This is a genomic window from Allobaileyella intestinalis (assembly GCF_009695865.1).
In the GTDB taxonomy this organism is placed as follows: Bacteria; Bacillota; Clostridia; order Peptostreptococcales; family Anaerovoracaceae; genus Allobaileyella; species Allobaileyella intestinalis.
On sequence record NZ_VUNB01000005.1, the window covers coordinates 1 to 57,671 of the forward strand.

Sequence of the window (57,671 nt, forward strand, 5' to 3'; positions counted from 1 at the left end):
CTGGAGCGAAAAGACCGTGCTGAAATTGTTCAATGATCCGAAATTCCCTGCAACAGACTTCGGGAGAAACAAAGTCATTGAGGCAGATGCATTAAGAAATTATTTCTCAACAAGACACGAAAAATCATGTGATGATACGCTGACATCATCACATGGCCACGTGAGGCAGAAACATGAATATTGAAATACCAATCAACGGTCAGGCGGCAGTTTCCACCGAGATCAGATTCTACACACCGAAAGATGTTGCGAGAATGACCGGCTGGAGCGAAAAGACCGTGCTGAAATTGTTCAATGATCCGAAATTCCCTGCAACAGACTTCGGGAGAAACAAAGTCATTGAGGCAGATGCATTAAGAAATTATTTCTCAACAAGACACGAAAAATCAAAGGACAGATACTGGAGGAAACAACGATGAGACTGGAAGATTTTTATATGGGAAAGGGTTCATACAGAGACACGAAATCAGGAAAACGGGAACTTGTTCTCCGTTACCGGGATGAAAGCGGCGACCTGCGATACAAATCATTTACCCGGGATACTGAGGAGGAATGCCTTCAGGCGGCAATGGATTTTGCCGAAGAGTATACCGGAAATCTGAACGCTGATGATTCCACCATTCCGGAGATCCTCAGAAAGCGTTTCGATAAGGATCTGAAGTTCAATTATATTAAGAAGCAAAGCTATTACAGGAAGATCGAAACACTGAAGATCATCGAAAATGATGCGATTGGACAGATCCCCATCCGGAAGATTCAGAAGCATCACATCAACCGGTTTTTGAAGGAAATCACCGGCTATTCCAACAGCACCATTGAGAAACTGTTTCTTCAGCTGAAGCTGGCTTTCAAAACTGCAGTAGAAGCAGATGTCATGACGAAAAATCCAATGCTGGCTCACGATATCAGAAGGCCCAGATCCTCGAAGGCAGACAAAAAAATCCGGGCACTTACTGAGGAAGAGCAGAAGAAACTGACCGAATGCATTCTCAATGACAAAGTGCCGAAAGGAAGAAACGATTACCGCACGCAGATTCTTATTGCCCTTTACAGCGGCATGAGGATGGGAGAAATCAACGCTTTGTCACCGGATGATATTGATTTCAAACAGAATGTCGTTCATGTAAGAAAGACTATCTCCATGGGCACCCGCGGTAAAGGCTTCCTCGGTGATACGACCAAGACCTATGCCGGACTCAGAGATATCCCCATCAGCAATGCCCTCCGGCCTGTACTGGAAAGAGCCCTTGCGGAGATGCTGCCCAATGATCCGGGCCTGATATTCTATGATCACGGAAACAATCGCGTCATCACCACGAGCAATGTGAATTCCTATTACAAAAGAACCTGCGACAAGTGCGGCATTGAATGCAACGGACAGCATGCGCTCCGGCATACCTTTGCCACAAGATGTATTGAATCCGGCGTTCCTTCCATCGTCCTGAAGAAGTGGCTGGGCCATACTGATATCCATGTTACGCTGGATACCTATGCAGATGTTTTCGACAGAATGAACGATACCGCAATCAACACTTTGGACACCTATCTGGATTCCCTTGAGAGTGAAGAAGAGGCATAATGGTCATCGTTAATCACGAAGAGGAGAAAACCGGATGAATAATAACTATTACAGACTGGATGAACTTGCCCGGAAATTTTACAGAGGCCGGGGAGGAACACTTCGATACATTCCCAACGGGAAGCTGCGCTTGGATTTATACTATGTCGATGATTACGGAAGGAAGCGCCGGAAAGTTTTTGTCGGAAGGAATATAGGTGAATGTTATGAGAGAGCAAATCAATTTGCTGCGGACAGCAAAGGCCTGATCAGCAACAACAAATCGACGATTCCGGAAATCCTCCGTGTGAAACTTGCAAATGATTTAGCCCTACATTTCATAAAGCCTCAGACGCATGGAAACTACCTGACTCTTGTATCGAATATTGAAAACCACTTGATTGGTCAGCTTCCAGTCGCAGGCATATCAACAAAAATGATTGAAAACTATCTGGAGTATATCACCGGCAGATATTCAGATTGCACGATCGATGCACTCTATCGGTTCCTCTCTACTGCTTTCGACATCGCTGTTCAGGATAACGTGGTAGCAAAGAATCCAATGAGAGCTTTTGATATTCGAAAACCGAAATCGAAGAAATCAGCACAAAGTGTCCGTGGATTTACAGAAGAAGAACAGATACGGTTTCTCAGAGCACTCAAAACATATACACCGCCTTATGGGTCCATGTCGTATAAACTGCAATTCCTTGTGCAGTTATACAGCGGACTCCGGATGGGAGAAGTTAATGCTCTGACGCCGGAAGATATCGATTTTGGACGCAACCTGATCCACGTCCGGAACACGGTTATTCTGCTCAACGGAAAATCAGAACTCGGCGATACTGCGAAAACATACAATGGTGTGAGAGATGTTCCGATCTGCAAAAAACTAAAGCCGGTCTTGCAGGAAGCTCTGGAAAAGATGAAGGATAATCCCTGTCACTTAGTGTTCTACGATCACAAGGCTGACAAGGTAATCGGCACTTCGTCGGCATCATCTTCATTCACCAGAATGTGTAAACGGTGCGGAATCGATCTGCGGGGTTCACATGCACTCCGGCATACATTTGCTACCCGCTGCATTGAGGCCGGTGTGCCTGCTGTGGTATTAAAGAAATGGCTGGGACATTCCGATATCCATGTTACAATGGACATCTACGCAGACGTATATGACCGGATGCATCATGATGCGATTGAAAAGCTTGATAAGCACATTTCAGAGATGTACAATGACTGAAGAAGCTTGAGGTTTCAGGAGATGTATTATGATTGAAAAAGCGCATAAACACAGCACTGTAAATGCTGAAAACGTTGAAATCGTAACGGTAGCGGGTAATCTTAATAGGTCCTCCGCCAGATGCACCGGGGTAACCTATACGAACCCTCAAGTTCGTGAGGACCCCGGTTTTTCGTTGCAATCAGCGGGGTTCAAGTGATTCGAAGAGCCTTACGGGTTCGAATATAATCGTAAAATGCGTTTCAAAACTGCAAAGAACCGGAATTCGAACCCACGGGGCTATTACATCTATGAACAAATTGCATTTCTACAGTGTATTCAAATACATTTCCTCAAATTGATTAGGGGTCTTATACTTGAGTTTCTCGTGCGGTCTTTCCGAATTATATCTTTCTACAAAGAGTTTAATGCTTTCTTTTAATTCACGCTCGGACCGATAGCGATATCTATACAATTCTTCCTTCTTCATGGTTCCAAAGAAGCTTTCCATAACAGCATTATCATACGGAACATGCGCACGGGAAAAGGACTGTGTGACATTATTTGCAGCCAACAGTTTACAGAATGATTCAGCTTTATAGTTAGAACCACGGTCACTATGGAAAACCAGTCCATCGTCAGGATGTCGGGCATTATATGCTTCACGGAATGTCCTTTTTGTAAGATATGTAGTATTGTTTTTTCCAACGCAGCAGGCGACTACTTTTCGTGAGAAGAGATCAAGTATCACACAGATATAGTATGGAGTCTCCTTGTATCTAAAGTAAGTGATGTCACTGACCCAGACTTTGTTCGGCGCATCGACCTCAAAATTCTGGTTAATATAATTCTTGTATTTTCCGAACTCCTTATTGTATAGATAGTTGGAATAAACACGGACGCTGATCAGTCCCATTTCAGACATAAGTTCTCTTACAAGGTGCACACTTACAGTTATATCGCGCTGTCTTAGAGCGGCAGTCATTTTACGTGCCCCATAAGTTTCACCGGTATTATAGAAGATATCTTGGATATCCTTTCTTAATTCTTCGCGTCTGAGAAAGTACCATGCGTTCTCACGTTTATTTCGCTTGATGTGGTTATAAAAGCTGCCTCTTGAAATGTTAAGGGCCTCGCAGACAAGATGCACATTGTAATTTTTATACAATCTCTCTGCTTCAATCAGTCGCTCAGTAAGAGATGCATTCGGCGAGCAATATGAATCCTGAAGCACTGAAAGCAGATCCTCAAGATGGTCATTTTGGCGAAGGATATTCCTGAAGTTGCGCGGTGTAAAATCATATTTGCTGTTGCTGCCAAACTTAATATCATATTCCCGCAGCCATTGATTAAAAGTACTCTTCGGCACACCGTATTCTGCAAGCATCTGTTTTACTCCTTCACCTCCGGCAGCATATCGTGACATGATCGCATTCTTTTCTTCATCTGAGTAGTGACGTCTTCCCATGATTATAAAAGCCTCCTTTTCCTTTAGAAAGAATTGGAATATAAGAGAAATTATACCAATATGGCAAAAATCAATGCTTATTCAGAGAAAAAATCTCCAAATAAGCATTTTCTATTGAGCTATAAACAGACTTCTATTATAATTAAAAACGTAGATGAAAGGAGAGTCCCTATTATGTTGATTAAAATATCTATAGAGAATTTCAAATCATTTGATCAGAAAGAAGAACTATCAATGATTTCTTCCAGCAAAATGCAAGGGAATAAGAGTCATCGAATTAAGGTTAAACAAACTCAATTGCTTAAGAACGCTGTTGTTTATGGTGCAAATGCTTCCGGGAAATCGAATTTAGTTGTGGCATTTAACTTTATTAAAGAAACTCTATTAACAGGTTTACCGGTTGAATGTATAAATGATTTTTGCAGGAACAAAGAAGCAAATAAGACTAGAGAAAGCATATTTGAAATTCAGTTTACTGTAGGTGATGTTTTTTACGCGTATGGGTTTTCTGCAATACTTAGCCAAAGGAAAATTACAGAAGAGTGGCTGTTTGAATTAACACAAGATGGGGGAGCACATCAGTTGTTTCTAAGAAAAGGAGGGGAGTCGCCTGTATTGGGAGATAGAGTTAATGTATCTGCCGCTGAGAAAAACAGATTTGCAGTATATGCAGAGGACTTCGCTGAAAATGAAACCAATTTGTTCCTTGCAGAGATGAACAGGGGGAAGAAATATATAAATAACTCTAAGCTGTTGTTCTTTATTCATGCATTTAACTGGATTATGAACAACATTATAGTAATCAATCCTAATATGGGCCTTACTAATACTGAAGCTTACTATAATGAGGAATCACTGGAGAACATAAGCAGATTAATCCAGACATTTGATACTGGAGTTACAGATATTAAAACTCGTCAGATTACAATAGACGAAATGAGTAAGATGATTCCGGTTGAAGTGGTTCAGGGAATGTTTGCACATCTAAAAACTCAAATGCAGATGACTAATCTTCCAAGTATACAAATGACATGGCGCGTAGAAGGTGGATTCTTCAACATTAGGATAACGGAAAACTCAGAACCAGAGATTACTACACTTGTGTTAAAACACGGCAAATCAGCTTTTGACTTCAGCTTTGTGGAAGAATCCGATGGAACCAAGAGACTGTTTGATTTGATAGACATGCTTCTCACTGATCGGCCTGATACAGTTTTTGTTGTGGATGAGCTTGAACGCAGTTTACATCCAAAGCTTACCGAGCGTTTCCTTAAGCTTTTTATGGAAGCACATGATGGCGTAAGAATGCAGCTGGTATTCACAACGCATGAAGACACAATCATGGATCAGAGTCTGTTCCGTAGGGATGAAATCTGGTTTGTTGAAAGAGATGCCGATAATTCAAGTAATATATATTCTCTTGATCGTTTTAAAGAGAGATATGATAAGAAACTTAGCAAGGCATATCTTGAAGGGAGATATGGTGCGATTCCTGTATTTAAGCAGTTTTCTTTCCGGAAAGGAGAGTAACTATGCCTGTACATACCTATACAAATTGGAATACCCGTCCATCTGATCATGAAGAGCAGATAGAACCTTATCGCAAATATGTCTTTATATGCGAGGGGGCAAATACAGAGACTTTTTATTTTGAACGACTCATAGACTTAAGGAAGCAATTAGGTATCCATCCATTGATTGATATCCGATTATGGGAGAAGACAGGCAAGGACAGAGACATCTCATATGCTAAGAACCTTGTAGCATTTGCTGAAATGCATAAGAATAATCCTGAGAATGACTTTGATAAAGAAATAGACAAGATGGTCATTGTATTCGATGGAGATATATTTGAGGAAAAGGTACAAGGATATGATGAGCTGATCGCTTCAATAGAGGAGCATGATATTCCCGCAGTAACAAATCCGTGCTTTGAATTGTTCCTGATACTTCACATTCCAGAAAGCTATAAGAATTATATTGAAGGACATGAACTTGAATTTATCGTTGCCGACGAAAAAGGAAAGCACAGCCATGCTTTGAATGTATTACGAGAACTGACTGGTATGAATTCAAAGAAAAACCCTGAAATTGGGAAACTGGCAGAAAATATACACGTAGCTATAGAACAGGAACAACTAATAAATCAGGATATTCACGATTTAAAAGGACAAGTCAGTAGTAATATTGGAAAGATTATTTCTGACATTTTGAATGAAACACCGGGAACTTACTAGTGTATATTAGTATAATTATCAAAAGTTATGTTGCTTCACACATATATAATCTACTTAACATATTTTCTTAGGACATATACAACTAGTAGTGAGAGGGTAATCTTGGAGATTATACAATGACCAAATAGGGTTATCAGTTAAAAAAGAGTATAGCAACGAATTCAATAATTAATAGAAAAGTAGATAGGTATAGGTAATGAGGGATATCAAGATTTATTTTTCAGATTTTTTTGGCATTGATGAGGATGTAATTGAAGGATATGGAGCAGTCAACGTCTCTCTTATCAATGATCTCCCTTTATTCATTGATCCGTTTCTTCTTTTTAATAGTGAAGATGAAAAAATACGGAAGATACATGATGAGATGATAAGTTATCTCAAATTCTTACAGATTCAATCTGAGGAACAAAGCTATCCATCACGAGGAATGCTGAATTCTTGGTATACTTTTCCTGAAGTAAAACAAACTTGGCTTGGATTTAGTTTGGAGGGAAATTCTGGGCGAGGACTAGGAGCAGATTTTGCGAAAGGATTGCATGGCGGACTGAGTTCTATATTTAAATCTTTTGGGAAAGAAACGATTACAAAAGCTACTCATATGGAGAAGCTTTGCTTAATTAGCCCAAATGTGGGACGGGATAAGATTAGTGATTTCACTACAGCATTTGCAAAAAAGTATTTATTAGAGTACACAGAAAAATTTGCTCGTGCTTATGTTTCCCCATCGCTTTGTGGTGAATTCGCTGTACCAAAAGTAACTTTTGATTACACTACAAAAAGATGGATGCCTGAAACCCATTTCTTACCGTGCTTTAATAACGATTATGTGCTCCTTACTCCGAAATGCATCTTAACAAGAGATGATACATTTATTAACCGTACGGATATGCTTCATAATTTGCAAACAATAGCTCCATCGGTAGATGATGATACTTTGAGGTTTGAGCTGAACAACTATTTATCCGGACTTTTTACACGAGGAAACAAGAAGCCATCAAAAGAGGAAAAAGACCGCGCTGCTGAAATATTGATTCGCACACACCCTGAGTTAATAGATTATTACGTAAAATATAAAGAGGATCATGAGGAGGAAGCAACATCCGTTAGTAGAGAACAAGTTTCAGAAGTACAGTTATTGTTCCAAACCCAATTAGGTGAACTGGTTGATCTCCTAAAGGAAAAGACGAACTTTTATGGCTCTTTACCTGACGCTCACCAAGAAGCTATGGACCGAGTGCAGTACTTAAAGCATGTCATTGAAAATCAGGATGGTTACCGTTTCTTTTATGTCAAAGGAAAACAAATAAAGAGAGAATGCGATCTTCAACTATTGTATAGATTGGTTTGGTTCGGTTCTCCAATGGATGTAAATAGAGAAGTTAATAACGGTCGTGGCCCTGTTGATTATAAAGTTTCATATGGCAAAGGGAACTCCACATTAGTTGAGTTCAAATTAGCTTCAAATAGCAAACTTAAACAGAATCTTGAAAAACAAGTGGAAGTATATAAGGCGGCAGCAGAGACCGATCGAGCTATTAAAGTAATCATGTATTTCACGAACGCTGAGTATGAGAAAGTTGTAAAAGTTTTAAACGAGATCGGCCTTGCGGGATGCTCAGATATAGTGCTTATTGATGCTAGAAGTGACAACAAACCGTCAGCCTCAAATGCAAAAATTTATAGGTGAAAAATGGTTCAACATATATCATATTTATAATAGGTCGTTTTATTGGTTACAAAGCTGGGTACAAACGTGGACGGCGCTTTTCCTCCTTGAAGTTTCAACGTTTGTACTCTTCTGACTTCTTCGAGTCCCATGTCCTACGCCAGAAAGAGCAGCTTTTCGGAGTTGCTCTTTTTTCGTGCAATTCCAAGGGAGGCTTATAGGACAAAAAACGTGTTTAGAATACATGTTAACGATTGAAATTTCAACATGTATGGGCGTTATATCTTTCTGAGAATGAATTATCGGGAGGATATCTAAATAAGAGCGTTAATTGCCCATATTGTGGAGCCAAATGCATCAGACATGGAAAGAATAGTTCAGGTACGCAAAGATGGTTTTGCCCTGAATGCAAGTCATCATTTACACCCAGGATCGATAACTCTTCAAAACAGTTAAATATGTTTCTGAAGTGGTTGTTTGGACGAAGCACTCAAGGGAATATGCCAGGTGGGGGGGCAGAATATTTCGCAGAAATACGGCAAAGTTCTGGAACCTGTGCAGATATGAGCACTCCGGTGCCTGGAAGGCATTGATGTCCAGAATAGCGGAACCTGTAATGGTGGTGTCTGACGGAGGCTCTGGTTTTAATAAGGCACTTCGTAAAACGTGGCCTCATGGGAAACACCAAAGGCGTCTGTTTCAAGTGTTTTCACAGATAAAACGATATACGACAACGCGTCCTAAAATACTTGCAGGGATTGAGTTATACGCACTAACCAGAGCCGCTTTCTGCGTCTGAAATATTGAAAGTTATGCCTACAGACAAGAGTATTTCAGATATCTACGAATTTAGTTGCAGTTATAATTCACGTTACCTCCATGGATCAGTTGTGTATATTTGTTATTATAATGGCATTACTGAATAGATTAGGCCTTTTCCGGCCGGACCCAGTCGCGGGTTAAGTGCGATAGGATATGCGTGATCATAGGCACGCTGTTCTATCGCTTTTTTGTTAAGGAGGTTTGAGATGATTAAATACATTATTACCAAGGAAATCGAAGTAGAGGAATCTGAGTTTGATTGTGAACAGATAGGCGTTTTTGACACAGAAGAAGAAGCAATTCATATGGCTGACATTATTCATGCCGAAATGACCGATTTTGAGAGGTACTATTACGAGATTATTGTATGGAAGGCTATCGGGAATTCAATCGATACAGATGATTGGGAAACTTTCACAGAATGCTATTCAGTTGCCGTATATGCTGCCGAGGTTGATGAAACCGGTGAAGAACAGTTTGTTAATTGCGATAACAATGAACTGACTGATCCGGAAACAACGATCCAGTATTGCCTGTCACCAATGCGGGACCGCTTTAGGCTTTGGGTTGGAGAAGACCTGAGCAGGTATGTGGCTGGAGAATTTAGTGGGAAGTATCCGGATTTGGCATTTGCTCTTGAAGACTGGTACAAGCAATACGGACAATTCGTCGAACGTGATTGGAAGGAGTGTTTTCCTGAGAGAAATAGAGAGATGTATCTTGAACATATAACCCTTCAGGGCTACTCCGAAGAAGAGGCTTTGAGCATTCTTAGTTATCTGCCTCAGACAGTTACTGATGAAATATCTGTCAATACATCAAAAATGATTGAACTGTGGAAAGCGAAAGCACCTATAGTAGAACCTTACAGAACTCCATTATGGAAGAAAATGATACTGCAGGGAACAAAAGACTTATTCTCAAAATGAGTATAATCGTACAGTGGTTTAACAAAGCGTCAGAATTCAAGCTATCCAGAACTTTTTATCTTGTGTATCCCCAAATAAGTGCGACAGTGTCGCACCAATTCGTGATATGACCTCCAGTTTTGAAAACACTGAAATATCAAAAAAACTCGTCAGTTTCTGACGAGATAGATTGCTTAATTTTGAATATGATGGACTTCGAATCTATAGAATCAGTGCAGATAATCAGAAATAAAATGCACTGATGATGACATAATAGAGGATGATATTGACAAAATTTAACTTGTAACATAAAATGCGTTACAAGTTAAATTCTTGCGAAAGAGGAATCCTTATGTTCGAGTATATAGAAAAAGTCCTTCACAGTAATATAGAATGCAGTGATTATGAAAAAAGCGAAGGTCTTCCGTTGTATATTGCAGGCGCTTTTGATTTATTTAATCTGAGAATAGGAAATAATAAAATGCTGATTGCAGTCCCGCATGCTGATATTAATCTGGCGACATTGCGAAAACAGCAGCGAAGGATAGAAGCGCTGACCGGAATGCATTGTGTACTATATCTGAACAACCTGACATATTACGCAAGGGACAAAATGATAGAAGAAGGAATTCCTTTCGTCTGGGAGAACAGGCAGTTATATATTCCATTTCTTGGAATGGTTCTTTCAAGTGCTTCAAGATCCGAACTGCCATACTGTGCAAAAATATCATTTCTGACGCAGAAACTATTATTTACCGCAATTTATCAGCAATGGGATAAAGTAAATGTAACAACAGCTGCTGAAAAACTTGGTGTCAGCAAAATGTCAGTGAGCCGATGCTTTGATGAAATAGAAGCCTTTGGCATACAGCAGCTTGAAGTAAAAGGAAGGACAAGACTTTTGTCATGCGGCGACAAAAAGGTTTTCTGGGAAGAAATACAACCGATTCTGGTGGATCCGGTAATTAATAGCTATGCACTCAGACAGGATCTTAAAGGTGAACATGCTCTTAGTGGTATATCAGCACTGTCTCGTTATTCAATGCTGGCAGATGATCCTTTTCCTACCTATGGATTTACAAAAAAAGATATTGGAAGTATAAACATTAGCAGGTCCGCGCTTGTCCCTCCGGGAGAGATTCCGGGATGCATCGTACAAAAGGTCGGCTATTGGATAGAATTCGGAGACGGAACTAAGATGGATCCGCTCTCGGCTGCTCTGAGCATAAGTGAGGAAGACAAGAGGGATCCAAGAGTAGAAAAGGCAATAGAAGAAATGCTGGAGAAATATGTATGGTAAAAGGCATCGAGACATTCAAAACTTACTTTATTGAAATCATCCATAGACGACTGTTGAAATATACAGTCGTTTTTTCATATCCTTCGCGAGATAGATTCATACCATGTTTTATACTTAGCTTTTTCAGACGCGAGACAGATACAGTAGAAGTCCATGCTTGCTTCTTCATCCGAGAACGGGACTACGGATCTTCCGATCCGGCTGCCCAGCACGCGCAGCGTTATATCTGTGGCAAAGCTGGCAAGTGTAGAGCTCGCGACTACCTGTCTGAGTGAGTCAGTGCCTTCCTGAAGCAGAAACTGCGAGGATGGCATTTTGCATCTTACAAGATCTCCCCATATACCTACTTCAGAAACCATCAGAAAACTCTCACCGTCCATGTCGCTGAAGGATATGGATGTTTCATGTGCCAGTCTGTGGTCATACGGAAGGGAAGCGCAAAGCTGCTCTGAAGAGCATTTCATGCAGAAGCACTCTTTGGCGGCGCCGTCAGGTGTTGTGCAGGTCTCGACCGGGTGATCAAGTATGATCATCTGGTATGTCCCGCCTGCCAGACCTCTGGTAAGGCTGTCAATATCTGCAACCTCAGTAGAAACAGTCATATGTGCAAAAGTGCTGGACAGAAGAGGCATCAGCTCCATCAGCGGTCCCGGTGCGCATGAGCCCACAGTCACGGTGCGCGACCGTCTGTCCAGAGCTCTGACCTGCGACAGCATATCCCCTTGCCTTGACAGAATTTCTTCAGCATACTGGGCTGCCAGCATACCGTTCTCGTTTAGATATAATCTCTTTTTCTCACGTATGAAAAGAGAAACACCGAATTCATCCTCAAGCTTGCCCATTGAACGAGTAAGAGTAGGCTGAGTGAGATGGAGAGCCTTCGCTGCTTCTGAGAGAGTTCGGTGCCTTTTGAATGCTACGAGATGCTCAAGCAGATAGGTTTCAATCATGTTTATCCTCCATGTGATGCGCCTTTTGCATATGTTTAGTATAAACTAAATAAATATACGCGACAAGTATGTTTTTATACGAATGTTTGATTTTACAATCCAGTAAATGCGGGATATTATTAGGCCAACAAAGATACTTAATACTTATAAAACGTGAAAGAGAGATTTATAAGATGAAAACACTTATCGCATATTTCAGCTGGAGCGGAAACACAGAGAAGATAGCCAGAAACATTGCTGCGAAGACTGGCGGAGATCTGTTCCGTATCGAGCGGCAGATCCCTTACAGCAAAAATTATAACGAGTGCGCATATCATGAGGCCAAGGATGAGATAGACGGAAAGATCCGTCCCGAGATAAAGAGACCTTTGCCGAACATATGCAATTACGACAGTATAATCCTGGCGTTCCCGATCTGGTGCTACACATCGCCGATGGCCGTTTGGTCATTCCTCGAGGCGTATCCTGACTGGAAGGGAAAGACGATATACATCTTCCCTAACTCATACACTGATGATTCGCAGTATTTTACAACATCGATGGAAGATGCCAAGAACTCGGCAAGGAATGCGGATATCCAGCCGGGACTTTTCAACAAAGAGATAAAAAAGCTTGACGCATGGCTTACAGAAAAAGGGTTTTAGATAAAGGAGGCACAAAATGGAATATTTCAAGATGAACAACGGAGTCGAGATGCCAATGGCAGGTATCGGTGTTTTCATGATGTCACCACAGGAGGCTGAGGATTCGGTCGCCAGCGCGCTTGAGAGCGGGGTAAGAATGATCGACACAGCTAACGGTTACATGAATGAAAGCGGCACAGGCCGTGGGATCAGGAAGAGCGGTGTGGCAAGAGAAGACATATTTCTTGTTACCAAGCTTTGGCCGACTGTATATGAGAAGGAGACAGCGATCGATGAGACTCTCGCAAGACTCGGTACTGACTACATCGATCTTCTCTTCCTCCATCAGCCTACAGACAACTGGCGCGAAGGATATAAGAACATCGAAAAGGCATACAAGGAAGGCAAAGTAAAGGCAATCGGTCTTTCCAACTTCCCTGAGGACCTTCTGCAGGAAGCAATCGACACAATGGAGATCAAGCCTCAGATGGTGCAGGTTGAGGCACACCCATATTTCCCGCAGACTGAGCTTAAAAAGATGCTTGCCGAGACCGGCATGGGGCTCATGGCATGGTATCCGCTGGGACACGGCGACAAGACTCTGATGGCACAGCCGGTATTCACAGAGCTGGCAGAGAAGTATGGCAAATCCAATGCTCAGATCATCCTCAGATGGCACATCCAGAGCGGCGATGTTATCTTCCCGGGATCAAAGAATCCTGCACACATCAGAGACAACTTCGATATTTTCGATTTCAAGCTCACTGATGAAGACATGGCGAAGATCGCAGAAGTAGACAACGGTAGACGCTACTATGAGGCCAGCCCGGAACTCATTGCCCAGTATGCGAAGATGGAGCTCCAGCCGGATCTCTAAACAGAAGGAAACATAGGGGAGACAGGAGACGGGTCTCTGTCTCCCTTAAAGCATAGGAATGAAAGGACAAAGATATGAATACATTTACATACAGTTATCCTGTTAAGGTGTATTTCGGCGAGAGGGCTGCTGATGCCAATCTCGCCGGAGAGCTCGCAAAGGTCGGTATCAATGTTATGCTGGCGTACGGCGGAGGTTCCATCAAGCGCAACGGAATATATGATGAGCTGATGACCATCCTCAAGGACGCAGGTAAAAATGTTGTCGAGTTTACGGGAATCATGTCAAATCCGACTTATGACAGGTGCAGGAAGGCTCCCGTATCGCGAAGGAGAACATTGTTGACTTCATTCTTGCTGTAGGAGGCGGATCGGTAATCGACTGCTGCAAGGTTGTATCTGCACAGACAAAGCTTGATGAGGATATCTGGAAATTTGAATACGTCAAGGGCGGAAAGCCATCTGAGTTCATCCCGATGGGCGCTGTTGTGACGGCTTTCGGAACAGGCGCAGAGATGAACAACGGGGCTGTCATCACCAACACAGAAAAGATGATGAAGTCACCTGTATGGGGAGCGTTCTATGATTTTGCAATTCTTGATCCGGCATACACGATGTCTATGCCTCTCAGGCAGGTAATATCCGGAGCCTTCGACTCACTCTCTCACAGCATGGAGACATACATGGGATATCCAAGGGACATCAACCTGACAGATGAGATAAATGAAGCGACTCAGAGGAACATAATCCGCAATATACGCGCGACACTCAAGGATCCGGACAATATTCAGGCCAGAAGCGAGCTTGTATGGGCTGCTGCCATGGCTGAGAACGGCATTCTCAAGATCGGCAAAGTAACTGACTTCCAGTGCCATATGCTCGAGCACCAGCTAGGTGCATATACTGACTGCAATCACGGACAGGGCCTCGCCGTACTGCATCCGGTACTGTACCGCCATATGATGCCTGAGGCAAATAAGCAGTTCGCGCGCATGGCGACTGAAGTGTGGTGCATAGACCCTGCAGGGAAGAGTGAAGAAGAGCTCGCAGCAGCATTTGTTGACGCACTTGAAGCATTCATCAGGGAGATAGGACCTCCGTCGAGCTTTGCTGAGATGGGGATCACAGACGCAGATTTCAAGGCTATTGCGGACACTACCGAACTTACAGGCGGATGCGCAAAAAAATTCTCCAGGGAAGAACTGCTTGAGGTTCTTGAGGAGTGCAAATAGGTGCGGGCTGCAGGGGAGACAGGTAATACTCCTGTCTCCTCATAATGTGCTAAGGGGGAAGGCAGCATGCGGAAGATCATCAAGATCATCATATCTATAATAGTGTTCCTGCTGGCATGCTGCTTTTGCCCATGTTCAGGAAGAAACACTGCACAGTATGCGGAGCGCACAGGAGGTGCTGAATCAGAATTTCCTGACATTGAAAGCGAAGAAGAGAAAGAAATGGCTTCTCCTGATGGGAAAGAGACAAAATTGAAAGAATATTACACAAGAAAAAGCAGAATACAGGATGTGGCAGGTGACACGGTTTTCGTATACGCCAATTGAATATGCCAGAGATGGAAAAGCAGAATCGGTTTATTTTTACTGTACTCTGCGTGATGATCTGGATTATCATCTTGAAGTGAAGACGGGAATCGTCCCTGTTCACATAGATGATGACACTTTCAGCCTCTCTGCAATTTTAATGGACGAAGACTTCTATAAATTCATGATGACAGGCCGTAGAACCGTGGATAGAATCAGTATTTTGACCGCTGATCACATCATTCAATTCAAGATTTGTGCATGGTTGAATCTAACAAAGAAAAAATCCTTAGGAGAACATGTAAATAGCAAAGATTTAAAGAAACAAAAGTATGATGTGTTCCGACTTTGGGCTCCTGGTCTTTTATTTTGATTTACGCCAGATTGAACAGTTTTTCAAAGTTGCTTTTCCCTTACGTAATTCAAATTAATTCAGTAGTTGCAAGGAGTTGCTGGTTTAAGGACTCCCGAACCTACAGGGCCTTCGGCCTTTTGACGCCATATGAATACTTTGGTAAGATAGAAAGAAATTTTTCAACTTAAATCACAGATGAACGAAGGGTGGGACAAACCTTCATCTCAGAGAATTGAGATGACAGACATTTGTTCAAGAAGGGGAGAATACTATGGAGTCTTTTGAATACACATGTAAGGCGACACTTGGATTGCACGCCAGACCATCAGCTATACTTGCTACAGAATGCACTAAGCTGAAGAGCACCGTTACTATTGCTGCAAACGGTAAAGTGGCTCAGGGAAATGACGTTCTTGCACTGGTTGCTCTCCGTGCAGGACTGGGGGACAAGCTGGTAATTTCAGCAGAGGGACCTACTGAGGAGCAGGATATTGCGCGCCTTAAAGAGGTTTTTTCGGACATTATCCCGATTGACAAAAACCTTGATGTTCTGAAAGTAGCTTTCTACGGTACAAAAGAATATGATCGCATATATTTTGATGAGCTGGCAAAGGATATTGGAGAGGGTGCATATAATGTGGACATCACCTACTTCTCAAGCCGCCTTACCTCTGAAACAGCACATCTTTCACAGGGATTTGATGCTGTGTGCATATTTGTTAATGATGAAGCACCGGCAGAAGTGGTTGAGGCTCTTAAGGAAAATGGTGTCAGGCTCATATTGCTGCGCTGCGCAGGTTTCAACAATGTAGATCTTGAGGCGGCAAAGGCTTGCGGCATGACGATCCTCCGTGTTCCTGCATATTCCCCATCTGCGGTTGCAGAACACGCTATGGCTATTCTGCAGGCAGCCAATCGCCGCCTGTATAAGGCCTATAACAAGGTGAAAGACAATAACTTTTCCTTGAACGGGCTCCTTGGAACAGACCTTCACAATAAAACTGCAGGAATAATAACAACGGGAAAAATCGGAAGATGCATGGCCCATATATGTAAGGGCTATGGTATGAACGTCATCGCATGGGATGCTTATCCTGATAAGAGCCTGGAGGACAGTGGCCTCTTAACATATGTAAGTAAGGAAGAGCTGTTCAGAAAGTCCGATCTGATTTCAATTCATGGCCCTCTTGTGATGGGTGAAGGCGGTACATATCACCTGATCGACAAGGAAGCCATAAGCATGATGAAAGACGGGGTTATGATGGTGAATACTGCACGGGGCGGGTTCATAGATCTTGATGCACTTATTGAAGCGCTACGTGCAAATAAGTTCCATGCAGTGGCCCTTGATGTGTACGAAGGTGAGGAGCAGAACGTATACACGGATCACTCAGACGATATACTCCAGAATGATATTACTGCAAGGCTCATGTCCTTCCCTCAGGTCATGATTACCTCTCATCAGGCATTCTTTACTCGGGAAGCCCTTCAGGCCATTGCTGCTGAAACAATGGAGAACGCCAGGAACTTCCTTCAGGGATATCCTTACGGAGATGCGCAGGTCCTTTAGGCGCTGATATAACCCATAAATCGGGCCACATTCCGAAAACTTACATGGTCTTCCATGGTACAGGTTACGGAATGTGGCCCTTTTGGTCTGGCATCAATGATTTCACTTACCTGTTATTCATGATGCCCGTGGCAGCCATGCTGGTGATCTCCGTGGCAGCCATGGTCTCCATGTCCGTGATGATCACAGGTGGCTCCGTTCTGAACGGTGATTTTTCCGTCTATTAAATTCTGAACGGCAGCGTCCACATCCCCTGAGACTCCCGAATAAACCGTTATTCCTGCTTCATCCAGGGCATTTTTTGCACCCTGCCCAAGGCCTCCGCAAATCAAAGCTTCTACGCCGGCGGATTTCAGGAAGCCTGCAAGAGCACCGTGGCCGTTTCCATTTGTGTCAATTACCTGTTCCTGATTTATCTTTCCTTCCTCAATGTCAAAGAGCTTAAACTGCTCTGTGCGTCCGAAGTGCTGAAAAACCTCTCCGTTGTCAAATGTAACCGCTACTCTCATTTCTTTTTCTCCTTTTGGTTTAATTTCTCCAATAAAGTGATTAGATAGTTTATAACTTCCGCCCTCTATACGAAGGGTTTTGCCGTCAACAAGACACTGGGCTAATTTCTTTCGTGCACTTTCATAAATAGCCGTAATAGTGGTCCGGGCAACGCCCATTTTCTCGGCACATTCCTCCTGTTTCAGCCCTTCCTTGTCCAGCAGGCGGATAGTTTCATACTCGTCAAGGCTCATGATTACAGTATCCCTTGATGGATCGTCCAGGGCAGCAAAACTCCAGTGATCCGGGTATGAGTCTATGAATCTGCATCTGTGAGGTCGTGGCATGAAAACTCCTTTCTGACATATGTCGATATTATGGTACTGCTGTTATTGTCATATGTCAATAATAAACGGTGCCCATAATACATTTCACTCAGTTAGCTGCAAGTGAAAACCCCGGAGCAATTCCAGTTTGCTCCGGGGTTTTCGTGATGAAAAATTAATTAGATAAAGGTATTTTATCTTAAGGAGATACTTTAATTATGAAATATGCTTGGAAAGCACCTTAGAAATCTACTTCGGTATCGTAGTAGCAGGACTTCAGCAGTTTTTCCATTTCTTCCTGGGAAGGCTGTCTTGGGTTTGAGCCGGTGCATGCATCCTTGAGAGCGTTTGCTGCTATTTCAGGCAGTCTTTCCAGGAACACATCTTCCGGTACAAATCCCTGTGCTGCAGGGTAGCTGTCAGCACCGTAGAATTTTATTCCGTGAGGAATGTTCAGCTTGTCGTTCATTCCTCTCAGGTATGCAATGAGATTTGCTGTTTTTTCATCGTCGGAATCTCCGCCCAGACCCATATAGTCTGCAATTACGCCATATCTCTTCTTTGCGGTTTCATCTTTTGCATTAAAAGCTATAACCTTAGGGAGATACATAGCGTTTGCTGCTCCATGAATTATGTGTGCGCCGTAATCAGCAAAAGCTGCACCAGTCTTATGAGCCATTGAGTGGACGATTCCCAGAAGCCCAGATGAGAAGGCTATTCTTGCAAGGCACTGTGCTGTGTGCATGTTATCTCTTGCGGTCATGTCTCCATTGTAAGAATCAACAAGATCTCTCTGGATCATCTCAATTGCGTGAATTGCATTGGCATCGGTAAAATCGCTGTGTGCTGTGGATACATATGCCTCTATTGAATGAGTGAGAGCGTCCATTCCTGTATGAGCCACCAGCTTCTGAGGCATTGTTTCTGCCAGTTCAGGGTCTACGATGGCTACATCAGGGGTGATCTCAAAGTCTGCAATAGGGTATTTGATGCCTTTATTGTAGTCGGTGATAATGGAAAAAGCGGTTACTTCTGTTGCAGTTCCCGATGTAGAAGATACTGCGCAGAACTTTGCCTTGGTTCTCAGTTTCGGAAGACCGAATACCTTGCACATGTCTTCAAAAGTTGTTTCAGGATATTCGTACTTAATCCACATTGCCTTTGCAGCATCTATTGGGGATCCTCCGCCGATGGCCACTATCCAGTCAGGCTGGAACTCTGACATGAATGCAGCTCCCTTCATTACAGTCTCAACAGATGGATCCGGCTCGATGCCTTCGAAAAGCTTTACCTCCATTCCGGCTTCTTCCAGATATTTCTCTGCTCTGTCAAGGAAACCGAACCTTTTCATTGAACCGCCGCCAACGCAGATGACAGCTCTTTTTCCTTCAAATGTCTTCAGTGCTTCCAGTGCGCCCTTACCGTGATAAATGTCTCTAGGGTTTGTAAATCTCTGCATAACTGCGCCTCCTGAATAAATCTATCTAAATGATATAAGTTGCTTCTTTTACTTAAATGGTTGACAAATTGTTATCAATCACTGTGGGTATTCTAGCAAGATGTTATAAATAGGTCAACCTATTTTTAACAATTGAAATGCACTTTGTTGAGAACAACAGGAAATTAGATAAGGTAACAGGATATGAAAGGGAAGGCTTTTAAACAATAAAAAAACTGTTGCACATTGAAATGCAACAGTTTACAATCTGGTACCGCATACGGGAATCGAACCCATGATTCAGCCGTGAGAGGGCTGCGTCTTAACCTCTTGACCAATGCGGCACATTCACTATTTATTTGTTCGTCAGAAGACAATAGCTATTATACATACGAACCAGGGCTGATGCAAGAACTTTTTTTATAAATTTGAAAAAATTTTCAGAATTGACATATTCAGAGGAGCTTTTACTATTAGAATATATATCAAAGTATATTTCGCAGTATAGTATATGCGGTTTTGAAAAAGATTTACGATTAAATGAGGGAGGCCAGAATGGAAAAACTGGAATTTGTGGACAGAAGAGGCACTAATTCGGCAAAATGGGACGGCCTGGAGAAGATGTTCGGGAGAACAGATCTTCACTCTATGTGGGTTGCTGATATGGATTTCAAAGCACCACTTGCAGTGAGAAAGGCCCTTTCAGAATATGCAGAAAGGGGAGCCTTCGGATATATGGCATCTCCAGACAGTTTTTACAGGGCTGCTATGGACTGGGAGATGAGGAACCATGACTACAGAATTGAAAGGGAGTGGATAAGGTTTTCCCCGGGGGTAGTCACTGCATTTCACATTGCCGTAAAAATTTTTACTGAAGGGGGAGACACCGTAATGGTTAACACACCGGTGTATTATCCCTTCTTCAAGGCTGTGGAGAGCAATGGCAGAAAACTGGTGAAGAGCCCGCTGAAATACTCAGATGGAAAATACTCAATAGATTTTGAGAAGTTTTCCCGGGATATTGAAGAGAATAATGTAAAACTTTACATTCTCTGTTCTCCTCACAATCCAGTGGGACGGGTGTGGACTGCTGAAGAGCTGAGGAGAGTCCTGGATATCTGCAGAGAACACGGAGTTATGGTAGTTTCAGATGAAATCCATCACGATCTTATAGCCCCTGGGGTTAAATTCGTTCCTGCCCTGCAGTGCGGAAAGCCGGGAGAATATGATCAGATGGTAATCGCCCTTACAGCACCTTCCAAGACATTCAACCTGGCTGCCGGACAGAATTCACTGGTGATAATTCCTGATGAAGAGCTGCGCAGCAAGTGGGATGCCTTTGCAGGCAGCATAAGCATGACCAGCGGCAATCCTATGGGATATATTGCAGGAGAAGCGGCATATAACGAAGGAGAGAGCTGGTACAATCAGCTGATCCATCAGATATATGAGGTGAACTTCCCTCTGCTCAACAACATCCTTGAACAGGAACTGCCAGGGGTTACAGTAACGGATCTCCAGGGAACTTATTTGTCCTGGATAGATCTCAGCAAGGTTATGGATCCTTCTGAGGTTGAAAATGCTGTTCTTGAAAAAGGAAAACTGGCCGTTGATTTCGGCCACTGGTTCGGGGGAGAGTCATTCAGCGGTTTTGTAAGAATGAATCTTGCTGCACCGGAAGAATATGTGGAAAAAGGTGCCAGAGCTCTGGTGTCTGCAGTCAAATAACCTTTTTTGACAATAAAAAGAATAATTTATACAGAAATACATTAATGTATACAAAATTGGTCTCAAATCCAGGCCGATTTATGGTAAAATCAATTTTGCTGAGACTACCAACCTGGAAGGGTCAGATAAAGCCTTCCAGCGGAGGTAGTACTGCAAATTGATATAAATGTTCGTTTGGTTCCTGCTCTTGACAAACATTAATTTCTTCTTTGGATTATTGGGAACTGTATGATATGAACGTTATATGAATCTGATAATTAAAGGAGTAAACAAATAAAATGCTTATTAACAGAGAAACAGATTATGCATTCCGTCTGGTGAGAAACCTGTCTCCCGACAAGCCCAAGAGCATAAGCGCTATCGTTGACATTGAACATATAACTTCTCCAATTGCATATAAAGTAGCAAGAAAGCTGGAGAAGGGAGGCCTTCTTAAGAGCGTCCGGGGCAACGCAGGCGGGTACATGCTTACAAGAGGCCTGGACCAGATTACACTTTACGATGTTTTCGTAATTATGGAGAATGACCCATATGTCAATCTGTGCATGAAGGAAGGTCATGTGTGCCCTAACAACGTAGCCGGCAACCAGTGCAAGATTCACTACGAGCTGAGACGTATCCAGGAAGTTTTGAAAAAAGAGATGAGCACTCCGTTGTCAGAAATCCTGGACTAGGGGGAATTATTTAGAGAGTTTCATTCTCACAAGACAGGCTGACGGAAGTTGCCTGTATGGACAAGTAAATTTAATACAATATATGCAGGTTGCTGCACGCAGATATGCGGCAACCTTTTTTTGTTGTCTTCTTATATCAACTAATACAGAATCATGTCCGTTTATAATATAATGTTCATAAATGAAGACAAGAAAATCAGGAGGCGGGTATGGCATACATTGAAGCAAAACATCTATCTAAAACCTACGATTCCGGTGGAGTGCGGTGTGAAGCCCTGAAAGACGGGAATTTTTCCATTGAAGAAGGCTCTCTCTCAGTAATACTTGGCCCCTCGGGAGCAGGTAAGACCACTCTCCTGAACCTTCTTGGGGGAATGGACTGGATTACGGGAGGGTCCCTGACCGTCGACGGATGCAGCCTGGAGAAGCTTTCATCCAGACAGCTCACCGCCTACCGCAGGACGGACGTAGGCTTTATTTTCCAGTTCTACAACCTTATGCCAAACCTGACCGCCCGGGAGAATATTGAACTGGCAACTGAAATCTGCAGTGACGCCATGGACTGTGACGAAGCACTGGAGCTGGTGGGCCTTAGTGACAAGAAAAACAACTTTCCGGGACAGCTTTCGGGAGGCCAGCAGCAGAGAGTAGCCATAGCCAGAGCTGTTGCAAAAAATCCCAAGATCCTTTTGTGCGATGAGCCTACAGGAGCTCTTGACGTTGAAACAGGTAAAATTATCCTTAAACTCCTGGCAGACCTGGCCGAAAAGCGGGGTAAGACCGTAATTATTGTGACCCACAACGGAGCAATCCGCCACATGGCCCACCACATTCTTCGAATCAGAAACGGTCAGATCATTGAAGATGTCTGCAATAATCAGGTTCTGCCTGTAGACAGCATAGTCTGGTAAGAAAGGAGGAAACTTTAAGTAACCAAAATCATTGTCAATAGTGATTAAATGTGTTAAAATATGCTCATGGAGGATATTATTATGAACACATCTAATATCACTAATTACAAACCAAAAGATTTTGCTGAATTATTGGGTGTCTCAGTCAAAACGTTACAACGTTGGGATAGAGAGGGGATTCTGAAAGCAAGTCGAACTCCGACTAATAGGCGTTATTATACTTATGATCAATATCTTCAGTTCAAGGGCATAAATACTGAAAACGATAATCGTCAGATTGTTATTTATGCCAGAGTATCTACAAGAAACCAAAAAGATGATTTACAAAACCAAGTAACTTTTTTACGTCAGTTCTGCAATGCTAAAGGTATCATTGTAGATCAATGTATTGAGGATTATGGAAGCGGACTTAACTACAATCGAAAAAGGTGGAATCAATTATTAGATGAAGTAATGGAACAAAAAATCAAAACTATCATAGTTACACATAAAGATAGATTTGTCAGATTTGGTTATGATTGGTTTGAAAAATTCTGTATGAAGTTTAATACAGCCATAGTGATAGTGAATAATGAAGAACTATCACCGCAGAAAGAACTTGTACAGGATATTGTGTCTATACTGCATGTTTTTTCTTGTAGATTGTACGGTCTTCGTAAGTATAAAAAACAAATAGAAGGGGATGCAGAAATTGCTAAAGAGCTTCAAGACGGAAATAAATCCGACAGTCGAGCAAAAAATCAAAATTAACAAGACTATCGGTACTTGTAGGTACGTCTATAACTTTTATCTCAGTCACAACAAAACTTTACACGATAACGGTGAAAAGTTTATGAGTGGTAAAAGTTTCAGTGTTTGGCTGAACAATGAGTACCTTCCCCAAAATCCAGATAAATTATGGATCAAGGAAGTCAGTTCAAAATCTGTAAAACACTCAATTGAAAATGGTTGCGTTGCATTTACAAGATTTTTCAAACATCAGAGTGCTTTTCCAAAGTTTAAAAAGAAAGGCAAATCTGATGTGAAAATGTACTTCGTAAAGAATAATCCAAAGGATTGCCGATGCGAAAGACACAGAATTAATATTCCATCACTTGGCTGGGTCCGCATTAAAGAAAAAGGATATATCCCAACCACCAAAGACGGGTATGTAATTAAAAGCGGTCATGTCTCAATCAAGGCGGATAGATATTATGTGTCAGTACTTGTAGAAATTGTTGATAAAAAGATCCTCAATAATTCTAATGAAGGAATTGGTATCGATCTTGGATTAAAGGATTTTGCCATTGTTTCCAATGGTAAAACTTATAAAAATATCAATAAGTCAGCAAGAATTAAAAAATTAGAAAAGAAACTTCGCAGAGAACAAAGATGTCTCTCACGCAAGTATGAAAATTTAAAGAAAGGAGGACCCACTCAAAGAACGAATATACAAAAACAAAAGCTCAAGGTACAGAAACTCCATCATAAAATAGACAATATCCGTACTGACTATATTAACAAGACAATCGCTGAGATAGTAAAAACCAAGCCATCTTATATAACGATTGAGAATTTGAATGTATCAGGAATGATGAAGAACAGACATCTATCAAAAGCCGTTGCAGCACAAAAGTTCTATGAATTTAGAACTAAACTTAAAGCGAAGTGTGATGAAAATGGTATTGAATTAAGAGTCGTAGACAGATGGTATCCATCATCCAAAATATGTCATTGCTGTGGTGCTATCAAGAAAGATTTGAAGCTTTCAGATAGAATATACCGTTGTGATTGTGGCTATGTCGAGGATAGGGATTTTAATGCTGCTCTTAATCTAAGAGATGCTTGGACTTACGAAGTTGCACAATGAAAGCAAACGTAAGTATGTACTGCGGGCTATAGCAGGAATTTACGACTGTGGAGTGTACAAGAACTTGTGAGTAGCGCATTGTTTATAATCGCCAAAGCATACACATTGAAGCAGTAAGAAGTATCCGCAAGGACTTCAATTCTCGATGTGTTTGAGTATATTTAAACATATTTTGAGTGGCAGGCGGCAAATGTCTCCGTTAAATAAAGACATGTTTCGCATGATTGGCCGGAACGGATCGAGATTTCTGGCAATGATATGCATAATAGCAGTTGGAATCTGTTTTGTAACAGGAGTGGGTGGTATCACACCAAAGCTGGCCGGTTCTGTAAGCAGGTATTATCAGAGTCGCGCCATAGCCGATATTGATATAAAGGCAAAGAATCCGGGAGGGTTCTCAGAAGAAGAGCTGAAGACTATTAGAAACTGGAAGGATGTTTCTTCCGCTGAGGCCATGACACAGATAGATGACCCCTCAGGAAGGACCAGGGTGTATATTTATCCTTTTCATGGAAAAATAAATAAACTAAAAGTCGTAAAGGGGCGGCTGCCTCAGTCGGCAGATGAGGTGGTTGTAGAACAGCCGGGGAAGAAAATCAAGAAGAGAAAAACAGGAGATGTGATCATGGTGCCTCTTCCAGGACCTGCAGGCCCTGATGGAAGGGAAAACACCCAGTACAAAAAAGTCAAAGTAGTTGGCATAGTTTCCAGCCCCCTGTTTCTTTCTCTGGAAGGAGATGTGAATATCCGAAACGGCAAATACCTGGATACGGCTGTTTATTTTTCCGATGAACACAGTCCCCTGTCAACACCGGAAGGTGATTTTGCCCCAAAGACAGATGTGATGGTTAAACTGAGCCCAACAGATGAGTATTTTACAGACAGCTACATAGACAGGGCAGAAGCCATTGGCCGTAAACTGACCCACAAGCTGGAAAAGGTTTTTCCAGAAAAAGACTACGAATATCTGACTCTTGACCAGAACCCGGGGTACCGGGCGGTGAAGGAAATTTGCAATAAGATCGACGTAATTGCACAGGCATTTCCGGCGTTTTTCATCCTGGTTGTGGGGCTGGTTACCCTTACCAACATGTCGAGGATGGCAGAGGAGGAGAGGAAAAATATTGGATGTCTCACATCTCTGGGTTACTCGGGGAAGAGGATAACGGGGGAGTACCTGGCCTTTGCCCTTGGAGGAACTGTGGCAGGAGAAGCCCTGGGCCTGGTGTCTGGAGTTTTCATACTGCCGGATGTAATTTACAACGCTTTTAAGATGCTCATTTTCCTTCCGGCCGAGACTCCAGAACTTTATCCGGGACTGGGGATCATCTCCTCGGCATTGATGATTCTTGCGGTTTTTGTGGTGACTTCTATTGTGCTATACAAAACGGTATCTGAAGTGCCCGCAAGGCTTTTTCAGCCAAAATCCGCAAAACCTGGAAAGAAGATACTGCTGGAAAGGACAGGGCTTTTGTGGAGAAGCCTTTCATTCAAATATAAATCTGCATGGAGAAATATTTTCAGATTCAAAGGAAGGTTCTGGATGATTGTTCTTTCTGTGACCGGATCCACAATGCTGGTTGTGGCAGGACTTGGGCTCAGAGATGCTGCAATGGCCGAAAATCTTCCGGAGATGAAAACGATGAAGGCAATTTCTGTGGCCGTAATCATTTTCGCTTTGCTCCTGTCCATTCTTGTTTTGTATAATATAACAGCAATGAATATCGGGGAGCGGCGGAGAGAAATAGCAACTCTGGAGGTTCTGGGTTACCAGATGGAAGAGGTTTACGGATTTATCTACCGGGAAATCATGATCATGGCCACCATAGGCATTATTCTCGGAATACCTGCAGGAATGGCTTTTCTGAACAAGATTTTCGTGATGATGGACTTTTCGGGACTTTCAGATGTAAAAACAGCATCATATTTACTGGCTTTCGGAATTTCTGAGGCCTTTGCCTCTGTTGTGATGGTTCTCACCAGAGGGCAGATACGCAAGGTGGATATGAACGATTCCCTGAAGTCCGGCGAATGATGAACTGTACAGGGAAACCTGGCTATAACGACAAATATTTTTCCACAAATCAAACTGCAGCGAGGAGATCAATGAACGCACAGAGTATTATATCGGCAATTGAAACTGGAAGCTTCACCGGGAAGATCCGGGACTTGTACGGCAGCAGCCTTTCTGTTGAAAAGCAGAAAGAGCGGTACAGGAATGTCACCAGCGGCTTTGCCCGCCGCTTTGGAGACACCGGTGATATCCGGATATACAGCGCTCCGGGAAGAACTGAGATAGGAGGGAACCACACTGACCATCAGCACGGAAGGGTGCTGGCAGCTGCAGTAAACGCAGATATTATTTGTGCGGCTTCTCCTTGTGATGAAGAAAGGGTAACCGTAGTTTCCGAAGGCTTCGGGGAGTTTTCCCTGTCTCTGGCAGATCTGGAGCCAAGGGAAGAGAATTATGGAAAAACAGAAGCTCTTATTGCAGGAGTTTTCGGGGCAATGAAAAGCAGGGGATACAAGATCGGGGGATTTAAGGGATACATGTCCAGCCAGGTTCCGGGGGGTTCAGGCCTTTCTTCCTCTGCAGCCTTTGAGATATTAATTGGATATATTATTTCTGAAATGTTTAATAATTCCGCTGTTTCTGCTGTTGAACTGGCAGAGATGGGCCAGTTCAGCGAAAACGTGTTTTTCGGCAAGCCCTGCGGCCTGATGGATCAGATGGCCTGTGCTCAGGGGGGCCTGTGTCAGTTTGACTTCGCAGATCCATCCCATCCGGAAATTATCCCTGTCAATGTAGATCTGGGGGCCATCCCATATGACATTGCCATTACCGAAACTGGCGGATCCCATGAAGATCTTACCGATGAGTACGCTGCAGTGCCTCTGGAAATGAAGGGAGTAGCCCAGATGTTCGGAGAGGAATACCTGAAGAACGTGACCGGAGACATGCTCTTGGAGAAATGCGGAGAAATCAGGGAAAAACTGGGGGACAGGGCCTTCCTGAGAGCAGTGCATTTCGTAAATGAAACGAAAAGAGCAGCCGCTGAGGCGGCTGCCCTGGAAAAGGGAGATATGGATGGTTTCATGGAACTGTTCAGGCGTTCAGGCCACTCTTCCTGGGAACTGCTTCAGAACGTCAGCGTGTGCAGCGATCCTGTAAACCAGCCGGTGGCAGTGGCCATTGCAGTCAGCCGCCAGATACTGGGGGACGATGGTGGATATGCCAGAGTCCACGGCGGAGGATTCGCAGGCACCATCCAGGCCTTTGTCAGGAAGGAGCTGTCTGAGAAATACCGGGACAAAATGGACCAGATCTTCGGAGAGGGAACCTGCCATATCCTGGAAATCAGGAAATACGGAGGAATACGAGTTCTTTAAATCATTAAATTATAAAGGCTGAAGCCCTTATTCCCTTTCTTCTATCAGATACATTCTGGATTCGAAATCCTTGAATATTCTTATCTGATCTGACATTCCTGTTCCCGAAAAGGCCGGGGACAGTTTAACACCTCCGTTCATCAGCACATCTCCTTTACAGGTGATGTGCTCTTTTTCGCTGTCGATTTTCACAAAACGGGCTGCTGCCCTTTCTCCCAGGGATCCGGGACGCAGATGGACAGGAGCGGCGGTGTTTATCAGGCTTCCGAACTCCCTGATATCATACTTTAACTCAAGGTTTCTGAAGGTATATGTTTTGTGTGGATCCAGGCCTTTTGGGCACACCCTCAGATATTGATTGTTCGGAACAGCCAGCTTCTGGAACACCATGTGGACAGCTTTCTTCCTGTCTACTGAAACAACAGTCCACTGAGTGTAATTGGAAGGGCTGGCTGAAAGTGTTCCCCCTGTTCCGGCATATGGAATTCCAGTAATCTTATATGAGCCGGCAGGAGACTGGCCGCCCCGGTGGCGGTAAAAAGTTCCGCCGAAAAACACATCTCTCCATTTCTTGTAGAATGAAACCTGGCTGGCTACGGATTTCAATTCCTCACTGCTTAAATCTGCCAGGTTAAGCTCGTAGCCCAGGAGACCGAAAGCCGCTACGTTGAACCTGGACCAGAGAGAAGTCTGCCTCAATGTCTGGTGGTTTGGAGAGGCGGAAACGTGGGCGCTGAAACAGGACAGGGGATAGCCGTAGCTGTATCCCTGCTGAATCTCCGTGCGGCATAGGGAATCAGTATTGTCGCTTGCCCAGATTTGAGGGAAGTAACAGAGAATTCCCAGGTCTGAACGGTTTCCTCCTGCAGAGCATCCTTCAAAGAGAATTTCAGGAAACCTTTCAGTCAGTTCCTTTATTATCCTGTAAAGGCCAAGGACGTACCTGTGGAAAACTTCCCCTTGCTGTTCAGGGGGAAGGGCAGAAGAGTAAACATCAGTAAATGTCCTGTTCATGTCCCACTTGACATATTCTATTCTGGCAGAACTGAAAACACCGGTCATGGCTTTTATTATGTAATCCTGAACTTCCTTCCGTGTCAGATCCAGAATCCTCTGGTTCCGCCCTTCTGAATGAGGGTGACCAGGCAGCTGAATTGCCCAGTCGGGATGAGCTCTGTAAAGATCACTGTCCCTGCTTACCATTTCCGGCTCCACCCAGATTCCCAGGCTGAGGCCCAGATTGTGGATTTTGTCAGAAAGGCGGGAGAGGCCTCCTGGAAATTTCTTCTTGTTTACATACCAGTCTCCAAGAGATGATTTGTCGTCGTTCCTGTTTCCAAACCAGCCATCGTCCACAACAATCATTTCAATGCCTGCTTTAGAAGCTAAGCTTGCCTGCTTCATTATCTTTGCTTCGCTGATGTTGAAATAACTTGCTTCCCAGGTATTGAGAAGCACAGGCCTCGGCCGGTTTTGCCAGTATCCTCTTACGATATGGCAGCGGATAAACCTGGTCATGTTACGGCTCATTCCACCGGCTCCCCTGGAGGAACAGGTCATTACAGCCTCAGGAGTCTCAAAGGAGCTGCCTGGATCCAGCTGCCACAGAAAGTCTCTGGAATTAATTCCACTGAGAAATCTCAGTCTGCCGAAGCTGTTGGTTTCAAAGATTTCTGCGTGGTTTCCGCTGTATATCAGATTGAATCCATACACTGTGCCGTAATCCTCTGATGCATTCTCTGATGAAAGCATGACAAAAGGGTTGGCCCTGCTGGAGCTGGTTCCGGTAAATGAGCTGCTTACTATCTTTGCCGAAGGTACAGGTCTGAAATCATTTCTGTCCATTTCACTGGCCCAGCCGCCGGTGAAGGTGGTTATCTGGTAATCGTCATCTGGAAAATCTATCTGGATGGATGCCAGCTCCTCTATAGATACGGGGTTCTGGCTTTCGTTGCTGAGAACAGCTCTTCTTGTAATCACATCTTCTTCCGGAAAAACTGTCCAGATCAGATCAAGAGACAGGTGGTATTCCTTGTCTTTCATGGTGATTACAAGAGTTTCAATCTGACTGTTTCCTTCAGTTCCATCAGTTTCGTTATTTCCTGAAGATGGAATGGCCTGGGGAAGATTATCTGCAGGCAGAATCCCTTCTATTACATGATGTGATTCATACAGAAAATCAGATGTGATGGATCCGTCACTGTGGCGAACTTCAATGAATGGCTCTCTTATGTCACCCTTGCCGCCGCAGCTCATCTCCAGGCACAGATCTTCCATGGAATACTCCAGGTGTTCTTCATTGTAAGTGTTTGTGTTTCCCGGTGGAAAAACATGGCTTTCCCTGAGAGGGCTCAGGTCTTCTGGCTCATCTACTGTGATGCCGGCACCGTAGTACAGGTGTTCCAGGTGACCTGGTGACAGAATCTGAAAGGCATAGGTAGTATTTTCCGTATTCAGGACGAAGGCCTTATCTAAGATCTTAATCATTTCTCATTCCTTTGAAATTAAAACCCGGCAGAATTTTGTCTGCCGGGCATGTTTGTTAAGGGCAAACCAATTAGCGGCGGCTCTCCAGCTCTTTGTTGATGTCGTTTAACTTCTCGTCAGAGAGAAGGAATTTTTTCCTGAAAACAACAAAGGCAACACAAAGTCCGATAATAGGAAGCACTGTCATTGTAAGCCTCAGTCCGGCCAGTGAACCGGCACTTAGTGAGGAAGAGGCTGCGGCGGTGTTCTTGCTGATGTTGAACACCTGAAGACATATAGCTGCCAGCATTGCGGAAACGCCGGAAGCAAGTTTAACAACGAAGGTCTGCATGGAGAAGATGACGGATTCGTCTCTTCTGCCGTTTTTCAGCTCACCGTAATCTACTGTGTTAGCCAGGAAAATGGTTGTCAGCACCGTGAGCATTCCGAAGGCCAGGAAGATCAGGAAAGCAGGTGCCAGAAGAGGATAGAGGCTCGTTACGCCGGCCATCATCATTACCAGCAAAATTCCGTATCCGGTAACTGCCAGGATAATACTTGTGTAGAACACTTTAATAGTGCTCATGAATTTTCTGAACAGAGGGAAGAAGATCATCATGGAAATGATCTGAACCCCTCCGCCAAAGGTGTTGAACAGGGTGTAGCTGTTGCTCCAGCCCTCTCCTCCCATGTCGTATTTGAAGAAGTAAATAAGCAGATTTGATGTGACATAGAGGGAGCAGTTTATCAGGACGATGGCAACAACCACTGTCATGGCCTGGTCGTTTTGTATCAGGGCCCGGAACATCTGCCCGATGGAAGGAGATTCTACATCCACAGTTGATTTTTCCTTGATCTTCAGGCAGGTGATGGTGATAAACAGAATGAAAATTACAGCAATGATCAGTGCGAACATTTTGAATCCGGCTCTTTCATTGCCGTGGCCCAGTGCAAGGACGCACTTGATGGTGATGATGGTTATGAGGGCATCACCAAGACCTGCACAGGAGCGGGCCAGGGTAGACAGGTTTTCCCTTTCTTTTCCTGACTCTGTAAATGCAGGAATCATGGACCAGAAAGGAATATCCATCATGGTGTAAGTTACACCCCAGAGTATGTAGAAAACTGCGGCGTAGGCCACAAGTCCTTTTCCGTTCAGTTCAGGAGGTGCCGAGTACATGAGAAAAAGTACGAAGGCATTAGTTACAGTTCCGATCATAAGCCACGGGCGGAACCGGCCCCAGCGGGTTCTGGTTTTGGCAACAATAACTCCCATTACCGGGTCGTTAAAGGCATCGAAAATCCTTGCTGCCATAAGTATGATACCCATAGCTATGGCAGAAACCCCCAGGATATCCTGGTAATAATAAAGTACGTAGTTGGCAGAAAGCATGTATACCATGTCTTTGCCCACAGCGCCAAGGCCGTAGGACGCTTTTTCAGCCTTTGTCAGTCTCATGAGATCCTTCCTTTCATTTCGCAATTGACAAACAGGCAAAATCCTTTTACTGGTCACCGCCTGTGCGGACAGTGAATTCCAGCTCTGCAGATGCACCGTTAGTGCTGGAAACAGTGAGCTTTCCCGTTCCTTCACTTCCGGTGGTCTTCACATAAGTTCCTCCCATGCCGCCGGCAAGAGATATAATATCTGGCCCCATCAGTTCCAGTGCCCCTTCAACATGGAGCACCAGGGGATCGTTAAAGTAAGGCAGAACATTCCCTCTTTCATCAGTTGCCCGTATCCTGATGGAAGCTACATCGTAGGAGTTTCCTTCTATAAGCGCTGTCCGGGATGACTCCAATGAAAGTTTCACCTGGTTCATTGGAGCCTTGGTTACGGATTTGACCACTTTTCCGTCTTTAATGGCGTCAAAGCGGTAGTTTCCGGAGGCACTGCCCCAGTCTCCAATATAGCGGTTGTACAGATCCACAAGATCCTGAGGCTTCATGCGATATTGAATAAACAGCTTTCCAACTGAGAGATATACTTTCTTAGGAAGTCCGTAAAGCCCTTTCCTTGCCACCAGGTTCAAAATCCTGGTAATCTGGTGGGCCTGCGAATCTGTGAAATCCTCGTTTTCCCGCAAGTTGTCTCCAATGTAGTCGTCGATAATAAATGGCCCGTGGTGGAGGTTGGCAAATGGAGTGGATGAAGGATCAAACTCCCTGATGAACTTGTCATTCCTGTACATCCGCACCTTGTCACTGTTGGTGAACACGTACACATCTCCCCGGCAGCTTCCCGGATGCTCTCCAATATCCATTGAAGAGCTTATTTCAAGAACTGGTCTGTCATCCTGCTGAATAGCGTATACATAAGCCGCCATCTTCGGATTCCGGAATATATCCATAACTCCGTGGTAGCAGACTCTGTCCCCGCTTCCAAAGTCCTTGTGAGTGTTGTAATCGTTCATTACCCAGCCGAAACTTCCTGAAATGTCATTCTTTCCTGCAACGCTGTTAAGAACCCTTGCGTGTCGGAGGGCATGTTCCAGCCGGTGCTCCTCGTCATCGTATGCCTTCGTAGGGAACATGTGGCCATTGTACTCAGTTATCAAGTATGGCTTATCAATATCAGGGGTAACCTTGGACTTGTTCTCGCAGCCGGCAGTGAGGCCGTTGTGGGAGAAGTCGTTGTAGGTAAATACGTCTTCCTGGAAAATTCCTTTCTTATAGCAGCGCACTCCTCCGGTTTGCCGTGAAGGGTCCAGGTGGTGAGCCAGCTGGTTGGTTCTGCTGTAGAACTCCTCATCGTCTATAGACTCGTTGATCCTCACTCCCCAGAGAATAATGGAAGGATGATTCCTGTACTGGCAGATCATTTCTGTCAGGTTGGTCAGCGCCTGGTTCTTCCAGCTTTCATCACCAATATGCTGCCACCCGGGAAATTCAGTGAAGACGAGAAGACCAAGTTCATCGCATCTGTCAATAAATGACTGAGCCTGAGGATAGTGGCTGGTTCTCACAGCATTCACTCCCAGCTCCCGTTTCAGAATATCAGCATCCTCCCTCTGAACAGTGTCCGGCATGGCGTAACCCACATATGGATAGGCCTGGTGCCTGTTAAGCCCTCTGATTCTCAGCTTCCGGCCGTTAAGCCAGAAGCCGTCCTTCCGGAATTCAGCAATGCGGAATCCGAAGGTGGTGATAACTTCATCAACAGATGTTCCGGTGCTGTCAATCAGTTCCGTTTTCAGTTGGTAGAGAGCGGGATCGTCAACATCCCATAGCCTGACTGATCCTGCAAAACCTTCTGACTCAAAACTGTCTTCTATTACTTCCATTTCGCGGAGAAGGCGGAACTGTTCCTGAGTTTTGCTCCGGAAAGACTGGCGAATCATCATGCCGGGACGGAAGTTGTTTATTGTGACAAGACTTGTCAAAAAGGCATCGTCGCTGAAGAAGCTTTTGCCCATGCCTTCGCCATTTGAATTATTTTTTTCATAGATGCTTCCCGGATCGGTGTTAACGAACACATCTTCTATGTATGAGAAGGAGCGAATTTCCAGATAAACGTTTCTGTATATTCCGCCGTAGGTCATATAATCGATGACGAATCCAAAAGGCGGTACATTCAGGGTTTCCCGGGAATCCAGTCTAACGGTGATGATATTGTCTTCTCCGTAATTAAGAAGACTGGAAATGTCTGCTGTAAAAGCAGTGTAACCGCAGTGGTGGGATGCAGCTTCCCGGCCGTTCAGAAAAACTGTGGCATCGTGGGCGGCTCCCTCAAAGGTGAGGAGAATGGCTTTACCTTTCCATTCTTCCGGAGCAAACAGGTGCCGTCTGTATCCGCTTACCATCTGGTAAGATTGTTCATCGCAGTAATGAAGGGGAAGTTCCTTCACAGTGTGGGGAATTCTGATATTCTCCATTGTACTTTCGTCAAAGGCAGGATCGGCAGTTTCTCCAGTCCATTCTGGAGTAAACTTCCAGGAATTGTTTAAATATATTCTGCTGTTCATTTTCTTTACTCCTGAGTTTGCAGGGTGTAAGCCCGGAGGGGCATCTTATCTGGTGAGAATTCCTTCCATAAGAATGTCTACCACGTCATTCAGAGCCTCCTGATATGATATTCCCATATCAGCAAGGACATTCCGCTGGAAAAAGTGTTCAAGGGATGCTTCAAACATCGCTTTGATAACCGGAATCTTTACGTTCCGGACAGATCCTTCTTCAATGCCTTTCTCAATCAGCCTTATGGTGTCTTCCCAGCCTGTTTCCAGCCTTTGGGAAACCTTGCGGTAGACGGCAGGATATTTTTCCTGAAGGATGTCCAGCTGGCCGAAGTCGAGAGACTGGTAGCTTTCAGGCATTGCGCCCAGAATCTGACGTATCTTTTCAGGTGTGGACAAGGACTGGTCGGACATGACGGCAGCTTCAGATTCCTTTATTCCGTCAAAAAGGGTGTCTGCCATGGCCAGAGCCAGCTCTTCCTTGCTACGGAATACGGTGTAGATGGTTTTCTTGCTAATGCCAAGATGGTGTGCCAGATCTTCCATTGTGAAGTGGATGCCCTGTCCCCGGAAAAGGTCAAGACCGCCGCGGATGATCATATCTCGGATTTCCATAAATCGTTCCTCTATAATATTACATATTGAAAAAAATAGTCATTCCCGCCGGAATATGGTTGAAGCCATTGAGAAACAGCCAGGAGAGGCAGCGGAAACTCTGCAGCGCCTTTTCGGTTTCCTGTAGAAATATTAACACAGTTTGTTGTGAATTCCCAATGAAAGAAGGGGCAGAATGATTGATTTTTCAAACAATACAGTATACAAATAGATAGATTAATTATTCAGAACAGGCTATGTGGTGATAGGAAATGGAAAATAAAACAGCAATATTATATAAGCTGATGATACGGAAAGGATACCCGGAAGAGTTTACAGCTCTTATATGCAGCGAAATGAATACGGAGTTTACGGCAGATAAGATGATAAGCTACATTGGTGCCCCGGAACTACACAGGCTGGAGGATGTAGCGGACGAGATGATTGCTATTCTGGATCTGCGGGACAGGCTGAGAAACAAGCACATGTCGGAATACGCACAGGGCAAGATAAACCAGCTTTACAGGGATATTAATGAAGACGAGCCGGACTAATAAAAGAGGCGGCAGACAAGAAAATGATTAAGGGAAATATGCCCAAAGGAAAATGGGAGGGAAGCTGCAAGGGCAGCTTCTGTTTTTATCTCATGAATGGTCACACAGTTGTTGGAAAATTCGTGGGGGGGGGGGTATAATTAGACTGTATTAAAGGGATTTGCGCAGCCGTGTTGAATTTCTGGTAGTGGAGAGCTAAATGGAAGATTATATTCTTGAACATTTTGACGAGGCACTTGAGAAAAATTGGATAAAAGTATACTTCCAGCCTATTGTCAGGAGCCTTACAGGGGATGTTTGTGGTGCAGAGGCTCTGGCCAGGTGGATAGATCCTGACAGGGGAATGATTAATCCATCTGATTTTATACCTGTTCTGGAAGAGAATGGACTGATTTACAGGCTCGACTGTCTAATTGTGGAGAAAATATGCACAGGTTTTAAGTGGAAAAAAGAAAGAATTGGAACTGGCGCCGGACTGATTCCTGTTTCTGTAAATATTTCACGGCTGGACTTCGGTTTAACCAACATGGTTCAAAAAATTGAAAATCTGATTGTGGCAAACAAGATGCCCAGGGACATGCTGAACATCGAGATTACGGAAAGTGCCTTCGTCAGCGATGAGAAAGTGATCAGAAAGGCGGTGGATGAACTCCACGCTCTGGGATTCAAGGTCTGCATGGACGATTTTGGCAGCGGCTATTCATCCCTGAATGTTCTGTAGGACTATGACTTTGACGAGCTGAAGATCGATATGGAATTCCTGGCTAATTTCTCGGAAAAATCCAGGAAAATAATCAGATCTATTGTCCGGATGGCCAAGGACATCGGTGTCCAGACTCTGGCAGAAGGCGTTGAAACAAGGGAAGAATATGAGTTCCTTAAGGGCATTGGCTGTGAGAAAATTCAAGGCTTCTATTTTGGCAGACCTGATACACCGGAAGAAGCTCTCAATTGCTGTGTTGAGAAAGGAATGAAAATCGAAACCCGGCCAGAGGAGGAATATTACGATAAAATCGGAAGACTGGACTTCATGGACAGCCGTTCCATGGCTCTCTTCGAAGATGATGGCAAAGTGGTAAAAAACATTTTTGCAAATGAAGAATATCGCCTGGCATTGAAGAGCAACGGCACCAGGACCATGGCCGAAGCAGAAAGAAAAATCAACCATGTGGGAACAGGAATGCACCGGCATCTGAGAAAGTTTGTGGATCAGGTGGAGCGCACCGGTGAAGAAGGGGTAACTACCTATCCTTCGGGAACCCAGTATATGGAAGTAAAGGCCAGGGTGGTTGCAAAATGTAATGGGCGCTGTATGCTTCAGGCTTCCATTGCAAATATTACAAGAAACCTGGACGAGGAGAACAAAGAAAATCACGACGACCTGATCAGAAACCTCCTTTATCTTTACGATTCAGTTTCAATAATAGATTATGGCGAAGGGAAAACTATTGCATACAATTCTGTCGGAGAAAAGTCGGAACTGAACCAAAGTGTTAAAGGCCTCAACCTTTATGAGCTTAGAGACTGGTTCCAGAAGAAAGTGATTTATCCAGATGACTGGGAGGAGTTTCAGGCCTTTGCCGACCCGGACACCATGCGGGACAGGCTTAAGAAGAATAATGGCAGGATTTCCGACTATTTCAGAGATAAACAGGAGGATGGAAGCTACATCCTTTCCAACCACATTGTAATGGCAATTCCTGGTACAGACTTCAACAAATGCGTAATTGTATCGGCTAAGAGCATTCTGAACGACCCTGCAATGATGAGAAAAATCATCAATCACTATGGAGACAGATACGGATACAGAGTCAAGGAAGAGAATGCCGGCAGTTCAAATATTTCTCCTGAAATTCTATGGAAGAACGTTGAGGAAACAGCTCCTGTAAAATTTTTCTGGAAGGACCGTGAGGGGAGATTCGCAGGGGTCAGCAACGCTTTCCTCCAGTACTTCGGACTCAGCTCATCTGACGAAATTTATGGAAAAACAGATGAGGAAATGCAGTGGCATGTGGATGAACAGATAAATAGTGACATAGAGGAAGAGGTGATAAACAAGGGCAAGGGTATATTCAACTGTCCTCAGAAATGTATTATCAGGGGAAGAGTTCATAACATATTCACCAGTAAAATGCCTTTGTATCATAACGGAAATATCCAGGGACTGATCGGATACTTTTTCGACTCTGAAGAGTTCGTTGAAATGAACAGGCGGTCCGGAGAAGTGGAAGTCATTGATCCGGTTACAGGATTTTCAAACATTACCGGGCTTCTTGTGAATTTCTATCAATACGATAAAGCCCGCAGAGAGAATGCTGTTAACTACATGATGATACGGATAGTGGTGGAAAGCTGCCGCCAGTTCAGCCGGGATTTCGGCAATGAGTCTGGTGACAGGCTCATAATCACCATTGCAGAAGTGATCCGCCGCAATTTTCCTATATATGCATCTTTCGGAAGAAGAAAAGACGGGGATTTCCTGGTGTTCTGCAGGGCTTCGGACCTGGCAGGGCTGGAACCGGCCATTGAGAAGGTCAAAAAAGAAATAAGGGAAATCCGAATAGTGAACGGCCACCGGCTAAGCTGTTATCCGGAGGTGTACACCATGAATGGAAACGAGAGAGATGCTGCGGAAAAATTTGTGAAGCTGTGCATAAAATAGCTTCGATTGGTGTGACTGGCTTTGATTGAAATCTTTATTATTAAACAGGCGGGGCAGGATAGTGAATCCGGCCCCGCTTTTGTATGAGCGTTTAGGTTTATCAATGGCGCTTATTTATTTTATTCTGCAATGCAAATTCCTGTGCAGGATTTTCCAGTGCATGCAGCATTTCCTTCATCTGTGTCCAGATGAACTACGTCGCTGTCTCCTCCTACTCTTACAGCCACATCACAGAACACGAGGGATCTGTTCATTCCTGTATCGATGGATATCTTTACAGGCTTATCTCCGGTAACACCGTATTTCTCAGCAGTGGCCGGGGACAGATGAAGATGTCTCTGGGCGATAATGCATCCGTGATCTGGCTCTACAGAATTTCCATTCTCTGCGGTGATCTTAATGCCAGGTGTTCCTTCCAGGTGACCAGAAAGACGAATTGGCGGGTTGACTCCCAGGTTGCGGGCGTCAGTGGAAGCCAGCTCAATCTGAGTCTCTTTTCTGGCAGGGCCCAGAATAGCAACTCTCTCAAGGGTTCTCTTAGGCCCAGTAAGGGTTACACGCTCTTCAGCAACAAAGCCGCCGGCAATATCTTTTTTGACCTTTAACTCATATCCCTTTCCGAACAGTTTCTCAATATCTTCCTGGGAAAGGTGAACGTGGCGGGCACTTACCTCAACATTTACATTGAACTCACTCATTTTAGACCAGAACCTCCTTTGTTTTATGTTCATTTTTGATTCTTGATTATTATACAGTATTTACTGCTTAAGGCCATAGGTACGAGGTTCTGATAAAACATATTACTGGAGCAATTGGGGATATTTAATATAGAACTGTTTTAAATAAATGTATAAAATAATCAATGGCAAAGCATTTGTCTGAATTTGTCAGCAATTATCAGGAGGAAACAATGAAAACTCTCGTAATATATTTCTCAAGGACGGGTGAGAATTACGTTAATGGCAAAACAGTATTTATTGAAAAAGGAAATACGCAGCTTGTGGCGGAGTTCATCGGGGAAGCTGCAGGTGCAGATCTTTTTCAGATAGAGCGGGTGCCGGATTATCCAGAGGACTACATGGAATGCACCAAGGTAGCCAGAGAAGAAATGAAAACCAACGCTAGACCGGAACTAAGGGAATATCTGAAGGATGTATCAGAATATGAAAACATCGTTGCAGCCTTTCCCTGCTGGTGGGGAAACTGCCCTAATGTGATGCTCTCACAGCTGGAAAAACTGGACCTCAGGGGAAAGAAGATTTTCCCGGTGATTACTCACGAAGGTTCAGGTGCGGGAAAGTCGGAGAAGACTTTGAAAAAGGCATGCAAGGGGGCAAAAGTAATGAAGGCCCTTGCTATTCACGGCGGAGAGGCCGTAGATTCAGTGGAGATGATTAAGGCCTGGGCCAGGGCTAATCTGAAATAATACTCTGACTTTTAAATAAGGTGGAAGGAAAAAACTGCTTCAAGATGAATTTTTTTAACGATAAAGAAGAGAAAAAAGTTGAATACATGGAGCTGATCTATGATCTGATTTTTGTGTATATGATCAGCCGGGAGAACTCTCTCCTCCACAGCATTCATGGAGGATTTGTCAGTTCCGGAGCTGCAGTGATTTACGTAGTGAGCACCCTGGCAATCATCCAGATCTGGAACTTCACTACATTCTATGTGAATTTGTATGGGCGGAATGGAATCAGAGATCACGTTTTTCTCATCATTAATATGTATCTCATTTATTTTATGGGGGAAAGCACCAGAAACGACTGGATAGCATATCAGACTCAATATCACATCGCCTGGGGTCTCATAATTCTCAACATAGGGATACAGTATTGGATTGAGCTGAGAAATCACCAGATTGATGTGTGGAACAGGGACTTGATCAAGAGGATGGCCCTTATTCTATTTATTGAAGCAGGGCTGGTGTTTATAGCAGCTGTTCCTAATCCCAGGACAGGGGTAATCTTCTCTGTTACCGCAATCCTGGGCGGTATGTTCATGTCTTTTTTCATAAAAATTACCGGGATGGGCGGAGGAACTATCGACTTCATGCATCTAACAGAAAGGGCCATGCTTTTTGTGGTGTTTACCTTTGGAGAAATGGTCATCGCTGTTGCAGCTTATTTTAAGGGAAACGGAAACGTACACTGGAACATGATCTATTTTTCCATGATGGCCTTTCTCATTGCAGTAGGCCTTTTCCTGGGATACGAGGTGATTTACGACCACCTTATAGACCGGAATGGAGAACATGGCAACGTAAGCGGACTGGGCTATATGCTGATTCATATATTTATTATTTTTGCTCTAAATTGCATTACGGTGTCATTCGAATTTATGAATGAGGAAAAAATTGCTGTGGGGCCAAAGGTCTTGATGATGACTCTTTCAATCGTGATCTATTTTGTGTTCCTGTTTATACTGTGCAGGCAGTTTAAGCACCACTGCGAGCCGGACAGACCGTTTAATATAAAGGTTTCGCTGCTGACTATTGCATTTGCAATAGCAATGTTTCTCCTGAGGCATAATATGTATCTGAACATTCTTGCCACTGTATTGTATGTTTTCAGCATTCTTGTGGTGCTGTACAGGATGAAGGAAATCAGGGAAGATATCAGGCGTCATCATCAGAAGTATTGTGAATCCATGATTGAAGAGAGATGATTGTGCTGTCAGGATCATCTGCCCGAATCTGACAAACACAGAGGGAACATACCTGTCTACAAAGGCCGGAACAGAGGCGAAATCATATACCCTGAACAGGATTTTGCCGAAAAATAATCTGCAGAATTATTGTGAAAATATTGCTGCCTTTTGTGCATGTTAAGCCACATCTCGTGCAGGATGGATAGAAACTGTTTAAATGATAGTGCATAATAATTTCAATAAGTGGTTGCCCTCCCCAGGCAGCCGGAATTATTAATAATTATCCTTTAACATGTTAGGAGGTGGCTTCAGAAAAAGAGACACAAATGAATTAAAATAATATACCCCATTTTGCGGCTGTATCCCCCACGATACAGCCGTTTTCGTATTTTTGAAAAGGGAAGTCAGCAGAGCATCAGAATCTGATTTTGTTCTCCAGTGCCTTGATGTATTCATTTTTTTGACATAATGGTTTTTTCCTGTTGTGGTATAGTATTAAAAAATAAATGAAGTGTATTAGAATCATTTGACATACAGGAGGAATCATCTGTGCCAGACAATAATTCTCAGGATTTTGAGCGGAAGTTAATGAAGAAACAGAGAATCATAGCGGCGGCTTCAGGCAGAATGCCGGCAGATCTTGTTCTGAAAAATGCCACTTTCGTAAATGTTTTCTCAAATCGCCTTCAAAAGGCTGATATTGCTGTATGTGATGGAATAATTGCAGGATTCGGGGACTACGAAGGGGTGAGAGAGGTTGACATGACCGGCAAAGTAGTATGTCCCGGTCTTCTTGACGGACACATACATCTGGAAAGCTCTCTTGTAGCGCCAGTTGAGTTTGTCAAGGCGGTAATCCCTCACGGAACCACAACTGTAATAACAGATCCCCATGAGATTGCCAACGTAATGGGGACGGAGGGTATCGATTACATGCTTCAGGCAACGAAAGGCCTGCCAGTAGACGTGCGGTTCATGCTTCCGTCCTGTGTTCCTTCTACGCCACTGGATGAGTCGGGAGCAGTCCTCAGTTATCAGGATATTACAGAATACTATGAGAATCCCAGAGTCCTTGGTCTGGCAGAGATGATGGATTTTTACGGGGTGATCCATGGAGAAGATCAGTGCATTCTGAAAATTCTGGATGCCCAGGCTCATCACAGAAAGATTGACGGACACGGACCAGGTCTTTCCAATAAGGAACTTAACGCTTATATTTCAGCAGGGGTATATACAGATCATGAGTGTTCCACTCTTGAAGAGGCCATAGAAAAACTGGAACGTGGACAGATGATAATGATAAGAGAGGGAACGGCTGCCCATAACCTGGACGCACTGATTCCCCTTCTGAAAACCCAGGAATACGGTGACAGGTGTATTCTGTGCTGTGACGACAAGCATCCTTCCGATCTGCTTCACAACGGACACATCGACCACATAATAAAGAGGGCCGTTAAAGAAGGAGCTGATCCAATAATAGCTCTTAAAGCAGGCAGCCTGAACACGGCAAAACACTTCCGCCTCAACGACAGAGGAGCCATTGCCCCGGGATACCTGGCAGACTTTATGGTTGTGGACAATCTTGCTGATTTCAACGTTAGCCAGGTCTATAAAGAAGGAGAACTGGTTTACAATGAGGGAAGGCTATCTCAAATAGAGATACCTTTCATAGAGGCGAATCTCAACGAAAAAGCTCATGACACCTTCAGAAATGGGGCCTTCAGGCCGGAAGATTTCCAGGAAGACAGGCAGAGGGCGGTAATCGGAACTGTAGACGGAGAGATAATAACCACAAATCAGGGATTCAGCGATCATATTGATTTGGAAAAAGATATTCTCAAGGTTGCAGTAATCGAGAGGCACCATGGCACCGGCCATATAGGAATCGGCTATCTCAAAGGCTACGGCCTCCGTTCTGGAGCAGTAGCCACAAGCTTTGCACACGACTCCCACAACATAATTGCAGTAGGAACCAGCGAGCAGGATATTGCTGCGGCTGTAAACCGGCTTACAGAAAACCACGGCGGAATAGTTGTGGAAAGGGGAGGAAGGATTGAAGCTGAGGTAATGCTTAACATAGCAGGCCTCATGGCAGATGAGCCATTGCCTGTAGTCAACGAGAAGCTGGAAAAGGCAAAGGAGAAAGCCCTGGCCGCAGGAGTGAATCCGGGAATTGACCCGTTTATGACCTTGAGCTTTCTGAGCCTGCCGGTAATTCCGGAACTGAGGCTGACAACAAGAGGAGTTTTTGACGTCAGCCAGCAGAAATATATTTAAGAAGTAACATGATGAAATAAAGGAGGAAAAATGAACGAACAATTTACTTATTATATTCCAACTAAGGTATACTTTGGACCAGATCAGATTGGACACCTGGGAGAGGAACTGGAGAAATACGGAAAAAAGATTCTTCTTTGCTACGGCGGAGGATCTATAAAGAGAAACGGCCTTTACGACAAGGTTGTGAAGTCCATGAAAGACAAGGACCTGGAAATTTTCGAACTTTCAGGAATCGAGCCCAATCCAAGAATTGATTCAGTTAGAAAGGGCGCTGAGATCTGCCGTAAGGAAAATATCGACGTGGTTCTGGCAGTTGGCGGCGGTTCGGTTATTGACTGCTCCAAGTTTATTGCATCTGCAACTTTTTACGATGGAGATCCATGGGATCTTCTGTCAAAGCACGTGGTAACTGAAAAATGCCTTCCGGTTTTCTCTGTCCTCACTGCAGCTGCAACAGGTTCAGAGATGGATGCAGGGGGAGTCATCAGCAATCCTGAGACACAGGACAAGCTGGGTGGTGGAGCACCGGGAATGCTTCCGAAGGTTTCTTTCCTGGACCCAACAGTGACTTACACTGTTTCAACAAAGCAGACTGTGTGTGGAAGCGCCGACATCCTGTCACATCTATACGAGATTTATTTTGTTCCAGAAGGACAGAGCATGTACATGCTTGACAGGTTTATGGAGGGAATGATGAGAACCGTCATCAAGTACACTCCAATAGCAGTTAAGGAACCTGATAACTACGAGGCCAGAGAAAATCTGATGTGGGCCAGCTCATGGGCCATTAACGGTTTTGCAGGGGCAAAGCAGCAGTGTGACTGGACCTGCCACCCTATTGAGCACGAAGTGTCGGCCATTTATGACATAACCCACGGACTGGGACTGGCTATCATAACGCCAAGATGGATGAGATACGTTCTGGATAAGTCTACTGCACCGAGATTCAGAGAATACGGCGTCAATGTTTTCGGCATAGACCCTGAAATGGACACAATGGAAGCTGCTCTCAAGAGCATCGAGATGACTGAAGACTTCCTTTTCAACACTCTTGGAATCTCTTCAACGTTCACGGAAATCGGAATCGGCGACGAGAATATTCCTGTAATGGCAGAGAAGGCCTGCAAGGGAGGAATTCTTGAAGGATATAAGCCTCTGAATAAAGAAGATATCGAGAAGATCCTGAGAGCTTGTCTCTAGAAATAATACAGGAAGGTCCGATGGGCTGACTGTTCTCTGACTAATGAGATAAAACGAAAGAATACCTGCCATCACTGAAGCACGGATATTGGGTCCGGACAGGTGGCGGGTATTCTTATTTATTTTCTTTTATTTCCTTTTTCCTGACTGAATAATATTATAAAACAAGACAGATTCATAGTACCCAGGGGGTACTTTTGAGAAATTTTTGGGGCTTTGGGAATATATTTTATCAGTGTTAGAATGGATGGGCGTGGTAGTACAAAATCCGGCAACTGATTATTTTTACAAAGGAGAAAATCAATTTGAAGGAAGCAAGATATGCAGTTCTTGTTCCCATGGTGGAGACCGGACAAGGCACCGGACTTCTTCTTGAGGTCAGGACAGAATACGTGAAGCAGCCGGGAGAGATATGTTTTCCTGGTGGAAAAATAGAAGAGAATGAGACCCCTGTTACTGCAGCTCTCCGGGAAACCTGTGAGGAGCTGGGGATTTCAGCCGGCGATGTGGAGATAGTAAAAGAGCTGGACAGAGAGGTGATGGCCGATGGCAAGACCATAGTTCCAGTGCTGGCAAGGGTGGAACGAGAAGCGGCGGAAAATATTGTGCTTTCCCACTGTGAGGTGGCAGATACTTTTATACTGCCACTGAAATGGCTTTCGAAAAACAAACCAGAAGAGTATGATCTGACCACCATTGATGACAAAGATCTGCCGGAAAAACTCCGGAAGTACCTGTCAAATTACGAAAGATACAGGAGAGTGGGCCATACCAGCTACATTGAATATGAAGGCCATGGAATATGGGGCCTCACCGCAAGGGTGATCAATAGAGTCATTGAAATCATATAGTTTCAGGAGAGGTGTGAAGATGACCATCGAAGATATTAAAAAGAGAATAGAACAGGATCCAAGAAACAAGGAATATACTGACAGGGGAATTCCCCCGGTATTCCAGGTGAGCGAAAAAGCCAGGCTTCTGGTTATAGGTCAGGCTCCTGGGAAAAAGGTTGAAGAGTCTCTGGTTCCATTTAACGACAAATCGGGAGAGAAACTCATTTCGTGGATGGGGATAAACCGTGAAATTTTTTACTCGGAGAAAGTAGCTATTCTCCCTATGGACTTCTACTACCCGGGCAAGGGAAAAACCGGCGATCTGCCGCCAAGAAAATTCATCGCTCAGGAGTACCACGACGAAATCCTGGGTATGATGGAGGATATCCAGATGACCATTCTTGTTGGCAGCTACTCCATGAAGTACTACTTAAAGGGGAGAATGGAGAAAAATCTGACAGAAACCGTGAAGAATTATGAGAATTACCTGCCGGAATTTTTCCCAATCGTTCATCCAAGCCCTCTGAACTTCAGGTGGCAGAGGAACAATCCATGGTTCGAGGAAGAGGTGGTGCCGGAACTGCAGAAGAGAGTAAAAACTGCTCTTGGTATGGAATAGAGGTTTATACGGTTATGGAAAAAAGTCCTCGGTGTCTATATGAGAATGATATTTGTTCGTTTATAGGCGAAGATAATGACGCAATTTTTGGCATGCTTTGCAAAAGTTACCACGGTGATGCACCTACCACCACCAGAGATGCCTGGGAGAAAGAAATAGAGATCCTCAAAAATGTCCTGAGGGATTACAGAAACACAGCCGGGCGCATTATTTTTGAATATGATATTCCAAGACTTGGAAAAAGAGTTGATGCTGTTTTGCTGTTGAAGGGCATTGTCTTTTGCCTGGAGTTTAAGGTGGGAGAAAACAGGATTCTGGAAAATGATGTTGATCAGGTTCTGGACTACGCTCTGGATCTGAAAAACTTCCATAAATTCAGTGAAGACAGGATAATCGTTCCTGTGCTTGTTGCTACTGATTACAAAAGCCGTTCTTCGTTTATACAGAAGTCTGTCTACGAGGACAAGGTGGTGAATCCTCTGGTAACCGGAACTGAGGGAATTGGAATACTGATGAAAGACGTAATAAATCATTTTCCAAATGAAACAGAAGTTAATCCCAACTGGGTAATAAGCCCTTATGCGCCCACACCTACAATTATCCAGGCTGCAAGAACTTTATATGAAAATCACTCGGTGGAAAACATCACAAGACACGAGGCAGATAAGGTTTCAACAGATGAAACTATTGCTTGTATACTGGATATTATCAGCAAAAGCAAAGCTGATAATGAGAAAAGCATTTGCTTTGTAACAGGTGTTCCGGGAGCAGGCAAAACCCTGGTGGGACTGGAAGTTGCTGTAAAACAGTCATACCAGGAAAATAGCGGCTCAGAATCTGATGAGGGGGCGGTTTACTTGTCTGGAAATGGTCCCCTGGTAACAGTTCTGAACGAAGCTCTGGCCAGAGATAATTATGAGAAATGCAGGGCAAATGGAGAGAAGAAAAAACTGACAGATTCCAGACGTGAAGTCAGTAAGTTTATTCAGGTCATTCATCGTTACAGGGACAACATGCTGGCTAAGATTAAGAACCCCGTGGAAAATGGGGTCCTGGAGATTGACCCGGAAAAGGCTGTGAAAATGGAAAATGCCGGGTTCGGAGAGGTGGAGCACATCGCTATTTTCGATGAAGCACAGCGTTCCTGGACTCACAATAAGCTTGCAAACTATCTTAAGCGGGGTGGAACATACGGAAACAAGCTGAAAGTTCCGAATTTTCCAATGTCAGAGGCGTCTTTCCTTATCTGGTCCCTGGACCAGAGGGAGGACTGGGCTGTAATCCTGTGCCTTGTTGGAGGTGGTCAGGAAATAAATACAGGAGAGGCGGGAATTTCTGAGTGGATAAAGTCCCTGAACGAGAGATTCACCCACTGGAAAGTGTATATTTCCCCTCAGCTCACGGAAAAGGAATATGCAGAGGGAAAAGTTAAAGAACTGCTTCAGCACAACCCCAATGTGACGTATGAAAATAAGCTGCATCTCAGTGTTTCACTGCGCTCGTACAGGGCTGAAAAATTATCTGCCTTTGTCCATTCTCTGCTGGCAATCGACGATGATGCAGCAAGTATTTATGCAGAATTCAAGGACAAGTATCCTATTGTTTTGACAAGAGACATGGAAAAAGCCAGGAGATGGCTTCACGACAAGGTCCGGGGAACAGAAAGAACAGGAGTGCTGATCACAAAAGAGTCTGCAAGATACAAGCCTTTGGGGGTACACGTCCTGAAACCGGATAATGAAAATGCAGTTCACTGGTTCCTGGACGACAAAACAGACGTAAGATCCTCTAATTATCTGGAAGATGCAGCCACAGAAATCCAGGTACAAGGGCTGGAGCTCGACTATGCCTGCCTGCTTTGGGATGCTGATATGAGGTTTTCCAATGGAAAATGGCGCTATTATAAATTCAGGCAGACGAAATGGGCAGAGCTGAAACCTGACACTGAGAGCAAACAAGAGCAGATGAAATACATGCTTAATGCATACAGGGTCCTGTTGACAAGAGCAAGAGCAGGAATGGTCATCTGCGTGCCAGAAGGAAACTCACACAAAACCTCCACAGGATTCTGGGAAGATACCACACGCCTGCCAGAATATTATGAAGGAACCTTTGAATATCTGAAAAGTCTGGGAATTGAAGAAATATAGCACCGCGAAACATAATCCCACAAAACATAACTCCACAAAACATTCAAGAAAAAACAATACGCTTTTTACCGAACAGTGCTAAAATCCCCTAAACATGAAATCAGGAGGTGCTGACATGCTGTTCAGTATCATTTTTACAATAATAATGCTATATATAATCTTTAAAATTTCCATGTTCTTCTTCGGTATACTGGGATCAGCCCTGGGCTTTGTTCTGGGGTTGATCTTGTACCTGCTCCTGGGCCTGGTAGGAGTATTCTTTCTGGGCCTGACAGCCCTGGCCCTTCCGGCCATACTTGTAGGAGGCGCCATCGCATTACTTGCAGGAAAATAGAAAAACATATATAGCTTTTAAATCTTGACTTTGGAGATGGACGACCGCAGCCAGTCTGCGCGCCCATCTCCTTTTTTGTTTTCATTAATACACCAGCAGTTTCAAGAGGTTGAGCTCCTATTGGAATTCTCTGAAGCATTAAAAGGCTTTAATATGGAAAGAGCTGAAAGGATGGACGCCAGAGAGTGATGGACATGGCGTCCGGAACTGAGGATGGGATGGAATTGGACGCCACACCTGGATGTGACAGGCGTCCAAAACGGGGCAGGTCAAAAGAACGGACGCCAGCAGGAGAACGCCGTGGCGTCCAGAATAGAGGATGGGATGGAGTTGGACGCCACGTATGGACGTGACAGGCGTCCAAAATTGAGAAGGTTGGAAGGATGGACGCCAGAGAGTGATGGACATGGCGTCCAGAATAGAGGATGAGATGGAAATGGACGCCACGTATGGACGTGACAGGCGTCCAAAATTGAGAAGGTTGGAAGGATGGACGCCAGAGAGTGATGAACATGGCGTCCAGAATTAAGGAAGAGATGGAATTGGACGCCACACATGGATGTGACAGGCGTCCAGAATTGAGAAGGGTGGAAGGATGGACGCCAGAGAGTGATGGACATGGCGTCCAGAATAGAGGATGAGATGGAATTGGACGCCACGCATGGAAAGGGAAGGCGTCCAAAATTGAGAAGGTTGGAAGAATTGACGCCAGCAGGAGAACGCCATGGCGTCCAGATTTGAGGATGGGATGGAGTTGGACGCCACGCATGGATGTGACAGGCGTCCAAAACAGGGAAAGCCAAAAGTACGGACGCTAGCAGGAGAACGCCGTGGGGGTACCGTGGCGTCCATGGTGAAATAGTTGAAAATCTGGACGCCGCACTTTGGTAGTCTTACCGTTCTTTGCATAACCATGGGCCATATCTCATTAGCTGCATGATGCTTACACAAAGGGCTATATAATTTATTTCAATTCTTCGAAATAAATTATATTGTAATGATTATCTTGACAACAATGTGCTCTGATGATATATTCGTCTAAATAAATGTAATGAATATGGTTACAACTGAGGACGGCAACGCCCACAAAGATACGTGCCGCAAGTGTTGCCACCGCCGCAAGAGTTGCCACCGCTGCAAGTGTTGCCACCGCCGCAAGAGTTGCCACTGCCGCAAGAGTTGCCACTGCTGCAAGTGTTGCCACTGCTGCAAGTGTTGCCACTGTCGCAAGAGTTGCCACCGCTGCAAGTGTTGCCACTGCCGCAAGTGTTGCTACTGCCGCAAGTGTTGCCACCGCTGCAAGTGTTGCCACCGCTGCAAGAGTTGCCACCGCTGCAAGTGTTGCCACTGCCGCAAGTGTTGCCACTGCTGCAGATATTGACAATCTGATAAGGAGTGAAATATGCAAGTATCAACAAAATTTACTATTGCCATTCATATTCTGGCCTTGACTGATTACATGGATGGAAAGGACAAGGTTACCAGTGATCTGCTGTCATCTAGTATTGGCTGCAATCCTGTAATTGTACGGAATCTTATGGGGGCTCTGAAGAAAGCAGGGCTGATAAATGTGAAGAGAGGGCCGGGAGGAATAACCATAACAAGGCCTCTGGACCAGATTACATTTCTGGATGTGTACAATGCAGTTGAGACGAACAAGGAAAGTCTTTTTAACTTTCATGAGGATGTTAATCCCGATTGCCCTGTGGGAAGGAATATTCACGGGGCACTGGATGACAAGCTTCAGGAAATACAGAAAATGTTTGAATCAGATCTGAAGAAATTTTATGTATTAGATGTGGTTAAAGATATTCGAGATGAAATCGCTCATGAAGACCAGAGCAGTGAGGTGTAGATAGAAGGGCTGGTGAAAGCCAGGACCCAGGGCTTTGGAACTTTGGAGATGAAAGGCGGACCCAATGAATAGTAGAGAATTGATTTTTGAGAAGAATGACTCTGACCGGGGTGCGGAAATCCGGGACTTGGCAGAGGCTGTGGGGAAAGCTGAAGCTGTTGTGGTAGGGGCTGGTGCGGGCCTCTCTACATCTGCCGGCCTGACGTACAGCGGTGAACGTTTTGATAAATATTTTTTCGACTTCCGTGACAGGTTCGGGATTCAGGATATGTACTCAGGGGGATTTTATCCTTTTCCAGAGGAAAACATAAAGTGGGCATGGTGGGCCAGGCATATTTATTTCAACAGATATGTGGATGCACCGGTGCCTGTTTACAAGGAACTGCTGAAAGTGCTGGAAGGGAAGGATTTTTTTGTGATTACCACAAATGTGGATCATCAGTTTCAGCGAGCAGGATTTCCCAAGGAAAGACTTTTTTATACACAGGGGGATTACGGATTGTTTCAGAGTGTCTACCCTGTGATTAAGCAGACCTTTGATAACGAGAACTGGGTGATGATGGCCATGGAAGCCCAGGGCTTTGTGAAGGATGAAAATGGAGTTTTTCAGGTTCCGGAGAATGGAAAAATTCAATTGAGATTGTCAGATCAGCTGATTCCAAGGTGTCCGGCTGACGGAGGGCCGGTGGCCATGAATTTAAGGGCGGACGATACTTTTGTGGAAGACCGGGGGTGGCATCTGGCAGCAGAACGATACAAGGCTTTTCTCCAAAACTGCGAGGATAAGAAAAAACTTTTCATGGAGCTGGGAGTAGGGGGCAACACACCGGTGATCATAAAGTATCCTTTCTGGCAGATGACTTATAAGGACCCTGAGGCGGTATATGCCACTGTTAACAAAGGCCAGGCCTTTGCACCTGAAGAAATCAGGGACAGGAGCATATGCGCTGACATGGATATTGGAGAGGCCGTAAAATGCCTGCTTAGTTTAAAGGAGGAGAGAGATGGCAGATGAAAGAAGGTTAAACGAGCTGCTGAAAGCCTTTATCCAGGAATCTCCTGAGTACAGGAATGTGACCATGCCGGAGTCGCTGAATGGCCGAAGGGACATGCTCAGATCCCTGATGAACGTAAGGAAACCTGGTCCTCTGAGCCCTGAAGTTTCAAGGATACAGAATATGTATTTGAGAGAGCGGTCTCAGGAAAAAATGCCGGTAATGCCCCAGGAGATGCCTTCGGTGAAGGAGGATTTTGGAGCACAGATTCCTTATGGGGAAAAAATATCTGTATGGAAGGGCGACATTACCCGTATCGCTGCCGATGCAGTGGTAAATGCTGCTAACAATCAGATGCTTGGCTGCTTCATACCCATGCACTCATGTATAGATAATCAGATTCATACATATGCGGGAACGGAGCTGCGCCTTGAATGTGCAGAGATCATGGAAAACTACCGGAGAATCTATGGCAGAGATTGTGTACAGCCTACAGGGAAGCCGATCATCACAGGGGGATATAACCTTCCGTGTAAACATGTGATCCATGTGGTAGGGCCAATAGTAGGAGGAAAGCTACAGAAGTCTGACGAAGATCTGCTGGCGGACTGTTACAGGAACGTTTTGGACTTGTGCCTTGAAAATAATCTGCGTTCCGTGGCGTTCTGCTGCATTTCCACAGGAGTTTTTCATTTTCCTAACCAGAGGGCGGCTGAAATAGCTGTAGAGACTGTGATGAACTGGATAGAGAAACATCCACATGGAATAGACAAAGTGATTTTCAATGTTTTCAAAGATGAAGACAATGAAATTTATATAAAGACGTTGAAGGACCTGGAAAGATAAAAAGGAAAGAAAAAAGATAGAAAGGAAATACAAAATGAACAATACTGAGATAAAAAGGATGCCGGTGGTATTCTCCGGCCACGGAAGCCCAATGATAGCCATTGAACACAACGACATTACAGAAGGAATGGCTTCTGTAGGAAGAAAAGTCCTGGAGGAGTACGGCAGGCCAAAGGCTATACTGGCAATATCTGCTCACTGGTTTTCAAGGGGCACTTTCATTCAGAGCCAGGAAGAACCAAGGCAGATTTACGATATGTATGGTTTTCCGGAAGAGCTGTATCAGGTAAAATATCCGGTTTCAGGAAGCAAGGAGCTTACTTCTGAGGTGGAGAACATACTGGGAGAGGATGTTTCCATTGACGATTCCTGGGGAATTGATCACGGCACCTGGACCGTGCTGGTTCATATGTTCCCGGATGCCCGAATTCCCGTGGTTCAGCTTTCTGTTAACAGCAAGCTGAACGCTGAACAGAGCTACGAGATGGGCAGGAAACTTAAATCCCTGAGAGATAAGGGATATCTGATTCTGGGAAGCGGAAACGTAGTGCACAACCTGAGGATGACTGACTGGGACAATCCCGGCGGAACACCTATGACCGTAAGTTTTAATGACAGGATTACTGAAGCAGTTGAAGCTGGTGATTTCAAGACAGTAGTTGATTACAGCAGCATTGAATACGCATCATATGCAGTTCCTACGCCAGATCATTTCCTTCCTCTGTTGTACTGCCTGGGAGCTGGAGAAGGAGATGAGGTAGAAACTTTCAACAAAGTATGCAATCTGGGTTCCATGGCAATGACAGGTTATTTTTTCAAGTAAATTGTATTACAATAAAGCTGGCGGCCGCCGGCGGCAGATAACAAGTTAACAGCTGCGTAAGACCGGCTGGCAGAGTGGTGCTGTACAGGGGGAAGCAGGTATTTTAAAAATAATAGTGGCCGGGAGATTCATGAAAGTATGTTTCTGGAAGTAAAGGGTATTAATCTGTATTATGAGAAAACAGGACAGGGCAGACCGCTGGTCATGGTTCATGGAAACGGGGAAAGCCACGAAATTTTCCTGGAGGCTTCTGAAGTTCTGAAGGAAAGCTTTACCTGTTACCTGCCTGATTCCAGAGGCCATGGGAAAAGTTCACCCGTTTCTTCTCTTGATTACGAAGAAATGGCCGGCGATATTATTGAGTTTCTGGAAAAACTGGATCTCCATGATGTAGTCTTTTACGGCTTCAGTGACGGAGGAATCACCGGGCTCCTGGCTGCAGGGCGGACAGACCGGATATCTGATTTGATTGTAAGCGGGGCAAACCTGAGACCGGAAGGTATTAAATTCCTCACGAGACTTGCCATGAGCACAGCATATTTTTTTAAAAGGGATCCGAAACTGGCTCTCATGGTTAACCAGCCACATATCACCAGTGAAGACTTGAAGAAAATCAAGGCCAGGACCCTTGTTCTGGCAGGTTCCAGAGATCTGATAAAAGAAGAGGAAACCAGGGATATTGCCAGTGGCATTTCCGGGGCAGAACTGAAGATACTTCCTGGAGAAACTCACGGGTCATATATTGTTCACAGCAGAAAAATTGCGGGAATCATACAGGAATTTTGCGGAAAGGGAAGGAGCAGAGAATAAATGTCACAGAAGAAAGCCGAGGCTATAATAGCTCTTGCCCTGACATTAAGGGGAACATCGCTGCTTTTCAGCAAGCTGGCAATGAGAACAGTGGGACCGTATACTCTTTGCGGAATCCGTTTTCTCATATCCTTTGCAGTTGTTGCACTGATTTTCCACAAGCACCTTAAAGGCGTTACGAAGGCTGAAATAGGCCACAGCGCTCTGGTGGGTTTTCTGTATTTCCTGTGTATGGCCTTTGAACTGAACGGACTGAAAACCACACCCTCCTCTACCACGGCTTTCCTGGAGAATTCCTCTGTTATGATCATTCCTTTTATTGCTGCAGTGGTTTACCGCAGGCTTCCTAAAGCCATGGATATTCTGTCAGCAGTAATAGCCATGGCCGGCATAGGCTTCCTTACGCTGAAAGGCAGCTCTTTCAACTTTACCAAGGGAGAGCTCCTGGTTCTGGCAGGAGGTGTTTCCTTCGCCTTTACCGTTGTAGCCATGGACTTTGCTACAAAAAATGATGATCCTCTGAGAATCGGGATCATCCACATGTTCTTTATCGGACTGTTTAGTTTGATCGCTTCTTTTGTCTTCGAGGGCTTCAAAATGCCAACGGCTCCAGCAGAGTGGGGCGCCATTCTGTATCTGGCCCTGGTGTGCGGTGCCATCGGCTTTACTCTTCAGCCTGTAGGCCAGAAGTATACGACTCCGGAGAGAAGCGGCCTCTATGTTGCCTGCAATCCCCTGGCTGCGGCAGTGATGGGAGTGATTTTCCTTGGAGAAAGGTTCACTCCTGCCAGCCTTGTGGGAGGACTGCTTGTTCTGGTGAGCATTTTCCTGCCGGCAGCTGTTTCAAACGGCCTTTTTTCCAGAGGCAAAGAAAAAGCCTGACATTCAAAATTCATCTCTACATGTCCTCAGTGGACAGAAGTACAAAATGGTTCTTTCTGTATTCAATAAGACCTTCAGATTTCATGCGGCTCAGTTCTTTGGACAGAGCCGTTCTTTCTATGTTCAGAAAATCTGCCAGCTGCTGCCGGTCAAAGGGAATATCGAATTCATTGGCGCCTTTCTGGAGGCGGACGTTGTTAAGGTAGGCGAGGATTTTGTCACGGACACTCTTTGATGAAAGGAGAAAAGTCCTGTTTGACAGGAACATGTTCTTGCCTACAGAAATTTTAAGAAGATTGGAAAGCAGCTTGTTTCTGGCAGATGAATCGGCCATGTTGTAGACATTTGCTATCTCCAGGAAAATAATGGAGGAATTGCTGTTTGCAACGATGTCCACAGGAACAACTGCCCGGGGGTTCAGGGCATAGGCCTCAGCAAAATACTCGTTCTCTGAAAAACTTGTTATAACCGTACGGTTTCCCCAGAAGTCGTTCCGTTCAACGATTACACTTCCTTTTTCAATAAGGCCCAGGAACTTCGTGGGTGATCCGGATCTTAATACCAGGTCGTGTTTCTCGTAACTGCGCTTGAATACATTGAGATAATCAAGGGCTGATTTTATCTCTTCTGCAGACATACCTTCAAAAATCTGACTGCGCTGAAAGAATACAATATCCATATTTTCCCTTTCTTTGTAAAACCGTGGTTAAAACCACATACCCTTTTACCTGATCATACTATACTGCAACCGTAGAAACAAGAAAGGAAGTAACCGAAATGAAGGGACAAGCAGGAAAGGTTTTTTCAATCGCTGATAATAACCCGTGTGTACCTGGTTGCACAATTTCAGAAGAGATAAGCTCCCAGGGAGGATTTTCCATCGAGGTATTTTCTCTGGCAGAGGACACAGATATAAGTCCAGAAAGCTACGGATACAACAAGCTCTGGATTGTGGAAAAAGGCAGCATGCACGCAGTTGGACAGAAGGAAGATTTCGGCGGCCTGAGCCGCGGCCAGATGTTCGTTACACCAGTAAACACGCCAATTGGTGTGAGAGCAGATAAAGATACAGTATACACAGAAATAGCATTAAAGGAGGATACAGAGATGAACAAGATTGTAAAAGCAGGAGATACATTTGCACTGAAGGAAATGCTTCCATATCAGGAAGGAAAGATCGTAAACATGGATCTGATCAATGACCCTCACATGAAGTTCGTCCTCATGAGCTTTGACCAGGGAACAGGCCTGTCAGAACACGCAGCACCGGGAGAGGCCCTGATTTTTGCTCTGGACGGTGAGGCAGTCATCGGATACGAAGGTGAAGAGCATACCATCCATGCAGGTGAGAATTTTAAGTTCGACAAGATGGGCAGACACTATGTCAGAGCAGATAAGAGATTTAAAATGGCTCTGCTGCTGGAGCTGGAGGCTTAGTTCCGAATCTGGAAAGACAGCAGATTTTAAAGGCTGATATCATAAAGTAACACAAAAGGAAAAATTGTTTTTACAAGAAAGCAAGGAGAAAGCAGGAAGAATCATGAGAAAGCACGTTAAGGGAAATGTAAGCTGGGTAGGATATCTTGACTGGGAGCTGGACAGATTCCACGGCGACGATTATTCCATTATCAACGGATCAAGTCAGAACGCATATCTGATCGAGGAAGAAAAGACCGTTCTGGTTGACACAGTATGGACACCACACCGCTTCGACTTTGTTGATAATCTCAGCAAGGAAGTGGATCTGGAAAAAATAGATTTCATCGTTGCAAACCACGGGGAATGCGACCATTCCGGTTCTCTGACAGCTTTGATGGAGAAGATCCCTGATACGCCTATTTACTGTACGGCCAATGCAGTAAAGAGCATAGAAGGTCAGTACGGCAAGAGAGGCTGGAACTTCCATGTTGTAAAAACAGGAGACTCTGTGGAGATAGGAAACGGCAAAAAGCTGATTTTCGTAGAAATGAGAATGCTACACTGGCCTGATTCCATGGCTACATTCATGACAGGAGATAATATTCTGTTCTCCAATGATGCTTTCGGACAGCACTACGCAGTAGAAGAGCTGTTTAACGACAAGGCAAACCAGTGCCTGCTGAACAAGGAGGCAATGAAATATTTCGCCAACATCCTGAATCCTTTTGCACCTATTCTGAAGAAGAAGCTGGAGGAAATCGCTTCCTTCAACCTTCCTATTGAGATGATCGCTCCTTCCCACGGTGCTATCTGGAGAGAGGATCCTCTGCAGATTGTAAACAAGTATGCAGAGTGGGCCCAGGCCTACCAGGAAGATCAGGTAGTTGTTGCCTATGACACTATGTGGGAAGGCACAGCTAAAATCGCTCACAAAATTGCTGACGAAATTCACATTCAGAGCCCGGACACAGTTGTAAAACTCTATAACATTTCAAAGTCCGACAAGAACGAGGTAATGACAGAGGTATTTAAGTCAAAAGCAGTTGCAGTAGGTTCACCTACAGTTTCCAACAGCATTCTGTCCAGCGTTGCCGGATGGATGGAGTTTATGAAACAGCTGAAGTTCAAGAACAAGAAGGCTGCAGCCTTCGGTTGCTACGGCTGGAGCGGAGAGTCTGTCAAGGTCCTTCAGGAGAAGCTGAAGGAAGGTGGATTCCAGGTAGTTGAGGAGAATGTTAAATCCCTTTGGAATCCAGATGAAGAGGACTTTTCAAAGGTGCCTGCTCTGGTAAAGGCTCTGCTGGAAAAGTAGGGCTCTCAGGCCGCAGCTCTTCTGCAAGGCCTTTGATGCTTTCAGAGTAGAGGCTGTTCTTATCCCAGATAAAATCAAATTCATGGCTCATCTGGAAATCTGCAAGACTAATTTCCTGCAGTGCTCCATTCTTCAGCTCTTCAAGGGCGGCTACTTTGTAAAGGAAGGATATTCCGCAGTCGTTCTGAAGAAGTTCAATGATAGTATGCATGTTTTCAACCTGTGCATATGAGTGGAAATCTTCAACAGACATTCCCTGAAGAGCCAGGCTCCGTTCCAGAATATTTCTGGTTCCGGAGCCTTTTTCTCTTATGAGAAGTCTTTCCTGAACCAGATCTTTCAGAGTTTCCGGAGTACCGCAGGCAAAGCCGTGACCAGCGGCGCACACTGGAATGAATTCCTGGTGGCTGAAGTTTATGTGGTCGTACTGATCTGCAGGGTAGTATCCTTCCACGAGAGCCATGGAAATCTTGCCGTTTTTCAGCTGTTCCAGAAGCTGAGTTGTGTTCCCGTAGTGAAGTTCCAGGTTTACTTCAG

The 57,671-nt window shown here is 44.4% G+C and carries 51 protein-coding genes, 1 tRNA gene and 3 pseudogenes (1 of these 55 running past the window's edge); 42 read left to right on the plus strand and 13 right to left on the minus strand.

The window, feature by feature from the left end; translation table 11 throughout:
* The 4 genes from FYJ66_RS09200 to FYJ66_RS06455 all read left to right on the plus strand — a co-directional run.
* Positions 1-184 (plus strand): hypothetical protein (locus tag FYJ66_RS09200; protein WP_206157019.1); only part of this gene is annotated, 184 nt, incomplete at its 5' end.
* On the plus strand, positions 174-419 hold the full coding sequence (locus tag FYJ66_RS06445; RefSeq protein ID WP_154572698.1) for a helix-turn-helix domain-containing protein: 246 nt from the start codon (positions 174-176) through the stop codon (positions 417-419). The genes FYJ66_RS09200 and FYJ66_RS06445, both read left to right, overlap by 11 nt.
* Positions 416-1,579 (plus strand): tyrosine-type recombinase/integrase, encoded by a 1,164-nt coding sequence (locus FYJ66_RS06450; protein ID WP_154572699.1) that lies wholly within the window; start codon positions 416-418, stop codon positions 1,577-1,579. The genes FYJ66_RS06445 and FYJ66_RS06450 overlap by 4 nt, the downstream gene beginning before the upstream one ends.
* Before the next feature lie 34 nt (positions 1,580-1,613).
* Positions 1,614-2,798 (plus strand): tyrosine-type recombinase/integrase, encoded by a 1,185-nt coding sequence (locus FYJ66_RS06455; protein WP_154572700.1) that lies wholly within the window; start codon positions 1,614-1,616, stop codon positions 2,796-2,798.
* Positions 2,799-3,105: 307 nt separating this feature from the next.
* Here the strand turns inward: FYJ66_RS06455 and FYJ66_RS06460 are convergent, their stop codons facing one another.
* The gene (locus tag FYJ66_RS06460) at positions 3,106-4,245 is read right to left on the minus strand and encodes an IS3 family transposase (protein ID WP_154572701.1); all 1,140 of its coding nucleotides are present in this window, start codon (positions 4,243-4,245) and stop codon (positions 3,106-3,108) included.
* Positions 4,246-4,305: 60 nt separating this feature from the next.
* Between FYJ66_RS06460 and FYJ66_RS06465 the strand changes: the two genes are divergently transcribed.
* The 6 genes and pseudogenes from FYJ66_RS06465 (at position 4,306) to FYJ66_RS06485 (ending at position 11,178) form a co-directional block, all read left to right on the plus strand.
* Complete coding sequence (locus FYJ66_RS06465; RefSeq protein ID WP_235897383.1) at positions 4,306-5,775, plus strand: AAA family ATPase; 1,470 nt, start codon at positions 4,306-4,308, stop codon at positions 5,773-5,775.
* A gap of 2 nt (positions 5,776-5,777) precedes the next feature.
* A complete protein-coding gene (locus FYJ66_RS06470; RefSeq protein WP_154572702.1) occupies positions 5,778-6,482 on the plus strand; it encodes an RloB family protein in 705 nt (234 codons plus the stop codon).
* Positions 6,483-6,678: 196 nt separating this feature from the next.
* The gene (locus tag FYJ66_RS06475; protein ID WP_154572703.1) at positions 6,679-8,169 is read left to right on the plus strand and encodes a hypothetical protein; all 1,491 of its coding nucleotides are present in this window, start codon (positions 6,679-6,681) and stop codon (positions 8,167-8,169) included.
* Positions 8,170-8,504: 335 nt separating this feature from the next.
* Positions 8,505-8,929 (plus strand): annotated as a pseudogene (locus tag FYJ66_RS09315) (IS1/IS1595 family N-terminal zinc-binding domain-containing protein); the annotation flags it as partial.
* Between the two features lie 247 nt (positions 8,930-9,176).
* The gene (locus tag FYJ66_RS06480; RefSeq protein ID WP_154572704.1) at positions 9,177-9,899 is read left to right on the plus strand and encodes a hypothetical protein; all 723 of its coding nucleotides are present in this window, start codon (positions 9,177-9,179) and stop codon (positions 9,897-9,899) included.
* 331 nt (positions 9,900-10,230) lie between these two features.
* Positions 10,231-11,178: a hypothetical protein gene (locus tag FYJ66_RS06485; RefSeq protein ID WP_154572705.1), complete on the plus strand. Its 948-nt coding sequence runs from the start codon at positions 10,231-10,233 to the stop codon at positions 11,176-11,178.
* Positions 11,179-11,252: 74 nt separating this feature from the next.
* Here the strand turns inward: FYJ66_RS06485 and FYJ66_RS06490 are convergent, their stop codons facing one another.
* On the minus strand, positions 11,253-12,128 hold the full coding sequence (locus FYJ66_RS06490) for a LysR family transcriptional regulator (RefSeq protein ID WP_154572706.1): 876 nt from the start codon (positions 12,126-12,128) through the stop codon (positions 11,253-11,255).
* Between the two features lie 173 nt (positions 12,129-12,301).
* Between FYJ66_RS06490 and FYJ66_RS06495 the strand changes: the two genes are divergently transcribed.
* From FYJ66_RS06495 to FYJ66_RS06520, 7 genes and pseudogenes are all read left to right on the plus strand, one after another.
* Positions 12,302-12,772: a flavodoxin gene (locus FYJ66_RS06495; RefSeq protein WP_206157020.1), complete on the plus strand. Its 471-nt coding sequence runs from the start codon at positions 12,302-12,304 to the stop codon at positions 12,770-12,772.
* A gap of 16 nt (positions 12,773-12,788) precedes the next feature.
* Positions 12,789-13,628: an aldo/keto reductase gene (locus FYJ66_RS06500; RefSeq protein WP_154572708.1), complete on the plus strand. Its 840-nt coding sequence runs from the start codon at positions 12,789-12,791 to the stop codon at positions 13,626-13,628.
* Positions 13,629-13,702: 74 nt separating this feature from the next.
* Positions 13,703-14,172, plus strand: a pseudogene (locus FYJ66_RS09510) (iron-containing alcohol dehydrogenase); the annotation flags it as partial.
* A gap of 138 nt (positions 14,173-14,310) precedes the next feature.
* Positions 14,311-14,859, plus strand: a complete 549-nt coding sequence (locus FYJ66_RS09515) for a dehydroquinate synthase/iron-containing alcohol dehydrogenase family protein (protein WP_465250564.1) — start codon at positions 14,311-14,313, stop codon at positions 14,857-14,859.
* A 66-nt stretch (positions 14,860-14,925) separates the two neighbouring features.
* The gene (locus FYJ66_RS06510; RefSeq protein WP_154572709.1) at positions 14,926-15,186 is read left to right on the plus strand and encodes a hypothetical protein; all 261 of its coding nucleotides are present in this window, start codon (positions 14,926-14,928) and stop codon (positions 15,184-15,186) included.
* Positions 15,149-15,538: a hypothetical protein gene (locus tag FYJ66_RS06515; RefSeq protein ID WP_235897384.1), complete on the plus strand. Its 390-nt coding sequence runs from the start codon at positions 15,149-15,151 to the stop codon at positions 15,536-15,538. The genes FYJ66_RS06510 and FYJ66_RS06515 overlap by 38 nt, the downstream gene beginning before the upstream one ends.
* A 253-nt stretch (positions 15,539-15,791) precedes the next feature.
* Positions 15,792-17,090, plus strand: coding sequence for an HPr family phosphocarrier protein (locus FYJ66_RS06520; protein ID WP_154572710.1), 1,299 nt, complete (start codon positions 15,792-15,794; stop codon positions 17,088-17,090).
* Positions 17,091-17,203: 113 nt separating this feature from the next.
* On the opposite strand, the gene FYJ66_RS06525 is transcribed toward FYJ66_RS06520, so the two are convergent.
* The 3 genes from FYJ66_RS06525 to FYJ66_RS06535 form a co-directional block, all read right to left on the minus strand.
* On the minus strand, positions 17,204-17,926 hold the full coding sequence (locus FYJ66_RS06525; protein ID WP_154572711.1) for a DUF134 domain-containing protein: 723 nt from the start codon (positions 17,924-17,926) through the stop codon (positions 17,204-17,206).
* A 220-nt stretch (positions 17,927-18,146) separates the two neighbouring features.
* Positions 18,147-19,364, minus strand: a complete 1,218-nt coding sequence (locus FYJ66_RS06530) for an iron-containing alcohol dehydrogenase (protein WP_154572712.1) — start codon at positions 19,362-19,364, stop codon at positions 18,147-18,149.
* A gap of 248 nt (positions 19,365-19,612) precedes the next feature.
* Positions 19,613-19,687 (minus strand) — tRNA-Glu (locus tag FYJ66_RS06535).
* A 211-nt stretch (positions 19,688-19,898) separates the two neighbouring features.
* On the opposite strand from FYJ66_RS06535, the gene FYJ66_RS06540 reads away from it, so the two are divergent.
* The 7 genes from FYJ66_RS06540 to FYJ66_RS06570 all read left to right on the plus strand — a co-directional run bounded on the left by FYJ66_RS06540 (position 19,899) and on the right by FYJ66_RS06570 (position 27,895).
* Complete coding sequence (locus FYJ66_RS06540) at positions 19,899-21,071, plus strand: MalY/PatB family protein (RefSeq protein ID WP_154572713.1); 1,173 nt, start codon at positions 19,899-19,901, stop codon at positions 21,069-21,071.
* Positions 21,072-21,349: 278 nt separating this feature from the next.
* Complete coding sequence (locus tag FYJ66_RS06545; RefSeq protein ID WP_154572714.1) at positions 21,350-21,745, plus strand: RrF2 family transcriptional regulator; 396 nt, start codon at positions 21,350-21,352, stop codon at positions 21,743-21,745.
* Positions 21,746-21,954: 209 nt separating this feature from the next.
* Entirely contained in the window at positions 21,955-22,656 is a 702-nt protein-coding gene (locus FYJ66_RS06550) for an ABC transporter ATP-binding protein (protein ID WP_154572715.1), read from the plus strand.
* A gap of 96 nt (positions 22,657-22,752) precedes the next feature.
* Positions 22,753-23,406: an IS607 family transposase gene (locus tag FYJ66_RS06555; protein ID WP_338071184.1), complete on the plus strand. Its 654-nt coding sequence runs from the start codon at positions 22,753-22,755 to the stop codon at positions 23,404-23,406.
* Positions 23,339-24,505, plus strand: coding sequence for an RNA-guided endonuclease TnpB family protein (locus FYJ66_RS06560; RefSeq protein ID WP_154572717.1), 1,167 nt, complete (start codon positions 23,339-23,341; stop codon positions 24,503-24,505). Before FYJ66_RS06555 ends, FYJ66_RS06560 begins: the two co-directional genes overlap by 68 nt.
* Before the next feature lie 190 nt (positions 24,506-24,695).
* Positions 24,696-26,540: an ABC transporter permease gene (locus tag FYJ66_RS06565; protein ID WP_206157021.1), complete on the plus strand. Its 1,845-nt coding sequence runs from the start codon at positions 24,696-24,698 to the stop codon at positions 26,538-26,540.
* A 71-nt stretch (positions 26,541-26,611) separates the two neighbouring features.
* Positions 26,612-27,895, plus strand: a complete 1,284-nt coding sequence (locus FYJ66_RS06570; protein ID WP_154572719.1) for a galactokinase — start codon at positions 26,612-26,614, stop codon at positions 27,893-27,895.
* A gap of 27 nt (positions 27,896-27,922) precedes the next feature.
* On the opposite strand, the gene FYJ66_RS06575 is transcribed toward FYJ66_RS06570, so the two are convergent.
* The 4 genes from FYJ66_RS06575 to FYJ66_RS06590 all read right to left on the minus strand — a co-directional run bounded on the left by FYJ66_RS06575 (position 27,923) and on the right by FYJ66_RS06590 (position 34,932).
* Positions 27,923-30,382, minus strand: a complete 2,460-nt coding sequence (locus FYJ66_RS06575; protein ID WP_154572720.1) for an alpha-galactosidase — start codon at positions 30,380-30,382, stop codon at positions 27,923-27,925.
* Positions 30,383-30,452: 70 nt separating this feature from the next.
* Positions 30,453-31,820 (minus strand): glycoside-pentoside-hexuronide (GPH):cation symporter, encoded by a 1,368-nt coding sequence (locus tag FYJ66_RS06580; protein ID WP_154572721.1) that lies wholly within the window; start codon positions 31,818-31,820, stop codon positions 30,453-30,455.
* A 46-nt stretch (positions 31,821-31,866) separates the two neighbouring features.
* Positions 31,867-34,326 (minus strand): glycoside hydrolase family 2 protein, encoded by a 2,460-nt coding sequence (locus FYJ66_RS06585; protein ID WP_154572722.1) that lies wholly within the window; start codon positions 34,324-34,326, stop codon positions 31,867-31,869.
* Positions 34,327-34,371: 45 nt separating this feature from the next.
* A complete protein-coding gene (locus FYJ66_RS06590; RefSeq protein WP_154572723.1) occupies positions 34,372-34,932 on the minus strand; it encodes a TetR/AcrR family transcriptional regulator in 561 nt (186 codons plus the stop codon).
* Positions 34,933-35,183: 251 nt separating this feature from the next.
* On the opposite strand from FYJ66_RS06590, the gene FYJ66_RS06595 reads away from it, so the two are divergent.
* Together FYJ66_RS06595 and FYJ66_RS06605 are read left to right on the plus strand one after the other, a co-directional pair.
* Entirely contained in the window at positions 35,184-35,465 is a 282-nt protein-coding gene (locus tag FYJ66_RS06595) for a hypothetical protein (protein WP_154572724.1), read from the plus strand.
* 199 nt (positions 35,466-35,664) lie between these two features.
* Positions 35,665-38,127, plus strand: a pseudogene (locus FYJ66_RS06605) (EAL domain-containing protein).
* Positions 38,128-38,246: 119 nt separating this feature from the next.
* On the opposite strand, the gene pduL reads toward FYJ66_RS06605, so the two are convergent.
* Entirely contained in the window at positions 38,247-38,825 is a 579-nt protein-coding gene (pduL, locus tag FYJ66_RS06610) for a phosphate propanoyltransferase (RefSeq protein WP_154572727.1), read from the minus strand.
* Between the two features lie 212 nt (positions 38,826-39,037).
* On the opposite strand from pduL, the gene FYJ66_RS06615 reads away from it, so the two are divergent.
* The 8 genes from FYJ66_RS06615 to FYJ66_RS06650 all read left to right on the plus strand — a co-directional run bounded on the left by FYJ66_RS06615 (position 39,038) and on the right by FYJ66_RS06650 (position 48,192).
* The gene (locus FYJ66_RS06615) at positions 39,038-39,553 is read left to right on the plus strand and encodes a flavodoxin (RefSeq protein ID WP_154572728.1); all 516 of its coding nucleotides are present in this window, start codon (positions 39,038-39,040) and stop codon (positions 39,551-39,553) included.
* A 44-nt stretch (positions 39,554-39,597) separates the two neighbouring features.
* Complete coding sequence (locus tag FYJ66_RS06620) at positions 39,598-40,794, plus strand: low temperature requirement protein A (protein WP_154572729.1); 1,197 nt, start codon at positions 39,598-39,600, stop codon at positions 40,792-40,794.
* A 531-nt stretch (positions 40,795-41,325) separates the two neighbouring features.
* Entirely contained in the window at positions 41,326-43,053 is a 1,728-nt protein-coding gene (gene ade / locus FYJ66_RS06625; RefSeq protein WP_338071170.1) for an adenine deaminase, read from the plus strand.
* A 30-nt stretch (positions 43,054-43,083) separates the two neighbouring features.
* The gene (locus FYJ66_RS06630; protein WP_154572730.1) at positions 43,084-44,256 is read left to right on the plus strand and encodes an iron-containing alcohol dehydrogenase; all 1,173 of its coding nucleotides are present in this window, start codon (positions 43,084-43,086) and stop codon (positions 44,254-44,256) included.
* A 305-nt stretch (positions 44,257-44,561) separates the two neighbouring features.
* Entirely contained in the window at positions 44,562-45,107 is a 546-nt protein-coding gene (locus FYJ66_RS06635; protein ID WP_154572731.1) for an NUDIX hydrolase, read from the plus strand.
* Between the two features lie 19 nt (positions 45,108-45,126).
* Positions 45,127-45,708: a uracil-DNA glycosylase family protein gene (locus FYJ66_RS06640; RefSeq protein WP_154572732.1), complete on the plus strand. Its 582-nt coding sequence runs from the start codon at positions 45,127-45,129 to the stop codon at positions 45,706-45,708.
* Between the two features lie 14 nt (positions 45,709-45,722).
* Positions 45,723-47,858 carry a DNA/RNA helicase domain-containing protein gene (locus FYJ66_RS06645; RefSeq protein WP_154572733.1) on the plus strand — a complete coding sequence of 712 codons (2,136 nt, stop codon included), beginning with the start codon at positions 45,723-45,725 and terminating at the stop codon, positions 47,856-47,858.
* A 115-nt stretch (positions 47,859-47,973) separates the two neighbouring features.
* The gene (locus tag FYJ66_RS06650; RefSeq protein WP_154572734.1) at positions 47,974-48,192 is read left to right on the plus strand and encodes a hypothetical protein; all 219 of its coding nucleotides are present in this window, start codon (positions 47,974-47,976) and stop codon (positions 48,190-48,192) included.
* Between the two features lie 964 nt (positions 48,193-49,156).
* Here FYJ66_RS06650 and FYJ66_RS06655 read toward each other — a convergent pair.
* The gene (locus FYJ66_RS06655; RefSeq protein ID WP_206157022.1) at positions 49,157-49,540 is read right to left on the minus strand and encodes a hypothetical protein; all 384 of its coding nucleotides are present in this window, start codon (positions 49,538-49,540) and stop codon (positions 49,157-49,159) included.
* Between the two features lie 54 nt (positions 49,541-49,594).
* Here FYJ66_RS06655 and FYJ66_RS06660 point away from each other — a divergent pair, with 54 nt between their 5' ends.
* From FYJ66_RS06660 to FYJ66_RS06685, 6 genes are all read left to right on the plus strand, one after another.
* The gene (locus tag FYJ66_RS06660; protein WP_154572736.1) at positions 49,595-50,047 is read left to right on the plus strand and encodes an Rrf2 family transcriptional regulator; all 453 of its coding nucleotides are present in this window, start codon (positions 49,595-49,597) and stop codon (positions 50,045-50,047) included.
* A 64-nt stretch (positions 50,048-50,111) separates the two neighbouring features.
* Positions 50,112-51,062, plus strand: coding sequence for an SIR2 family NAD-dependent protein deacylase (locus FYJ66_RS06665; protein ID WP_154572737.1), 951 nt, complete (start codon positions 50,112-50,114; stop codon positions 51,060-51,062).
* Positions 51,052-51,888, plus strand: a complete 837-nt coding sequence (locus tag FYJ66_RS06670) for a protein-ADP-ribose hydrolase (RefSeq protein WP_154572738.1) — start codon at positions 51,052-51,054, stop codon at positions 51,886-51,888. The genes FYJ66_RS06665 and FYJ66_RS06670 overlap by 11 nt, the downstream gene beginning before the upstream one ends.
* Positions 51,889-51,922: 34 nt before the next feature.
* Positions 51,923-52,711: a 4,5-DOPA-extradiol-dioxygenase gene (ygiD, locus tag FYJ66_RS06675; protein ID WP_154572739.1), complete on the plus strand. Its 789-nt coding sequence runs from the start codon at positions 51,923-51,925 to the stop codon at positions 52,709-52,711.
* A gap of 138 nt (positions 52,712-52,849) precedes the next feature.
* Positions 52,850-53,521 (plus strand): alpha/beta fold hydrolase, encoded by a 672-nt coding sequence (locus tag FYJ66_RS06680; protein ID WP_154572740.1) that lies wholly within the window; start codon positions 52,850-52,852, stop codon positions 53,519-53,521.
* Positions 53,522-54,403 (plus strand): DMT family transporter, encoded by an 882-nt coding sequence (locus FYJ66_RS06685; protein WP_154572741.1) that lies wholly within the window; start codon positions 53,522-53,524, stop codon positions 54,401-54,403.
* A gap of 16 nt (positions 54,404-54,419) precedes the next feature.
* Here the strand turns inward: FYJ66_RS06685 and FYJ66_RS06690 are convergent, their stop codons facing one another.
* Positions 54,420-55,082: a Crp/Fnr family transcriptional regulator gene (locus FYJ66_RS06690; protein ID WP_154572742.1), complete on the minus strand. Its 663-nt coding sequence runs from the start codon at positions 55,080-55,082 to the stop codon at positions 54,420-54,422.
* Between the two features lie 98 nt (positions 55,083-55,180).
* Between FYJ66_RS06690 and FYJ66_RS06695 the strand changes: the two genes are divergently transcribed.
* Both FYJ66_RS06695 and FYJ66_RS06700 read left to right on the plus strand, forming a co-directional pair.
* Positions 55,181-55,840: a cupin domain-containing protein gene (locus tag FYJ66_RS06695; RefSeq protein ID WP_154572743.1), complete on the plus strand. Its 660-nt coding sequence runs from the start codon at positions 55,181-55,183 to the stop codon at positions 55,838-55,840.
* Positions 55,841-55,943: 103 nt separating this feature from the next.
* Positions 55,944-57,134, plus strand: coding sequence for an oxygen-binding di-iron domain-containing protein (locus tag FYJ66_RS06700; protein WP_154572744.1), 1,191 nt, complete (start codon positions 55,944-55,946; stop codon positions 57,132-57,134).
* Here the strand turns inward: FYJ66_RS06700 and FYJ66_RS06705 are convergent.
* Positions 57,058-57,671, minus strand: the 3' portion of a protein-coding gene (locus FYJ66_RS06705) for a LysR family transcriptional regulator (protein WP_154572745.1). It continues 349 nt past the right edge of the window; the window shows 614 of its 963 coding nt (coding positions 350-963); its start codon lies off the right edge, out of view — the gene reads right to left on this strand; the stop codon is at positions 57,058-57,060. The two genes, FYJ66_RS06700 and FYJ66_RS06705, sit on opposite strands and share 77 nt — an antisense overlap.

What these genes read in the sequence shown, in the direction of transcription:
- FYJ66_RS06445 (WP_154572698.1), top strand. Translation starts at nt 174, where the DNA reads ATGAATATTGAAATACCAATCAACGGTCAGGCGGCAGTTTCCACCGAG.
- FYJ66_RS06450 (WP_154572699.1), top strand. Translation starts at nt 416, where the DNA reads ATGAGACTGGAAGATTTTTATATGGGAAAGGGTTCATACAGAGACACG.
- FYJ66_RS06455 (WP_154572700.1), top strand. Translation starts at nt 1,614, where the DNA reads ATGAATAATAACTATTACAGACTGGATGAACTTGCCCGGAAATTTTAC.
- FYJ66_RS06460 (WP_154572701.1), bottom strand. Translation starts at nt 4,245, where the DNA reads ATGGGAAGACGTCACTACTCAGATGAAGAAAAGAATGCGATCATGTCA.
- FYJ66_RS06465 (WP_235897383.1), top strand. Translation starts at nt 4,306, where the DNA reads ATGGCAAAAATCAATGCTTATTCAGAGAAAAAATCTCCAAATAAGCAT.
- FYJ66_RS06470 (WP_154572702.1), top strand. Translation starts at nt 5,778, where the DNA reads ATGCCTGTACATACCTATACAAATTGGAATACCCGTCCATCTGATCAT.
- FYJ66_RS06475 (WP_154572703.1), top strand. Translation starts at nt 6,679, where the DNA reads ATGAGGGATATCAAGATTTATTTTTCAGATTTTTTTGGCATTGATGAG.
- FYJ66_RS06480 (WP_154572704.1), top strand. Translation starts at nt 9,177, where the DNA reads ATGATTAAATACATTATTACCAAGGAAATCGAAGTAGAGGAATCTGAG.
- FYJ66_RS06485 (WP_154572705.1), top strand. Translation starts at nt 10,231, where the DNA reads ATGTTCGAGTATATAGAAAAAGTCCTTCACAGTAATATAGAATGCAGT.
- FYJ66_RS06490 (WP_154572706.1), bottom strand. Translation starts at nt 12,128, where the DNA reads ATGATTGAAACCTATCTGCTTGAGCATCTCGTAGCATTCAAAAGGCAC.
- FYJ66_RS06495 (WP_206157020.1), top strand. Translation starts at nt 12,302, where the DNA reads ATGAAAACACTTATCGCATATTTCAGCTGGAGCGGAAACACAGAGAAG.
- FYJ66_RS06500 (WP_154572708.1), top strand. Translation starts at nt 12,789, where the DNA reads ATGGAATATTTCAAGATGAACAACGGAGTCGAGATGCCAATGGCAGGT.
- FYJ66_RS09515 (WP_465250564.1), top strand. Translation starts at nt 14,311, where the DNA reads ATGGGATATCCAAGGGACATCAACCTGACAGATGAGATAAATGAAGCG.
- FYJ66_RS06510 (WP_154572709.1), top strand. Translation starts at nt 14,926, where the DNA reads ATGCGGAAGATCATCAAGATCATCATATCTATAATAGTGTTCCTGCTG.
- FYJ66_RS06515 (WP_235897384.1), top strand. Translation starts at nt 15,149, where the DNA reads ATGTGGCAGGTGACACGGTTTTCGTATACGCCAATTGAATATGCCAGA.
- FYJ66_RS06520 (WP_154572710.1), top strand. Translation starts at nt 15,792, where the DNA reads ATGGAGTCTTTTGAATACACATGTAAGGCGACACTTGGATTGCACGCC.
- FYJ66_RS06525 (WP_154572711.1), bottom strand. Translation starts at nt 17,926, where the DNA reads ATGCCACGACCTCACAGATGCAGATTCATAGACTCATACCCGGATCAC.
- FYJ66_RS06530 (WP_154572712.1), bottom strand. Translation starts at nt 19,364, where the DNA reads ATGCAGAGATTTACAAACCCTAGAGACATTTATCACGGTAAGGGCGCA.
- FYJ66_RS06540 (WP_154572713.1), top strand. Translation starts at nt 19,899, where the DNA reads ATGGAAAAACTGGAATTTGTGGACAGAAGAGGCACTAATTCGGCAAAA.
- FYJ66_RS06545 (WP_154572714.1), top strand. Translation starts at nt 21,350, where the DNA reads ATGCTTATTAACAGAGAAACAGATTATGCATTCCGTCTGGTGAGAAAC.
- FYJ66_RS06550 (WP_154572715.1), top strand. Translation starts at nt 21,955, where the DNA reads ATGGCATACATTGAAGCAAAACATCTATCTAAAACCTACGATTCCGGT.
- FYJ66_RS06560 (WP_154572717.1), top strand. Translation starts at nt 23,339, where the DNA reads ATGCAGAAATTGCTAAAGAGCTTCAAGACGGAAATAAATCCGACAGTC.
- FYJ66_RS06565 (WP_206157021.1), top strand. Translation starts at nt 24,696, where the DNA reads ATGTCTCCGTTAAATAAAGACATGTTTCGCATGATTGGCCGGAACGGA.
- FYJ66_RS06570 (WP_154572719.1), top strand. Translation starts at nt 26,612, where the DNA reads ATGAACGCACAGAGTATTATATCGGCAATTGAAACTGGAAGCTTCACC.
- FYJ66_RS06575 (WP_154572720.1), bottom strand. Translation starts at nt 30,382, where the DNA reads ATGATTAAGATCTTAGATAAGGCCTTCGTCCTGAATACGGAAAATACT.
- FYJ66_RS06580 (WP_154572721.1), bottom strand. Translation starts at nt 31,820, where the DNA reads ATGAGACTGACAAAGGCTGAAAAAGCGTCCTACGGCCTTGGCGCTGTG.
- FYJ66_RS06585 (WP_154572722.1), bottom strand. Translation starts at nt 34,326, where the DNA reads ATGAACAGCAGAATATATTTAAACAATTCCTGGAAGTTTACTCCAGAA.
- FYJ66_RS06590 (WP_154572723.1), bottom strand. Translation starts at nt 34,932, where the DNA reads ATGGAAATCCGAGATATGATCATCCGCGGCGGTCTTGACCTTTTCCGG.
- FYJ66_RS06595 (WP_154572724.1), top strand. Translation starts at nt 35,184, where the DNA reads ATGGAAAATAAAACAGCAATATTATATAAGCTGATGATACGGAAAGGA.
- pduL (WP_154572727.1), bottom strand. Translation starts at nt 38,825, where the DNA reads ATGAGTGAGTTCAATGTAAATGTTGAGGTAAGTGCCCGCCACGTTCAC.
- FYJ66_RS06615 (WP_154572728.1), top strand. Translation starts at nt 39,038, where the DNA reads ATGAAAACTCTCGTAATATATTTCTCAAGGACGGGTGAGAATTACGTT.
- FYJ66_RS06620 (WP_154572729.1), top strand. Translation starts at nt 39,598, where the DNA reads ATGAATTTTTTTAACGATAAAGAAGAGAAAAAAGTTGAATACATGGAG.
- FYJ66_RS06630 (WP_154572730.1), top strand. Translation starts at nt 43,084, where the DNA reads ATGAACGAACAATTTACTTATTATATTCCAACTAAGGTATACTTTGGA.
- FYJ66_RS06640 (WP_154572732.1), top strand. Translation starts at nt 45,127, where the DNA reads ATGACCATCGAAGATATTAAAAAGAGAATAGAACAGGATCCAAGAAAC.
- FYJ66_RS06645 (WP_154572733.1), top strand. Translation starts at nt 45,723, where the DNA reads ATGGAAAAAAGTCCTCGGTGTCTATATGAGAATGATATTTGTTCGTTT.
- FYJ66_RS06650 (WP_154572734.1), top strand. Translation starts at nt 47,974, where the DNA reads ATGCTGTTCAGTATCATTTTTACAATAATAATGCTATATATAATCTTT.
- FYJ66_RS06660 (WP_154572736.1), top strand. Translation starts at nt 49,595, where the DNA reads ATGCAAGTATCAACAAAATTTACTATTGCCATTCATATTCTGGCCTTG.
- FYJ66_RS06665 (WP_154572737.1), top strand. Translation starts at nt 50,112, where the DNA reads ATGAATAGTAGAGAATTGATTTTTGAGAAGAATGACTCTGACCGGGGT.
- FYJ66_RS06670 (WP_154572738.1), top strand. Translation starts at nt 51,052, where the DNA reads ATGGCAGATGAAAGAAGGTTAAACGAGCTGCTGAAAGCCTTTATCCAG.
- ygiD (WP_154572739.1), top strand. Translation starts at nt 51,923, where the DNA reads ATGAACAATACTGAGATAAAAAGGATGCCGGTGGTATTCTCCGGCCAC.
- FYJ66_RS06680 (WP_154572740.1), top strand. Translation starts at nt 52,850, where the DNA reads ATGTTTCTGGAAGTAAAGGGTATTAATCTGTATTATGAGAAAACAGGA.
- FYJ66_RS06685 (WP_154572741.1), top strand. Translation starts at nt 53,522, where the DNA reads ATGTCACAGAAGAAAGCCGAGGCTATAATAGCTCTTGCCCTGACATTA.
- FYJ66_RS06690 (WP_154572742.1), bottom strand. Translation starts at nt 55,082, where the DNA reads ATGGATATTGTATTCTTTCAGCGCAGTCAGATTTTTGAAGGTATGTCT.
- FYJ66_RS06695 (WP_154572743.1), top strand. Translation starts at nt 55,181, where the DNA reads ATGAAGGGACAAGCAGGAAAGGTTTTTTCAATCGCTGATAATAACCCG.
- FYJ66_RS06700 (WP_154572744.1), top strand. Translation starts at nt 55,944, where the DNA reads ATGAGAAAGCACGTTAAGGGAAATGTAAGCTGGGTAGGATATCTTGAC.